The organism is Romboutsia sp. BSD2780061687b_171204_C1 (assembly GCF_015560225.1).
In the GTDB taxonomy this organism is placed as follows: Bacteria; Bacillota; Clostridia; order Peptostreptococcales; family Peptostreptococcaceae; genus Romboutsia_C; species Romboutsia_C hominis.
Genome location: NZ_JADMRK010000007.1, coordinates 28,136 through 84,685 on the forward strand (window position 1 = coordinate 28,136; position 56,550 = coordinate 84,685).

Consider the following 56,550-nt stretch of genomic DNA (forward strand, 5'->3'; position numbering starts at 1 on the left):
ACATCTTTTGTACGTTGATGTATTTGTCTATATCCTTCAAATCCAAGACGTAAGAAGTTATAATATTGTCCTATAACTTGACTTGCTGATCTTGAGAAGTTTATAGCCATAGTTGGCATTGATCCACCTAAGTAACTTACTTCAAATATTAATTCTTTTGGTAAGTATTCTTCATCTTTCCATATTACCCAACCTATACCTGGGTATACTAATCCATATTTATGACCTGATGTACTTATTGAAACTACATTTTTTAATCTAAAGTCCCATTCAAGCTCTGGATCTATAAATGGTACGAACATACCACCTGATGCACCATCTATATGTATAGGTACTGATATCTTAGCTGTTTTATTGTATTCTTCTAATAAAGCATCTAATGCTTTTATATCATCAAATTTACCTGTGTATGTTATACCTAGTAAACCTACTACACCTATTGTATAATCATCTACATAATCTAACACTTTGTCTACATCTAAACTCATGTGTTCTTCATCCATTGGTACTAAACGCATTTCTATATCCCAATATACACAGAATTTTTCCCAACAAACTTGATATCCTGAAGATATTACTAAGTTTGGTTTCTTAGCATTTACATCTATTCCTGCTTCTTTTGCTCTATTTCTCCATCTGAATTTCATAGCCATACCACCTAGCATACATGCTTCAGATGAACCTACTGTAGAAGTACCTATGTATTTCATATCTTCTGGTGCATTCCATAAATCTGCTAACATACTAACACATCTATTTTCCATTTCTGTTGTTTGTGGATATTCAGACTTATCTATAGCATTTTTTTCTAATGTTTCTGCCATAAGTTTAGTTGCTTCTGGTTCCATATAAGTTTGGCAGAATGTACATAAATTAAGTCTTGCATTACCTTCATTCATTAACTCATCTTTAATTAATTGATATGCTACATTTGGAGCAATAGAATCTTTCCCTAAAACATCTTTGGCTACCTCAGAGCCAGATTCTATTGTCCCAAATACTGGTGTATCATATTTATCGCCTAATCTGTCTTTTCTACTAAATAACATTTTTGATTCCTCCTAATAGTGTTTTTATAATTATTAATTTTAATAATTATAAATTTAATTTTTTGTTCAAATTATTGAGCATTTTTCATTTTAGACTTTTTATATATTATTTTGTTTTTTGTTATACTATATATATACCTCTCTTTTTGTGTGTTAAACATATTTTTACAATTTTTTTATATATTTTTTCTTTTTTCTAAATTTTCTTTATAATAGAAAAGAGTATTTTTCAATGCATAAAACAAGTTCTATACATTTCAAAATACTCTTTTTTGCAATTTAATTTTATATTAAAATCAATTTTCTTGTTTAAGTTAATTATTTTGAAGATGAAGTTCCACTTTCTAATATAGATACTATAGAGAATAATGTAAAACAAATTGCTCCAAGTCCAATCATTACACGCGCTGGTATAAAGTATGCTATATTAAATATTTCAGCTTCAAATAAAAATGCTCCCATAAATAAGCATATAAGTGCTGTCACTACTGGTATTAAAGGTACTCTCTTAGCTAATGGATTTGATTTTCTCCACACCATTCCTAATAAAAGTACTTTACTTAATATACTGTAACATACTATCCCTAATCCAATTAGAACAAATCCTGGAGCTATCCAAGCAGGATTTGTAGCTATTGAAAGTACTGCTATCCCCCATATTATATCTATGGTTCCTAATATAACAACTAATATTGACCATTTATAGCGCTCTTTCTCTGTAAACTTATTTTGTATTTGTCTTACAACACTAGCTACTAGTGCTACTAAGCTAGCACAAACTAATGAGATTCCTATTATTACATGCCCTGCTACAAAATTTTCAGTAGCCGAAGATGACATTAATAAATATATACCCCTAATAAAAGCAATTAACGCGCAAACAACAGGTACTGATATTAATATTTTAGCTGTAGGTTCTTTAAAAGAATCTTCAGGTTCATCTCCTTCTTTTAAGTTAGAACTATTTTTAGGTATTAAAAGAAATTTAGTTGATGAAGTTGCAACTGTTGAAACACAACAAGCTATTAATCCTAATCCAAATACTACGTTTCCTGAAACAACATATGCTGAATTTTGACCTGCTGTTTCAAATAACATTATTCCTGATACCATTGTAAATATTGATGCTAAATAACCTATACTTGGTAAAACCCACTTATCAAAATTATTGTACTTATTTATAAGCTGTCTTATTATAGTTGCTGCAGTGGTAAATAGTGCAATACATATAGCTGTTAAATATATCAGAACATGGCCTGCAACTACAAACTCAGATCCTATTAATTGCCCTAAATTTTTCACATAAAACCCATACCCTAGACATACCACTCCCATAAGTAATGGTATCGCCCTAAAAAATATACTAATATAATAATTCATCTTTCTTACCTCCAAAAAAATTTTGAAAGTAGATAAAAATCAAACCAATACCTACATATTAATTATTAGCTTGATTCATAGCTACTTATCTTATTGTAAAAAAGCAACTAGAATTATATTTAATTCCAATTGCTTTTTTATATATATTTTACCAAGTTAGATTAAAGGTTTGATTACTAAAATCTTATTATAATTTAATTTATTTTTAGTGAGTAAATCCATATTTTTTATTTTCTTGTTTTTTTCCATGAACTAATATCTTAGCATTATTTAAATCATTTATAGCCATTTTTAAATCTCTTATGAATAATTCAGCCATATCATAACTTAAGTCTGCTCTACATACTATACGTTGTATTATTGTATCTTGTAGGTTAACTGGTAATGGATATGCTGGTATTTGCCATCCTTTCATAGCTAGTCTATCTGCTAAATCATATAATGTCCATTGTACATCATCTTCATTTTTTAATCTGTAACATACTATTGGTAAATTTTCACCATCATTATAGATTTTAAATAAACCAGTAGCTTCTATTTCTCTACTTAAGTACATAGCTACTTCTTTTGTACGTTGATGTATTTGTCTATATCCTTCAAATCCAAGACGTAAGAAGTTATAATATTGTCCTATAACTTGACTTGCTGATCTTGAGAAGTTTATAGCCATAGTTGGCATTGATCCACCTAAGTAACTTACTTCAAATATTAATTCTTTTGGTAAATATTCTTCATCTTTCCATATTACCCAACCTATACCTGGGTATACTAATCCGTATTTATGTCCTGATGTACTTATTGAAACTACATTTTTTAATCTAAAGTCCCATTCAAGTTCTGGATTTATAAATGGAGTAAACATACCACCTGATGCAGCATCTACGTGTATAGGTAATGATACTTTAGCTGTTTTATTATACTCTTCTACTACTGCGTCTAATGCTTTTATATCATCAAACTTACCTGTATATGTTATCCCTAATAAAGCTGCTATACCTATTGTATAATCATCTACATAATCTAACACCTTATTAATGTCTAAACTCATATGTTCTTCATCCATTGGCACTGTACGCATTTCTATATCCCAATATACACAGAATTTTTCCCAGCAAACTTGATATCCTGAAGATACTACTAAGTTTGGTTTCTTAGCATTTACATCTATTCCTGCTTTTTCTGCTCTATTTCTCCATCTGAATTTCATAGCCATACCACCTAGCATACATGCTTCAGATGATCCTACTGTTGATGTACCTATATAGTTCAACTCTTTTGGAGCATTCCATAGGTTAGCTATCATATCAACACATCTATTTTCCATTTCTGTTGTTTGTGGATATTCAGATTTATCTATAGCATTTTTTTCTAATGTTTCTGCCATAAGTTTTGTTGCTTCTGGCTCCATATAAGTTTGACAGAATGTAGCTAAGTTAAGTCTTGCATTTCCTTCATTCATTAACTCATCTTTAATTAATTGATACGCCACGTTTGGAGCAATAGAATCTTTCCCTATTACGTCTTTTGGAATATTAGAGCCAGACTCTATTGTCCCAAACACTGGTGTGCTGTAAGTATCTTCTTTTTTACTACATAACATTTTAAAAATCCTCCTAGAACTTCATGCTTTGATTTAAATTTTTAATGATTTTTTCTAGTGTCTATTTTGCGACTTTTTTACACTTTCTTTAGAGTTAAGACTGTTTAATTAGCCTTTCTCTTTTTATCAGTTATTGCATAAATTACAAAAGGTATTAGAATAGTTATTACAAAACTAACACTTAATATTGTTAAATATTCTGTAACACTCTTACCACTTAATTGGCTAGGTGGAACAAATGATATTACTAGAGCAAATATAGATGTTATGAATCCACATGCTGCTACTATTAATTTAAATGTTTTTCCTCCTGGAACTTGGTAAGAACGTTTTAAATCTTTATGTTTAAGTACTAAAGTAAAGTATCCTATGAAGAATAGTAAGTATCCTACTAGATATATTACAACTGTTAGTGATATTGCTGTAAGGAAAGATACGTTATTTCCTCCTCCACCAAAAGTAAGAACAGCTGCCCATATTGTAACTACTATTCCTTGAATTAATACTAAACGTACTGGAACATCATGTTCATTTGTTTTTGTTAATGATTTAGGTAAAATTCCTTTTTGTGCTGCTGAATACATTCCTCTTGAAGGACCTACAACCCAAGCACTAACTTCTCCCATTACTCCTAAAGCTAATAATAAAGCTATTAATTTTACAAGCCATGTAGCATTAGCACTAAAATGAAGTATTAGAACTTTAAATGTTTCAACAACACCTGAACTTAAGCTTAATTGAGACTTAGGTATTACAGATGCTACTGTTAAACCACCTATAGTATTTAGTATTATAGCTAGTACTACTAATATTATCATTGCTAATGGGTAATTTTTCTTAGCATTTTCTAATTCATTTACATGAGATGCTGATGCTTCAACCCCCATATAAGCTAATATAAATGAAACGAATACAACTAATGTATTTACTTTTGTAAAATCAGGTACGAAATATTTCATTCCAATTTTTACATCTACTGGGTTACCTTGTACTAAGTATGCTATTGATAAACCAAATAAAATTATAGCGGGTATAACTATACCAAATATAAATCCAGCCTTAGCTATCTTAGCTGTGTTTTTTGTTCCGCCTAACTGAGAAAATGTTAATCCCCAGAATATAACTAAAACTCCTATAAATTTTATAGCTGGAACATTGTTTAACGCATTCCAGTTAAATATGTATGAAACACATCCTAAAATAAAATAAATCATAGTTACAAATCCAACTGTGATTTGGAACCATTGGAAGAATATAGCTGCAAAGCCGTATCTTTCACCTAGAGTATTACCTACCCAAGCGAATATTCCCCCTTCTTGCCATCCTTCTACAGTGGCCATTTCTGCTGCACATAAAGCAACTGGTAAAAACCATAAAATTCCTCCTAATAAAAGGAAAAATACTAGATTAAATCCTGATGTTGCGAATGTTGGATATTCATAAACAGTCATTACCATTGATGCTGTCATTGCAAAGAATGCAAACAATGTAAGTGTTCCCTTTTTGCCTACTTGTGCATCTTTCATTTGAATCATCTCCTAGGTATTAATTTTTTCTAACATATACTAAATTATCTTAGGCCTAAAGTAACTTATTGTCGTTATATGACATAAATACCCACGCTTCAACATCCATAACCATTTGATTTAAAATTTATTTAGTTTTCTTATTTTATAATTTTCTAACTTTTTCCATGTGTTAAAATTAATAAACACCACTTTAGAGATATCTCTAAAGTGGTGTTTATTAATTTTATTATTCAGCTATATTGTATACTTCTAAACCTTCATTCATTATATGCTTCTTTTTCACTTCAACTAAAGCCTTTAATGTATCAAGTGATGTCATTACTTCCGTAGAGAACTCTGTTGCAGTTCTTCTTATTTTAAATCCATCTCTTGTTGAGTCATTCCCTTTAGTAGGGGTATTTATTACTATATCTACTTGCTTGTTTCTTATAACATCAAGTATGTTTGGTCTAGCTTCTTCTACTCTCTTAACTATATCAGCATCTATTCCATTTTCTTGTAATATCTTAGCTGTTCCTTCTGTAGCTACGAAAGTATAGCCTAATTCATTCATATCTTTTGCTATTTCTATAAACTCTTCTTTATCATGATTATTTATAGTTGCAAGTACTACACCTTTTTTGTCAGACATAGTTTTTCCTGCTCCTAAGAACCCTTTATATAAAGCTTCTTCTAAAGTCTCACCTACACCTAGTACTTCTCCTGTAGATTTCATCTCAGGCCCAAGACTTACATCAACACTAGCAAGTTTTGACATTGAGAATACTGGAACCTTTACAGATACTAGATTAGGCTCTTTATATACACCTGTTCCATATCCTAAGTCTACTAACTTCTCTCCCAACATACATCTAGTAGCTAGGTCCACTATAGGTACATTACTTACCTTACTTATATAAGGTACAGTTCTACTTGCTCTTGGATTAACTTCTATTACATATAATTCATTTTTGAATTCTATAAATTGTATATTTACCATTCCAAGTACGTTTAGCTCTAAAGCAATTTTCTTCGTGTAATCTAATATTTTGGCTTTTATTTCATCATTTATATTTTGACTTGGATACATTGTTATACTATCCCCAGAATGAACCCCAGCTCTTTCTAAATGCTCCATTATTCCTGGTATTAGTATATTTTCTCCATCACATATAGCATCTACTTCTATTTCTCTACCTGTTAAGTACTTATCTATAAGTACTGGATTTTTCTTGTCTCTCTTGAAAGCATCTTCCAAGTATCTAGCTAACTTAGTTTCATCATAAGTTATTTCCATACCTTGACCACCAAGTACATAAGATGGTCTAACAAGTACTGGGTATTCTAATCTCTTAGCTTCTTCTATACCTTCTTCCACTGACCATATAGCTTTTCCTTTTGGTCTGTTTATATTTAATTTCTCTAGTAATTCTTCAAACTTTTCTCTGTCTTCTGCTGCATCTATGTCAGTAAAGTCAGTTCCTAATATTTTTATATTCTTTTCATGTAAGAATTTAGCTAATTTTATAGCTGTTTGCCCACCAAATTGAAGTATTACTCCATCTGGATTTTCTTTTTCTATTATATTTAATACTTCTTCTTCTGTTAATGGTTCGAAGTATAGTTTATCTGATGTATCAAAGTCTGTACTTACTGTTTCTGGGTTGTTGTTTACTATTATAGTTTCTATTCCCATTTTTCTTAATGATTTTACACAATGTACTGAGCAATAATCAAATTCTATCCCTTGACCTATTCTTATTGGTCCAGAACCTAATACTACAACTTTTTTCTTATTACTTACCTCTACTTCATCAAATTGCTCATAAGTTGAGTAGTAATATGGAGATAATGCATCAAACTCTCCTCCACAAGTATCAACCATCTTATATGCTGGTTGTATGTTGTATAGCTTTCTTAACTCACATAATATCTCTGGACTTATCTTCATTAAGTCAGCTATACCTTTATCTGAGAATCCTTTTTTCTTTAGTTCTAATAGGTAATCTTTATTTAAGTCTTCTATTTTCATACCTCTTAATTTTTCTTCTTGCTCTACTATCCACTTAAACTTGTGTATAAACCACTTATCTACACCTGTTATTTGCTCTATCATGTCAACTTTATAGCCTCTTCTTATCATTTCAGCTAAGTCGAATAATCTTTCGTCATCTGGTACCACTATACTCTTCTTTAATTCTTCTAAGCTCTTTTCTTCTGAAGGAGCATGAACTAATGAATATTTTCCTATTTCAAGAGATCTTATACCTTTTAACATTGCAGCTTCAAAGTTACTTCCTATACTCATTATTTCTCCAGTTGCCATCATCTTTGTTCCTAACTTCCTATTAGCTTGCTTGAACTTATCAAATGGCCACTTTGGTATCTTAACTACTACATAATCAAGCGTTGGCTCAAAACATGCGTATGTTTTCTTTGTAACTGCATTTTCTATTTCGTCTAGAGTGTATCCTAAAGCTATTTTTGCAGCAACCTTAGCTATTGGGTATCCAGTAGCCTTAGATGCTAATGCCGAAGATCTACTAACTCTTGGGTTTATTTCTATAATTGCATATTCTAAACTGTGTGGGTTAAGTGCTATCTGTACATTACACCCACCTTTAACCTCTATTGCATTTATTATATCTATAGATGCTTTTCTAAGCATTTGGTATTCTCTATCACTTAAAGTTTGACTTGGAGCTACAACTATACTATCCCCTGTATGAACTCCAACAGGGTCTATATTTTCCATATTACATACAGTTATACAATTTCCATTGCCATCTCTTATTACTTCATATTCTATTTCTTTCCAACCCTTTATACTTTTTTCAAGCAATACTTGGTTAACCGGGCTTAATTGTAAACCTTGAGTAAGTATTTCTGTAAGTTCTTCAACATTTTCAGCTATACCTCCTCCAGTTCCACCTAGTGTATATGCAGGTCTAACAACTACTGGATATCCTATTTTTCCTGCAAACTCTAATCCACTTTCTAAGTCAGTTACTATATCACTAACTACAACTGGTTGATTTATTTCTCTCATTACTTCTCTGAAAGTATCTCTGTCTTCACCTTTTTTTATAGATTCAACAGATGTACCTATTATTTCAACATTATACTTTTCAAGTATTCCAGCTTCATGTAATTCAACTGCTAAATTAAGAGCTGTTTGACCACCCATTCCTGCTAATAAGCTATCTGGTCTTTCCTTTTCTATTATTTTTTCTATAAATTCTATTGTTAATGGTTCTATATATATTTTATCCGCTACTTCTTTGTCCGTCATTATAGTAGCTGGGTTACTGTTTATTAATACGACTTCTATTCCTTCTTCTTTTAATGCTTGGCAAGCTTGTGTTCCAGAATAATCAAACTCTGCTGCTTGCCCTATGATTATAGGTCCTGAACCTAATACTAATGTCTTTTTTATTCTATCTATTTTAGGCATAATTTTTTCTCCTTATCTAATTAAATTTAACAATCTATACTAATGCTAAGAATTTATCAAATATATAATCATTGTCTTTTGGCCCTGGGCAAGCCTCTGGATGATACTGGACACTGTATATAGGTAATTTTGTATGTCTCATTCCTTCTACAGTATTGTCGTTTAAGTTTATATGCGTTACTTCCATATCCTGTGGTAATTCACATACGTAATAACCGTGATTTTGAGATGTTATAAATACTTTGTTTTCCTCTAAATCTTTAACTGGATGATTTCCACCTCTGTGTCCAAACTTTAACTTTCCTGTTTTTCCACCTAAAGTTAATGCTAGTAATTGGTGTCCTAAGCATATTCCTGCTATTGGCTTTTTACCAATTAATTCTTTTATATTTTCTATAACATCTTCTAAATCTTCAGGATCTCCAGGTCCATTAGATAAGAATATTAAATCTGGGTTTATTCCTAATACATCTTCTGGCTTTGTTGTTGCAGGAAATACGGTTATATCACATCCACGATTTGCAAATGATCTTAGTATGTTTTCCTTAACTCCAAAGTCCATTACAGCAACTTTTGTTCCTCTTCCAGCTATATGCTCTACTTCTTTCCTAGTTACTGTTTTTACCGCTTGAGTATTTGAGAATGCATCTAATTTAGCTTGAACTTGCTCTAATGATATACCTTCTAAAGTTATTATGCCTTTCATAGTTCCGTTGTTTCTTAATATTTTTGTAAGAGCTCTTGTATCTATTCCTTCAAGCCCTATAACTTTATTTTGCTTTAGGTATGTGTCTAAATCCATTTCACATCTAAAGTTATTTGGCATATCACTTTTTTCTCGTACTATAAATCCCTTTACATGAACTCCCTTAGATTCTACGTCTTCTAAGTTTATACCATAGTTTCCTACAAGAGGATATGTCATCGTTACTATCTGTCCATAGTACGAAGGATCTGTTAACACTTCTCCATATCCTGTCATAGAAGTATTGAATACTACTTCTCCTACACTGTCATTTAAATATCCAAAGGCTTTACCTTCGAATATAGTTCCATCTTGTAATATTAATTTCCCCTTCATATTAACCCTCCTAAGCATTCGCTATTTCATTTACTATATTTTTAGCTGACTGAGCTGGATTTTCAGCTTTAGTTATAGGTCTTCCAACTACTAAATAATGTGCTCCTTTGTTGATTGCATCAGCTGGAGTTACTACTCTCTTTTGATCTCCCTTGTCTGCACCTGCTGGTCTTACACCTGGGCATACTGTTACGAAATCTTTTCCGCAAGCCTCAACTATCTTATCTACTTCTTGTGCTGAACAAACTATTCCATCAATTCCTGCTTCCTTAGCTAGTTTGGCTCTTTTTATAGCTAATTCTTCTGTAGTCATATTGCATCCTATATCTTGTAAATCTTTATTGCTTAGCGATGTTAATACTGTAACACCTACTATTATAGGTTTTTCTATATTCAATTTCTCAGCCTCTTCCTTAGCAGCTAATGCACATTGTCTCATACCTTCTATATCAGAAACATGTATTGTCATTAACCAAACATTATCCCTAACTGCTGCTCTTACTGCACTTTGCATAGTATTTGGTATATCATGGAACTTAAGGTCTAAGAATATTTTTTTACCTTTTTCTTTTAAGTAATCTACTGTTTTACCTCTTGTTGCTACATATTGTTCTAACCCTACTTTAAATATATCCACTTCATTTTCTAGTGTATCTATTAATTCTTTAGCTTTATCAAATTCGTTAGTGTCTATCGCCACTATTAGTTTGTCTTTTCCATTTACCATAATTTTACTCCCCTTTTTAATAAAGCCTTAATAAAAAATCCTCATACCACAGGGTATAAGGATTCTATCTATACATAACATTACATTTATAAGCTATGAGATATCTTTCCCAGCCTCTCTGGACTAGTTTAAAAGACTTTATTATATTTTTATTTTAAAAATTCACTTCGTTCATATCGCCAACGATATGTCTTCGTATTCACTCAGTCACATCCGTTGCTAAAAAAACCTCTAGCCAATCCAGCTAGAGGTTATATATACAAAATTAATTATTATAGTTAACCTTTTTAGCCTCTCTGGACTAGTTTCAAGGAATTTCTATTTTATTTTAATTACATACTACACTTCATATCCTCTCGGGATATTTTAAAGCTTTATCTTGTATACAATTATTACATCTTTTCCTTTTAATGTCAACTCTTCTTTTGTTCTTCTCTCTTTATAAATCGATATAATATATAATATTTTCTATTCTTCTATTATAGCACTTATATAATACTCTTTCCCTAATCTTTTTTTAGCCTTTGTTTTTTCATATTTTACTTTCATATCATATTTTTTACAAGCTATATCAAAATTTCTAAGACAAATTCCCATACTTATTTTACTCATTTTCTCTATAGACTTTTTTTGTTTTTCTTCATATATATCAATAGATGTTTTCGTATTGTAAAATCTCCAAGGTTGTACATTCTTTACAGATGATGACATTCTTACAGCACTTAATATTTTAGTCCACTTTCTATCCATTTTCTTTGATATTTCTTTTATTCTTTTTCTTCTTGGCTCTGCATTTACATTTCTAAAAATATGCTCTCCTTCTTTTGGGTATCCAAAAGCTATTACAATATATGGTTGCTCTTCACTTTCCTCTATACTTTCTTCTAGTTCTATATCTTCTTCCTTAACTTGTTCTTTTGAATATATTTCTATACTCTCTGTATCAATGTCTATAATCTCCTTTACATCTTCTTGAGATAAGTTACACTCTATCCAACAAGTACCTAAACCTAAAGTTGTTAATTGTAACACTACATTTTCTATTGCAAAACCAATATTTTGTAAATAGTCTTCCCCTTTATTCGATGTTACTAATATATAGTGAGGTGCCTTTATATTACAGTCCTTTTTCATTAAAAACTGTATCAAGTGACCTCTATCTATTAAATGTGCTTTTATATCCAATTCTTCATTTAAATAATCAATACTCTTACATATTTCTTTAATTTCTTTCATTAATTCTGGTTTTACAGCTCTATTTGAATATTCTTTTATCGTTCTTCTATAAAATATAGCATCATATAAGTCCATTTATTTCCTCCTAAAATATTTCCAATATCTATATAAATCAAATTGATATATTATATATCTTTTATTAATAGTTATATTTTTCTAGTCATTTCTACAAATTCATATATTATATTATAAATTTTTTTATTCTTTTTGTACATTTAAATACATATTATTTATAATTTATAGTTAAATATTTTTTATATATTTACTTATATTTTTTGGGGTATAAAATATAGTATTATAGTTTATCTAGTGCTTATTTTTGCCGATAATTTATTTTATAAGAAAACTGTTTCCAATTTTCTGTTTTTGTAAATATATTATAAATATTTTTTTATAGTAAAATTATGTAATTCCCTTATTTTTTTAGTATTATTAAGTTAGCAGTGAATAAACTATAATTATCTTAATAAGATAATTTTATTAAAATTTTAGGAGGTTCAAATTATGGAATTTGAAAGAAATTTAGATAAGTATGCTGAGTTAGCTGTTAAAGTTGGAGTTAATATACAAGCTGACCAAACTTTACTTGTTAGATCGCCTATCGAATGTGCTCCTTTTGTTAGAAAAGTTGTTGAGCATGCTTATAAGGCTGGAGCTAAAAATGTACATATAGAATGGTCTGATGAAGAATGTACTTTAATAAAATACTTAAATGCACCTGAAGAAGCATTTAACGAATTCCCTAAGTGGACTTCAGAACAATATGTTGATATAGCAAAAGAAGGGGGAGCTTTCTTAACTATATATGCTCAAAACCCTGATTTATTAAAAAATGTAGATCCTCAAAGAGTCGCTAACTTCCAAAAAGCATCTGCACAAGCTTTAAAGGAATGGAGATCTTACACTCTATCTGACAAATGTAAATGGAGTATAGTATCTGTACCAACTGAATCTTGGGCAGCTAAGATATTCCCTGATGTTTCTAAAGAAGAAGCTGTTGAAAAATTATGGGAAGCAATATTTAAGTGTTCAAGAGTTTCTGGTCAAGACCCAATAGAAGCTTGGAATAATCACAACAATGACTTAAAAACAAGAATGAATTTCTTAAATGATAAAAACTTCAAAACATTAAAATTTAAATCAGCAAAAACTGATTTAACTATGGAATTACCTGAGGGGCATATTTGGTTAAGCGGTGCATCTCAAGACCCTAATGGTGTTAACTTCAACCCAAATATACCAACAGAAGAGGTTTTCTCTATGCCTCACAAATTTAAAGTTAATGGTGTAGTTCATAGCACGAAACCACTTGTTTATGGTGGAAATGTTATAGATAACTTCTCTTTAACATTTAAGGATGGAAAAATAATAGATTTCACAGCTGAAAAAGGTGCTGAGACACTAGGTAAATTAATAGACACTGATGAAGGTTCTCATTACTTAGGAGAAGTTGCATTAGTTCCTTTTAAATCTCCTATATCAGACACTAATATAGTATTCTTCAACACTTTATACGATGAAAATGCATCTTGTCACTTTGCATTAGGATCTGCATACAAGACTTGTATAAAAGATGGAGATTCTATAAAAGAAGAGGAAATGGATAAATATGGTGTTAACACAAGTTTAACTCATGTTGACTTCATGATAGGTTCAGCTGATATGGATATCGTTGGTATAACTAACGATGGTGAAGAAATTCAAGTATTCAAAGATGGAAACTGGGCTTTCTAATTTAATACCTATTAAATAAAAGAGATGCTAGTTAGGCTTAGCATCTCTTTTTAAGGTTATATAAAAATAATAGTAAATATTATAATAAGTTTACTGTCTTATCTATTTATTATCTATAGATAATAAAAAACATCTAGGATTACAAAATATAACCCTAGATGTTTTTTGGTTGTCGACGATAAATATTTTATATCAATTAATCTTACATTTTGCAGATTAACTTATAACTTAATTATACATAATTTTTTTAATATAGTAAATTTCTATTTACTATATTTTACTTCTGTCCACTCTATATTGTTAATATATTTTTCAACTAACTCGTGGCTCATATCTGGATGAATAGTTTCTTCTGTTGCTATAGTTATAGATGACATAGCTATTGCATATTTTACAGTATCAACTATATTAATATTATTCATATAACCATTAGCTATACCTGCTACAAAAGAATCTCCTGCACCAGTAACGTTGATTACTTTTACATCATTAGCCTTAATTTTACCTTCTTCTTGCCCATTGTTGTAGTATATACCATCTTCATCTAATGTTATAAATACGTTTTGGATACCTAAGTCTGTAAAATATTTACCAGCTTTTCTTAAATCTTCATCATTGTGTATTTTAAATCCACACATTATTTCAGCCTCATATCTATTTGGCTTTATAGTATGGAACCCTTTTATTAAGTGTTTAACTGTTTTAGCCTTTGCTGCTGAAACTGGATCTAATATAAGTTTAGTATCTTTACTAAAGTTTTGTATTATATATTCTACTATATCAGGTCTATCTGAGTCTAGTATCATATACTCGGCATTTCTTATTATTTCCGCTTTTGAGTCTATAAATTCTGTAGTAAACATGTCTATTATGTTCATATCAACTACAGCAGAAACCATCTCACCTTGTTCATCTAAGATAGCCATATATGTAGGAGTGTGCCCTCCTTTTATTATTAGAGACTCGCTCATATCATAGTTCATCTTTTTAGAATGATCTAACATTCTTTTTCCTGTCTCATCATCTCCTAATATAGAGATAAATCTTGTATTTACACCTACTCTAGCCATACATTCAGCTATATTTCTACAAACTCCTCCGAAAGAAGTCTTAACTTTACCTGGATTAGAATCATTACATCTATAATTATTGTTTGTAAACCCGCAGATATCAAAAACTGATACTCCGAAAACTAACGCATAAGGTTGCCTATTGTCTATCATTTTTGTTTAAACCTCCCTAAGAATCACCTTCCTATTTTATCACATTCTTATGAGTTTTTTCTATAGATTTTACGTTTTAATGTCAATTATGCAAATTTTTACACTTTTTTTGTCATATTTTAATAAAATAGGAGGTTAAAATACCCCCTATATTTTATCTTAAATTTGTCTTTGCTATTTCTATAGATGATTTCGCATCTTTAGAATAATAGTCTGCCCCAATCTCTTTTGCATACTCACTAGTAAGTACTGCACCACCAACAAATACTTTCGCATCTAGTCCTTCTTTTCTTATTGCTTCTATTGTTTCTTTCATGCTTTTAACTGTAGTTGTCATTAAAGCACTTAATCCTATAAGTTTTATATTTCTATTTTTAGCCTCTTCAACAATTACATCAATATCAACATCTTTCCCTAAATCTAGGACATCATACCCATAATTTTCAAGCATTATCTTTACAATATTTTTACCTATATCGTGTATATCTCCTTTTACAGTTGCTACTATAATTTTTCCTTTTTGCTCTATACTTTCACTTTTACTTTGTAAACTTACTTTTAGAATATCCAGTGCTACTTTCACAGTCTCTGCCGATTGTATTAATTGCGGTAAGAATATTTCACCATTTTCATATTTTTTACCTATTTTATCTAGTGTAGGTATAAGTATTTCTTCTATTACTTCATTTTCTGATTGACTTTTTAAAATATTTGGTATTACTTCTTTTATTTCTTCTTTAAGTCCTCTTTCTATTATTTGTTCTACTGATAATTTTTCTTTATTATTTTGTCTTGTATTGATATCTTTATTATTTACAACATTTGCATATTTACTTATGTAATTTATACAATTTTTATCTATATTTTTTATTACTTTAAAAGAGTTTATAACCTCCATCATGCTATCTTCATTTGGATTTATAATTGGTAAGTCTAGTCCATTTGCTAATGCCATAGTTAAGTAAGTACTATTTAAAGCTTTTCTATTTGGTACACCAAAAGATACATTTGATACACCTAATATAGTTTTAACTCCCAATTCCTCTTTTATCATTTTTATACATTCTATAGTCGCCATGGCCTCTGATTGCTGCGCTGAAACTGTAAGTGATAAGCAATCTATAAATATATCTTCTTTATTTATTCCATAAGATATTGCTTTATCTACTATTTTTTTAGCAATATTAAATCTTCCTTTTGCCGTTTTTGGTATTCCATTTTCGTCTAAAGTAAGTCCAACCACACATGATCCGTATTTTTTTACTATCGGAAGTATTTTACTTAAGGATTCTTCTTTTCCATTCACAGAATTTACTATAGTTTTACCGTTATAATATCTAAGACCTTGTTCTAAGACATCTATATTTGATGAATCCACTTGAAGAGGAGTATCTATAACAGATTGAATTTCTTTTATAACCATAGGCATAAACTTTTCTTCTTCTATATTAGGTATTCCTACGTTTACATTTAATATTTCAGCTCCACCATTTATTTGTTCTAAACCTAAGTTTATAATGTAATCAAAGTTTCTATTTTTTATTGCATCTTGAAGACTTTTTCTCCCTGTTGGATTTAATCTTTCTCCCATAACAGTCGGAGCTTTTATTTCTACAACCTTTGATGGTGAGCATACAAAACATTTATTTACTTTCTCTACATTTACCTTTTTTAATTCATCTAGATTATTAGATATTTTATTTATAAAAGATGGATCTGTTCCACAACATCCTCCTATTATTGATGCACCTACTTTTACAAAATTTTTAACACCTTTATAAAATTCCTCTGCATCTACATCATATGTAGCTTGTCCATCCACTATATTTGGTAGTCCTGCATTAGCTTGAACCACTACCGGCACCTTTGTCATCTTAGCTATTCTCTCTACTATTGGTAAAAGCTGCTTTGGCCCTAAAGAGCAATTTACACCTACAGCATCTACTCCTAATCCTTCTATAGTTAAAACCATACTTTCTGGAAGGCACCCAGTAAAACTTCTCCCATTTTCATCAAAGGTCATAGTACAAAATACAGGTAAGTTAGTATTTTCCTTAGCTGCTAATACTGCTGCCTTAGCCTCATATAAATCCATCATAGTTTCTATTATTATTAAATCTGCACCAGACTTTTCACCTTGTATTGCTTGTCTTTTAAATATTTCATATGCCCTATCAAAACTTAGTGTTCCCATAGGTTCTAACATTTCTCCTATCGGTCCCATATCTAGTGCTACAAATTTATTATTAATATTTTGTGATTCATTAATAGCTTTTTTAGCAACTTTTACTGCATTATCTACTATTTTTTCTACAGTATACCCTAGTTTTTCTAATTTTAGCTCGTTAGCACCAAAAGTATTTGTAGTTATTACATTTGACCCTGCATCTAGGTATGATTTATGTATTTCTAAAAGTTTATCTGGATTTTCAAATCCAAATATTTCTGGATTTTCCCCTATTTTTAAACCTTTTTGTTGAAGCATTGTTCCCATAGCTCCATCAAATATTAATATATTATCTTTTATAAAATCTCTTACATTCATCTCTGTCATCCCCTTTTTTATATTTACAATTTTTGTTATTTTGGCATTTTGAACATGATTTAAAGCTTTGAATTGTTTTATCTTCTGATATTCCTATTATCGCTATAACAGACTTCCTTGGAATCATTATTCCACTTTCAGTTATAGTCAAACCGATTTCTTTTTGACAATTTAATAGATTTATTATTTCTCTATTTTTTTCTATTGGTAAGTCCCCATATCCTGGGCTATATCTTGATGTTATGAATTTATTAGTATTAATTAATTTTTCTTGTATTTCCAATTGTAGTCTATCACACAACTCTTCTACAGCTGTGGTAGCACAAGCATCTAATATTATGCTTTTGTTTAATTCATTATAAGAACGCTTTTTTATTTCTTTTTCTATTTCTATTCCTAGTGTTGTAGCCATTATTATACACTCACTGCAACTATCTAACAAATTATATAAATCTCTACTTTTTAATGTTAAATTACTTCCTTTTATATATACATTATCTCCATATGGTTTGTTATCTTCTCTTAATATAGGATAAACCCTCAAAATATATCGAGGGTTTATTGTTGATTTAGTTATTTTTATGCATTCATCAATTATATTATGAAGATTTTCATTTATTTCTTGACCTTTGTACTCTAGATATCTTAATACTTCATTTTTATCTATATCTATGGATTGCGAAAAGTCAATTCTCATTTATTATTCTCCATATATATTTAGTGAGAATCCTTTTTCTAAAGCTTCTCTAGCATATTCTTGTGCTCCAAATAGAGATAAATCTTTGTAGTTCCCACACTCTACAGCAGTAGCTGCTGGTATCTCTTTAGCATCTAAAACCATCTTTAATGCTTTTTCTAATCCTTCTTTTATAACTGCTGGTTCTACATCTCCCCATACTATTAAGTAGAATCCTGTTCTACATCCCATTGGAGATAAGTCTATTATGTTATCTATTGTTTCTCTTAAATAAGTAGCTAATAAATGCTCTAAACCATGCATAGCAGCTGTTCCAAATGTTTCTGCATTTGGTTGTAAGAATCTTATATCAAACTTACTTACCATATCTCCTTTTTCTCCATTTAATAAACAACACTTTCTAACATAAGGTGCTTTTACTTTTGTATGATCTAGTTTAAAACTTTCTACTTTTTGCATTTTAATTCCCTCCGATACTTAAATTTTTTATATGATAATATTATACTTCATAATAAGGATATATTATCAAGTTTTACATGATATTTTTATTTATTAAATTAATTTTTTATTAAATTTCTAAATATTTTATATTAATTTAAGCTTTACTTCAAAAATAGTTCTGCTACTATTACTTTCAACTTTGATGTTTCCCCCATGTAACTCTACTATATTTTTAGCTATAGCTAGTCCTAGTCCTGATCCACCATCATTTCTATTTCTAGATTTTTCTACTCTATAAAATCGTTCGAATATATGAGGTAAGTCTGAAGAAGGTATTTGTTCTCCATAATTTATAATTTGGGCTATAGCCATATTGTCTTGTTTTCTTGTTACTATATCTATATATCCCCCATCCTTACCGTATTTTATCCCATTGCTTATTAAATTTTCAAATACCCTTACTAACTTATTAGCATCTGCATTTATTATTAATTTATCTTCAGAAAAATCTGTTCTTCCTTTTATATCATTTTGCTTAAATTCATATTTAAACTGTTCCGTTATTTGTCCTAATAATTCTACTAAATTTATATCAATCTTATCTAAGCTTATAGTATTATTTTGCATCTTTGTAAGTTCAAACAAATCATTTATAAGAATGCTCAAGCTTTTAGATTTTTCATATGCAATCGTCGTATAGTATCTAAGTTCAACTTCATCTTTATATCTATCATCTTCTATTAGACCTAAGTATCCTATTATAGATGTCAAAGGTGTCCTTAAGTCATGTGAGACATTTGTTATTAAATCTGTCTTAGTTTGTTGTGCTCTTCTCTCTTCTATTGTTATATTTCTCAACTGTGAAACTATACTATTAATATTGTTTCCTAATTGTCCAACTTCATCTTTTGATACAACTTGTATAGTTTGATTTAAATCACCATTAGCCATAATATTAGTTGTATTTATAATTTCACTTATACTCTCAATCTTTTTCTTCATAAATATAATATATATAGGTATTGTTATTAGTAGAATTAGTATTATATAAATTAAATCTCCTATATAATTATTTTTTGCATATAAAAATTCGTTTACTACATTTATAATTACTTGGGGAATTTTCGCATAACTATTCATATACATATCTATTAATTTAAAATAAATAATACCTATTATGCTACCGCCTATAACTAAGCTAATTATAAAATATATTATGGGCTTAAAAGCATATTCAAACAAAATTTTTTTATTTTTCAACTTTATATCCTACCCCCCACACAGTGTGTATTATTTTATCATCTATATGATTTTCTATTTTTTCCCTTATCCTACTTATATGAACCATCACAGTGTTATTAGATTGGTAGTATTGTTCTTTCCATACCTTTTCAAAAATTTCTTCTGTACTAAATACACGCCCTTTATTACTAGCTAATAGATATAAAATATCAAATTCCCTAGATGTTAAAGGTATTTCAATTTCTCCAACAGTAACCTTATGTTTACTTTTATCTATATTTAAATTTTCTATTGTTATTATATCCCGACTATATTTTGATTTATTATTAAAATAATACGCTCTTCTAAGTAATGATTTCACTCTAACTGTAAGTTCTAATGGATTAAAAGGCTTTGTCATATAATCATCTGCCCCTGTCATTATACCTTGAATTTTATCCATATCTTCAGATTTAGCACTTAGTATTAATATAGGAATATCTAATTTTTCTCTTATCCTTCTACAAACTTCTATTCCATCTATACCAGGCATCATTATATCTAGTATCATCAATTGTATATCTTCTCTGTCTAATATATTTAAGGCTTCTATTCCATCTTCAGCTTTTATTACATCATATCCTTCATTTAATAAATATATTTCAAGAAGATTTCTAATTTCCTTTTCATCATCTACTACAAGTACTTTATTTTTCAAATTCCATCATTCCTATCTATATAATTCGTTTTTATATAATACTTCTACATTATTCGTTAATGTTTCACATAAAACAATTATAATATACTTTTATTGATTTAATTTAATTAATTTTTACTAGCTGTATACTCTTCTAATGTAGAATTATTTTCATATATTTCTTTAGCTACATCTTTCCCTACATATCTTATATGCCACGGTTCATATGACTTACCTGTTATATCTTCTTTTCCTAATGGGTATCTTAATATAAACCCGAATTTATGAGCATTCTCTGCTAACCATATAGCTTCTTTCGTACTACCTACAAACCATCTATCTTCATTAGTCACGTCTATACATAATCCAGTTTGATGTTCACTACTACCTGGCTTAGCCACATATTCATTAGCCTTTGTTAGTCCATCCGAAATAACCTTTTTAGTATATATATCTTTTTGAGTTGCATAAGATCTATACGCTGATGTACCTAAAAAATTAATTCCTTCTTCTTTTGCTTGCTTAAATAACTCCTCTACTGCTTTTGACGCAACCTCTTCCATTTGTTTTTCTTCATTAGTTGCATTATCGATAAAAGGAATGTTTGGCACATCACTTTTATATGGTTTATAGTTTTCATCTAACTTATTATCATTGTTTACTAATAGCGTGTTTGTTATAATATTTGAGTTACTTTTATTTAATATTTTTTCTTGTGTTGATGTTTTTCCTGGCATTAATATTTTTACTAAAATAATTGTAACTGCTACTATTATTATAATGGGTACTATAACCCTAAATTGTTTCATAATCTATCTTCTCCTTTTAACCTTAACTACTACATTTTCAATGAAATTGTAGTGAATTTTCATAGGTTTATTTTAAAAGATAGATTTTAAATAACTTATAAGTAATTCTTAAGAAATCTTAAGTTTATTAAATTTTGATGGAGGACACAAATATGACTATGCAAAAACTTCTTAGTAAAGCTCGTCAGGCTATACAAGATTTTGATATGATACAAGATAACGATAAAATAGCAGTAGGACTTTCTGGAGGAAAAGATAGTTTAACATTACTTCACATACTGAAAAACTATCAAAGATTCTCACCTCAAAAGTTTGAATTGATTGCAATAACGCTAAACCCTGGTGGTGTAGACAATTCACCATTATACAAACTTTGTGAAGATTTAGATGTAGAATTTCATGAAGTTCAAACTAATATAAAAGAAATTGTATTTGATATAAGAAAAGAGAAAAATCCATGTTCATTATGTGCCAACTTAAGACGTGGTGCGCTAAATGGTACTGCTAAAGAACTAGGATGTACTAAGGTTGCGCTTGGGCACCATAAAGATGATGCAATAGAGACATTTTTAATGTCTATGCTATATGAAGGAAGAGTTAACTGTTTTTCTCCAAAGACGGTTATGGATAAACAAGATTTAACAATAATAAGACCTATGATTTATATAGAAGAATATATGACAAAAAAGGCCACAAGAAAATATAACTATCCAGTTATAGAGAATCCTTGCCCTGCCGATGGTCATACTAATAGACAAAATATAAAAGAACTTGTCCAAAGATTAAATAAAGAAATGCCAGGTTCAAAAAAGAACATATTTGGAGCTTTAAATAATCCTGATAAATTATTTATATGGGATAAAGAAAAAATAAAATAAATATAAAATCTTAAAAATATTATATATCTTAGGTATCAATCTATGAATTAATATTATATTATTCAATTCATAGATAATACGTCAAAATGACTTAAATTTTATTTTGGCGTATTTTTTTATCTATAATAATTGTAATATTATCTCATTGAAGTTTTTTATAGTACCTGAATCGTATAATTAAATCAGATAAATATATAAATAAAAAAGACACTTATGATGCACTTAGGTAACCGACTAAGATCAACAAAGGATGGTCAAAAATGTATTTTAATTAAATTAACATAAATTAGCTATAGTAACTCTAGTAGAAAAACATCAAATGAAGTTATGAAAAAATGAACTGTTTTGAAAATAATTAACTCATCATCCAAAACAATTCATTTAAATTTTATAAATTTTTATTAGTTTTAAGCCACACTAAACTTCCATAAATCCTTAGTTTCCTTCATGAAAATATCTATATCCCAAGTTTTATTGCTTTTTTCTTTACTATCAGGGTCATTCACTATTATATTTCCATCTTTATCTACGCCAGTTAAGACTATATAATGTCCTTGAGTTGTAAATGTTCCTGGACCCATAGTTGCTATTATTGGCTCTCCTTTTTTAAGAGTAGATATAATTACTTCTTTACTTAAAGGTATTTCTTTGCCCTTTAGCCCAAAGTTGCTTGCTCCATCAGTCATTAAACTCCACTTAGAGCCTATGCCCTCTACATAGTACCCGCTATTATAAGCAAAATCTGAAACTGCCTTTGGATTTATGTTTGTATTTCCTGTAAGACCTACCGCAACCATTGCTAAAGAAGTTGGTCCACATCCATCAATTGCAATAAAGTTTGAACCATATTTATCGTATCCCCATCTTTCGTCCCATTGAAGGAAAAGTGGTATTTCACCTTTTTTGTAATCATCTTTTACAGATATTTTTTTACTTGTTTTTGAATCATTATAGATATAATCTGAAACAAAATCTATAGTTTCAGGCTTTTTAGCTGCTAAATCTAATAAATCCTTAGGATATAAATCTATATTATTTAATATCTTTTTTACTTTTGGATATTCATTTGATTCTTCGACTAAACTAATTATAGTTGGATCATTTGAGTTTAAATTTTCTTTAGATATTAATTCATCCCCTTTATTTCCAGACATTGTATGCTTCCCCAATATGGCTACTAAACCTATACCTAATATAGCCGCTACGCCTATAATAGAATATTTAACATTCTTCTTCATCACTCTTTTTTTCTTCTTTTTATAGACCATTATGTCATTCTCCTTTTGATGCATATAAAAAACATCTAAAAGCTACCCTATATAGGTTTATTCTATACTTCATAGTTTCCAGGTGTTTTATTTTTACTATAATCTTAAGTCATTCAGCTATTTTCTAGTTGTATCAAACAACTTTGAGCATAATCACCTTCTAACATATTAACTAACTTGTCCATGTTCTTTAATTGAGCTTTATCAATTAATTCTGTAGTAATTTTAGATATTAAGTTTACAGTAGATTATATAAACTAATATCCTTTAGCTTAAGGTTCATCTCTTATTCTATATAACTAAATTACAATATATATTATAATCTATATTTTATAAAAATTTTATTAAGTAATTATCTGCATTATCATATTCCACAATGCTTATAAAGTAGTTTATTATTCAAAGTTACAACACCATCATTTTTGATATATCCATTAACGAAATTATATGTTAATATAATACCTTAATACAATTCTATAACATATTAATAATCAAAAAAGACGCTTATGATAAGCTTAGTTAATCAATTAAAATCAACAAAAGGAATATCAAAAATGCATTTTAACCATACTAACATAAACTAGCTAGCAAATCTAGAGGCAAGTTATTACTTAGGTGCAAAAGAGAGAGGCTTACTTCCAGTTACTTAGTGAACCATAGGTAATTTTCCTTATGTAAATTAACAATTTAGGATATAAAAATCTCTTTATCAATTAAACTTATATCTTAAGAAAATATAATTTTTATAACAAAAAAAGACTGTTTCCGTTACAGTCTTTTTAAAGGGCTATTAAAATTTTTATCAAATACTATTTAAGGGGGGTTAGTATTTTTATAGTTATAATTCTATATTTAGAAGGAGCATTAAGTATAGCTCCTCCTTTTATGTCAAATTCTTAAATGTCAATTTTTTATGTCCGTTCCTAATGCATATATCATCTTATGTCATTTCTTGTTGCCTATGTATACAATGTACTATATTTTTGTATAGCTGTCCATAATACAAAATATTTTTTATAAAAAATTTACCTTTTATAACAAATTTAGTTTTTCTATAAATATTTTATAAATTTATATTTTAAAAATCCTTATAATGAATAAGTTCATAGAAATGCATTTAATATAACCGCTATGAACTTTGCTCCTGAAGAAGTCGGATCTGAAATTCAGAAACATATACCAGAATTTGAGCTTAGCTATAATGTAGACCCTATACGTCAATCTATTGCAGAATCTTGGCCTAATTCTATAGATTCATCTTGTGCAGTAGCAGAATGGGGATTTAAGTTCGAACATAATTTAAGTAAGATGACATCAGATATGCTTAGTAAATTATCATCAAAATAATATATAATACGTTTATATAAAATATATGTAATTATTTACATTCCATAGATTCTATCAATAGGAATTTAAGGTGTTTAAAGATTATTCCTATTGATAAAATCTATTTTTTTACTTTTTTAAAAAAAACAATTCTATATACATTATTATGGTTTTATTGTTTATTTAGATATACCTTCCGTTCTATATCCAATTTCTTTATTTGCTAGCCTATATGCTTCATTTATCATGTCCTCTTTAGACATGCTATTACCAATTAAACTATCTATGGTTATTTGATTTCTTTCACTAAAATATTTATCTAAAAGTTGATTTTCTATATCCTCTTGTTCGGCCACATCTCCTTCGTGTAGTATATACTTCACATTTATTCCATTTTCATTTAATCTTCTTCCAACTAATATACTCCTATGACATCTGATTGGATCTTGCATTGCCCCTAAAAGAGCAATTTTATATCCTTTTTTACACCCATCTTTTATTCTCTCTATCCCCTTTTTAAATATATCTTCTTTGCTTACTTTCTCAAAATCAGCAAATCCTTCTCTATTATAAGATTCTTTTGATCCTCTCCTAGCTCCAAATTCTTTTCCCATGTATATATATATAAATCCTTCTTTTCTTAAAGTTTTACAAAAATCTTCTCTATTGTATTGAATATTATACCTAGAATATGGAGTTTCTCTAATATCTACAACACAATTTATATTGTATTGATTTAACATATCTATAAGCTTTTCAATTGGATAATTAGAGTGACCTATCGCAAATACTTGCATAACTTCACCACCTTTTTTAATGCACTTTTACTTATATTTATATCCAAAATGAATTTATATAAATTCTATTATTTTAAATTAACTATTTAAATAATTAGTGTTTTTTATTATTATATCTCATAAACAAAAAATGATAGTCTATTGATGATTGATTTAATCTCATAGACTATCATTTTATTATTATATTTACTTTATATATTTATAAGTTTAATCTACCTTCTCTATAGGTTTCGAAACTAACAAAATAACTTGAATCATTGTAGTTATTAATGATGTTTTTCTTTTATAAGCCATATATCTTCCATCCCAAGAATCACAGTATTTTTCTTTGAACTTCTTTAGACCTTGGAATGAATAGAATTTATGTCCATGTGAATATACCTTGGCAGCTATCTTCTCACCTAGAAATGCATACTTTGATATACCTACATTTGATAATGGAGCCATACCCATATTAAATCTTGAGTATCCATTTTCTTTTCCCCACTCAAATAGATTAACGAACATGAAGTCCATTATTCCATTACAAGTTTCATGTGAAAAACGCATTAAGTCTATCGATAAAGTTTTATGACCATCATACATCGGCATAAAGTTAGCAAATCCCTTTATTTCACCATCTTTATTTTTAACTATAGATATTGGATTTCTACTTAAATACTCTACATCGAAAAATCCTATTGAGAATCCTTTTTCTTGTCTTCCACATAGCCATTCATCAGATACAGCTTTTATACTATCCATAAATTCATCACTGAAAGGAGGCTTTACAACTTCAAATGTATATTCTTCTTTGCTAACTCTTGATATAGCATTTCTTACACTCTTCATTTTTCTTCCTTCTAATGTAAATTTATTTAAATCTACAGCTGCCTCTTCTCCTAATTTAAAGAACTCATATCCTGTTTCATGAAGGTATGGAATTAATTTATCATCTATAGCACAGAATGTTGGTATATATCCATATTTATCAGCTAACTCATAGAATTCCTGAATAGTATTAAATATATTTTCATCATTCCCTACTGGATTTCCTAATATAAATATCTTATTAGCATAAGTTTGATATTGTATTAAAACATCCTTATCTTTATTTATATAAACATACTTATCATTTAAATATATAAAGTGTATTATAGATGTCCCGCCAAATTTATTTAGTATATTTTCTACATCATCTTTACATTCTTCTAATTTCATCTTAGGGAATTCATTTTTACCATTCTTATAATATATAATACATAAGAATAATATGGCTATTATAAATCCAGCTATACTTAAAAACATTACATTTGATGATGCATTTGAAAATTGTATTTGATATTGAGTAAAAGGTATCTTTCCTACTTTTCCATGAACGCTTGCGTAGAAAGTATATAGATATAGTATTAAGAAAGATAGCAATATTATTACATCTTGTATAAATATTCCCCAACGCATTACAAAACTTTCTCTATAAAATTGTTTTTTACCAAGCCAAATTATAAGACCTACTATTACTAAATACAATGCTCTACCATAGTCCGTTCCTTGTGCGAAAGTCACCCCAATACATAAGGCAACTATTATTAAAGTTAATTTATAAATATTTTTTGATTTATAAATTAATAATCTAGACATAGCTATAAGTAAAAATCCTAATACTATGGCAAATTTATCTGGTATATATATTATTGATAGATGTGAGACTCTACTTATTATATTTATTTTATTTATAACTTCAGGAATAGCTTCTGATATTAACAGAATACTTCCTGTTAATAGTACAATAAGTACTATACCTATATGAGCCATTTTTGATAGTATAGTCATTACTATATCTCTTATATCATCATCTACAGTCTTCCACATTACATTTCCATATAAAATTAATCCTATAATTAATGGAACTATATAATAAGAAATTCTATATAGGAATATAGCTAATAAAACTTTCTCTGATGGAACATTTAAAGCTTGTAATCCTAGTATCATTGTCAAATCAAAAGAACCAAGTCCTCCTGGTGATAAACTTACAATAGCCACTATAATTGCTAGTACAAATACCGGGAATAATTTCATAAATGATATATTTGCATCTAGTACTAACATGATAGAGTATATTAAAACTATAGTTGTTAACCATTCTAATGCTGATATTCCCATTATAGTTACCGCATCTTTAATATCTTTTCTATCTTCATCATTTCCCTTAATAAACTTATATATGAAGTATATTGATATTGCCGGGAAATATATACTTATTATTAAAGTTAATATGCTTGTCCAATCATTTAACTTTAATGACTCAAAATTAGTGATGGCATATATGAAACTTACCATCGAAAAACCAGTTAAATTTAAAGCTACTATTTTTGATATCTCTTTTACAAGTAACTTTTTGTCCTTCACATAATTACCATAAAAATTACTCTTTAATGCTATGGCTGTACTTCCTCCAAATCCAGCTATACTAGCAATTGAACTAGCTATCCATGAGAATTTATATAACTCCCTGTTATCTAAGTTGATATTCACTCTTCTTTTTAGTACAAAATCGTAAAGACTTAAAGGAAGATATGAAATAATTCCTAAAAGTATTATTGTTATTGAGTTTATAAGCGTTAACTTATCTGCATATAGTTTAAATGTATTCATATTAAATGAAGAAACTACACTGATAAACTCTTTCATAACTATAACAAATATTACTAATGCTATTAAATACTTTAATGTATTTTTTAATTTTACTTTATTTATAATTATAATCTCCTCCTTTTATATTTCTGATAATAAGGCTATTTTACCATACTTTGACACAATATATCCTTACATTCTTCTTTATCTTATATAACAGATTTGTAAGAATTTAAATTTATTGTAAAAGTTTTGCCTGACAATATATATTATTCTACAAAAAAAAATAGATATTTAAAATCTATCCCTTTTTATTTTTAATAAACTTCTTAATACTATTGCTTTATATTACTAATAATATTAAATATTCATACTATTTGTTAATAATATAAATTTTAAAGATAACGGATTTATAGTTAACAATCTTTATAATAATTCCTTACATAATTCTTGTAAATACTTTTCAAATCTTATATTATCTTCTTTCTTCCTTTTTGATGGACCCTTTACTCGAGCACCTGAGCTTCTTAGTTTTTTTGATATATGTCTTGTAAATAGTAATTGGTCTATATTTTCATTTGTATATACTCTTCCATTTTGATTTATTGGGTATCCTCCCTTTGAAAGTGCCATTGCAGCTAAACCGTAATCTTGAGTTACTATTATATCACCCTTATTTACTTTATTAACCAAAGAAAAATCTACGGAATCTCTTCCTTTTGATAAGACTATAGTTTCTACATTATACTTATCAAAGTTATGTGATGTATCACACATTATTAATACTTCTATATTAAATTTTTTAGCTACTTTTATTGTTATATCTACAACTGGGCATCCATCACCATCTATTAATATTTTCATAATTTCCCTCTTCTCTTTTATATGTAATACTACTCTATAGTATTTTACTTTATAATGTTTATTAATTACAAAAAAAGATGAACTAATTTTTAAATTAGTTCATCTTTAAATTAAATTATTTTTATATACCTCGTAAATACTAAAAAATTATTAATTATATTAAATTTATTATCTGTTTTTTATCTTCTATCTGATTTGAGTTAAATGTTGCTTTTATAATTAATGGATCCCCTCCTAGTATATATATTTTCCCCGTAAAATATAAGGCTTCATCTATATCATGTGTTACAAATAAAACTGTTCTAGTTTCTTCTCTCAAAACATTTTTGAAAGCCTTCATAATGTCATTTTTATTTTTTATATCTATCGATTTAAAAGGTTCATCCATTATTATAAGTTTTGATGGTTTAGCAAATGCTCTAGCGATATTTACCCTTTGTCTGATTCCACCGCTTAAACTTTGAGGATAATAGTTTTCAAAATCCTGTACTCCCACCAAGTTTAAGTATTTTTTGCAAATTTTGTCTAACTCACCTTTTTTATAGTCATTTTTTAATATTAACTTCAGATTTTCCTTTACTGTTAACCATTCTACAAGCCTATCCTCTTGAAATATGTAACTTATACTATTTGTATTTATACCTTCTATTTTTCCGCTATCTTTTTCTACTATATTGCTAATTATTTTTAGTAATGTAGTTTTTCCGCATCCTGATTTCCCTAATATAGTATTTACTCTATTTTCCTTAAATATAATATTAAAGTCTTTAAATATAACCTTATCATCATATTTCTTATATAAATTTTTTATCTTTATATCCATACTACACTCTCCATTTAAAGGACTTTTTAGTTATAAACTTATTAAGTATATCTAAAGCAAATGAAATCATTGCTATGATTATTATCCATGCAAATATAGCTTCTGTATTAAAATTCATTTTTTCATATTGAATTACTGTTCCTATTCCATACTTTGGTTGCCCGTGAACCTCTCCTGCTATAACCACTTTAAAAGCCAATGAAAATGTAGACACTAATAAATTAGTAACTTGAAACTTTATTAATGGAAAGTAGATATATTTAAGTTTGTCTATTTTTTTTACCTTATAGATGTTTGTCATCTCTATTATGTTTTTATCAACTCCTAAAATAGAACTTAATACACCTTCATATAATATGGGGAAAACTATAAATATCCCAACTATAAAAGGTGCGTTGTCCTTATCAAACCATATAAGAGCCAATACTACTAAAACCATAGTTGGGATAGATGTTGATAAAGCATTTACGGGTTTTAGTATGTTTCTAAATAAACTACTTCCTGAAGAAACTATACCTAAAAATATTGAACTTATTAAAGCTAATAAAAAACTTACTATTGTCCTGTAAGCAGAGCTAAGCACATTTATAAAAAAATCTTCACTTTTAAATATAATTAGAATATTAGCTAGAACCACTTCTACTGTAGGTAAATATATCGGATTATCTATAAGTGTCGCTAATATTTCCCAAATTATAATTAATAATATACAAGATGCAAGTATCTGTAATCTATCTTTCCATAAAAATTCCTTCATCTGGTATATTTCCTCCTAGTGACTTTGGATTTGAGTCGAATAGCTTTTTATAATAGTTTTTGTATATATCCTTGCTATCTTCTATAGGTACGAATTTAAGATTTGCTCTTTCAATAGATTTTACAATTATAGGTTTCTCTGTTGAAACTTCTATTTCTCCACAGTATGTAGCAAGTTCTGATGGGTTATCATTTGCCCATTCTATCCCTTCTTTAACATTATCTAAAAATTTATTAGTAAAATCTTTATTTTCTTCTAAAAAACTATTCTTAACTATAATAGTTGCTTGAGGATATCCATATTCTGAATCTGCTATTTCTTTATATTCATCATTTAAGCCTTTAAATATTTTCACATTTTCTTTTTTAGTCATGAGGGCACTAAGAGCTGGTTCTGGTACTATTGCTGTATTTTCTTTACCAGACACTATCATTGGTACTAATTCACTTGGTGAATTTACATAGCTAAAATTAACATCACTTTCAGTATTTAATCCCTTTTCAGATATTATATATTGTGCTGTTATGTCTGGTGTTAAACCCTTACCTATGTTCATAATATTTTTTCCTTTTAAGTCTTCATAATTATTTATATCTTCTGTTGAAACTATGTAAGATGAACCAAACCCTGTTGTTCCTGCTATTTGGTAATTCTTTGTTTTGTTATAAACTATAGATGCCATATTAGATGGTACTATAGCTATATCTGGTTCTTCTTTCATAACTGTTGTTGAAAGGGTTTCTGATGTCTTTTCTATCGTATATTCAATTTCATAATTTGACTTTATTTCTGGTTTCTCTTTTATTAATTTAGCTATTGCTATTGTTGGTAATCCATCTGGAGATACCACTTTTACAACCTTCTTAAATGTTTCGTCTTTAATACTTTCTGATTTTTCTTTATCAATAGATGCACAACCTGACAATATCCCCATTGCTATTATTCCTGTTGATAAAATACTTATAAACTTCCTCATCTCTAATCCCCCTTTTTTATAAATTCCCTATAACACTTATTTGTTCAAATAAATTCTGTAAACTTTATTAAAAGATTTAATTTTTCTATCCTTTATATTTTCTATATTTATAATTAATTTACCTTTTATCATGTTCTTTAGTTTATTAATTATTTACTAAATAATTTAAAAATTATTAATTATAATTTCTATTATTCTCAAAATTACGAAAATATAAGATTTCTAATTATTTTGTTTAGATTAAATTTAAAGTGGTATTTATATTAGAGTAGTTAATATTTAATATATACTTAGGGAGATGAATTAAAGATGAAATCTTTAAAAGGAACTAAAACAGCACAAAATTTAATGAACGCATTCGCAGGAGAGTCAATGGCTAAGAACAAATATCAATTCTATGCTAAAATAGCTAGAAAAGAAGGATTTGCTCAAATAGGTGATATATTTGATGAAACTGCTCAAAACGAAGAAATGCATGGAAAAATATTCTTTAGATACTTATTAAATGATTTCACTGGAGAAGATGTTCAAGTGACAGGTTCTTACGGAATGGGTATGTCTAGTACTTTAGAAAATTTAAAAACAGCAGCAGCAGGAGAAAATGAAGAAGATACTCTTTACTTAAAATTCGCTGCAGATGCTAGAGAAGAAGGATTTGAAGAAATAGCTGCTTCTTTTACTCATATTCATGGAATAGAAGCTCATCATAGAGATAGATTCTTAAGATTAGCTAAGAATATAGAAGAAAATAAAGTATTCGAGAAACCAGAAGTTAAAGAATGGGTATGTACAGTATGTGGATATGTTCATTCAGGAACAGAAGCTCCACAAGTTTGTCCAGCTTGCAAACATCCACAAGGATATTATGAAATAAAAGCTGAAAACTTCTAAGGCTAAGTATATAAAAAAGGTTAAACACATATCATTTATCAATAATGTGTATTTAACCTTTTTTATATTTCATAAATTTTTACTTTCTATACTACTTTATATCGTTTATTCTAACACAAAAAAGCCAGGTATTTTACCTAGCTTTTTTGTGTTTAAAATCTATATACTATGCTTTTTTTACAACGCTAGACTTTAATTTCATAGCTCCAAAACCGTCTATTTTACACTCTATATCGTGTCCATCAGCTGCGTCTGGAACTAAACGTATACTCTTTACTTTTGTTCCTATTTTTATAGAAGATGAACTTCCCTTAACTTTAAGGTCTTTAACTACTGTTACAGCGTCTCCATCCTTTAATACATTTCCATTTACGTCTTTTATTACAACTTCTTCTTCAACTGACTCTGCTGGATTCCATTCGTATGCACACTCTGGGCAAACTAAAAGACTTCCATCTTCATATACATATTCTGAATTACATTTTGGGCAATTTGGTAAAGTTTCCATAATATTATTTCCTCCGTTCAATATAATTAATATTTTTGCTCATAGGCTATATAATATCATAGTCTTCTCATATTGACAAATCTTCATACCGACTAGGTTCAAAGTTAGTATTTATCCTTACTAATATAATTATTTATTGAACACTTAATACTGTTTATTTTAATATTTCTTGATAAATATCAAATGATTAATACTTTAAATCTCAAACTAATATAATTAAACATAGAATTACTTAACTAATAGAAATAATTTTACTACTACAACTTAGCTTCACTAAGTATTCTATTATAATTTCTATTTATTAGAATTGTAATTTTCACCTTAAAATAACAATATGATTTTTAAATAATTTGGAGGATAACAATATGAAAAATATGATTTTTAATGTTTTATATAATACAATATTTCATAATCATAATAAAGACAATCTAAAAATAAAGTCAATAACATCAAGACAAATTTCTTATGAAATTGAAGTTATCGCTGAAAATTTATATGTACCTTGGGCTATAGATATAAGCGACGAAGGTAAAATATATTTTACAGAAAGATCTGGTACTGTTAGAATTATTGAAAATGGGAAACTTAATCCACAGCCACTTATCACATTTAGTTCTCCTTTTGTAAGTCAGGGAGAAGGAGGATTAATGGGTATTGCCCTAGATCCAAACTTTTCAAATAACCATTATATTTATGTTATGCATTCATACCTAGAATCTAATCAAATCTATAATCGTATCGTTAGATTAGTTGAGAACAATAATATAGCATCCATTGACCAGATTATACTAGATAAAATCCCTGGAGGAAGTATTCATAATGGAGGGAGAATAAAGATAGGTCCAGACCAAAAATTATATATAACAACAGGAGATGCCGGAAATCCTGCATTAGCACAAGATCCTACAAGCACTGCTGGAAAGATACTTCGAATAGAATTAGACGGAAGTATTCCTAAAGATAATCCAATTATTAACTCTCCTATTTATAGCTTAGGTCATAGAAACCCTCAAGGCTTAGCATGGAATTCAAAAAATGTATTGTATGCATCAGAGCATGGGCAATCAGCGCACGACGAAATAAACATAATACAACCAGGAGCCAATTATGGGTGGCCTATCGTTCAAGGAGATGAAGAATCTACAGAAGTTATAACACAAAAACCTTTGATACATAGCGGTGAAGTTATATGGGCTCCATCTGGTATGACCTTCGTAAATCAAGGACCATGGGAAGGAGAATTACTCGTTGCTACTTTACGTGGACAACAGTTGCTTGGTATTTCGCTAAATGGAAAGGGAACAGTAGTTAAGAATGTAGAATCATGGCTAAAAAATGAATATGGACGTTTGCGTGAAGTTGTCCAAGGAAAAGATGGTTCAATTTACCTTGCAACAAGTAATAAAGACGGTAGAGGGAATCCTGATATAAATGATGATAGAATTTTCCGCCTCACTCCAAAATAAAAACACAGTTTCTAAATATACTTTCTTATGGCATAATCAAATTATTTTCTAAATAATTAAAGTAATTAAAATATAGGAGCTTACCTTTGATTTATGAAAAATATAGAATATATGTAAAGAGGTCTATAAAATATATTTTATAGACCCTATTAAACTTAATTCTCTTTTTTATGCAATTATATTTTTAATCACAGTAAATTTTTATCTATTTTTATAGAATTTATACTAAAGGTGCTTGAATTTGGGTAGTGAAAAGGAACATATGAAAATGGCCATCAACAACAGTAGTTTGTCCAGATACTAAATGAACATGTTTATTAGTTCCTGGTATTGGAATTGCTGGACCAGTTGTAACGCGTATTTGATGGAAATGATCTAAAAAGTCTGTATTGTCATTTCTGATTCTATGAACATGGTTTGTCCCACCATTTATTGGAATAGCTTCTCCTGTAACACCAGCAACTCTATGATTATGTCTGTCATCGCCTTCTTCAGCTAATTTAACACTTTCTGAGTATTCATGAACATGCGTCTGCATTTCGTCTTCTTCATGACAATTACAGCAATTACATTTATGCCAATTCATATGTTTACATTCATCTTCATTATGACATTTACAGCAATTATCTCTATGACAATTCATATGTCTACATTCATCTTCATTATGATATCTCATACATTTAAAGCTGTTACCTCTATTATCATTATCTCTTCTGCATCTATTATTTTGAAAACTCATTCTTTCTCTCTCCTATTATATTATATTAAAAGACTCTTATAAGAAATCTCTTGATATAATATATATGAGCATTTGTCAATTTCGTTCCTATTTCTCGTTAATTTTACATAATTCCCTCCTTTACACACCACTATAATTTTTCGTTTTTTAGTAAACAATTTTCCCTTCACTCTTGATACTTCTTACTTTTTTAGATTCCATTAATATGTATTAATAGTTAGATTATTATTAATCATAATACTCAAGTTAAAATAAAAGATTCTATTCAAAAAATATTATCCTCTTATATATTGAAACACCATCATTCCACTTTATTTCGTCAGAAAGGTGCTTTGGAATTAGTCTATATATTCTAATTTTTTATAAGTTATTGGTTAAAATAACATAAGTATTAAATATTTTAGGCAAAGGAGATATTTTATATGAACTTTTTAAATGGTCAAGAAACACTTAGCACCATTGACTGGATACTTCGTGCTATTATTGCTTTTTTCTTTTTGCTAGCAATTGCAAAGTTATTAGGGCATCGTTCCATTTCTCAATTAAGACTAATTGATTTTGCTATTACTTTAGTAATCGGTAATATTATTGCTCATCCATTGTCTGATGAAAAGCTTGGACTAGAAGGCTCCATCATTACAACACTTGTATTAGTTGTTCTATATATTTTGGGAGTATTCATAGTTCTTAAATTTCCGTACCTTGGAAAAATTATTAATAATCCACCAATCACGCTTATTCAAAATGGTGAAATCCTTTATAACGGGCTAAAAAAAGCACGAATATCAATCGATATATTATTAGAAGAATTACGTGAAAAAAAGGTAGAAGATCTGAAGAAAGTAGCATTAGCAACATTAGAGCCTAATGGTAAAATTTCTATTTTTTTACATCCAGAATATGAGCCCATTACACCTTCACATTTGTCTATTAAAGTGGAACCTTTTGGTTTTCCAAGAACAATTATTAAAGATGGTAAAATTAACTTTGAACAGCTAAAAATGCTTAATAAAGATGAGAACTGGGTTGTTTCCAAATTAGAAAGTTTATATCAAGTCGATGTAAAAAATGTTTTACTTGCCACACTTGATAATAAAGATAACTTGAATGTTTTTTTATATAAATAATCAATTGAGACATAAACATATCCATATACACAGATTAGTTTAAGCCTCTTTTATTCTAAGAATATCATTTATCTATAATGCTGTTATCAGAAACTTACTCTACGGATCTTATTTTTATTTAGTTTGTTATTTATCTCACTTACATACCTTTTTAAACCAATGAAAAATATCACCTTCTATATTTACATTTATCTGTCTCTTAGCAACATAACTACGTATTAAATGCCTTATCTAACTACTTCAAAATATCTATAATTGCTCTTTCATCCAATTGAACTAAATTCAAAATTAATATATTAATTTTGAATTTTATCCTTAAAAATCTAATAGAATTTTTTTATTTACTAAGTTGACAAAATCCTATATTTTTTAATATTTATTATATATAAAAAACCGTATCACTTCGTTGTGATACGGGTTTTTGTAATAACCTTAAATAAAACTATTGGTTAAATTACTACTTTAGTATAATTTTTTAAATGTATTTTAAATTACATAGCTCTAGCAGGGAATATTGCATCTAAAACTCCAATAACTATAGCTGCAAGTATTGCGCCTATAATAGTTACACCCATATCAGGTACTAAAAATTGTGCTAAATATATTATTATAGCTGCAATTATAAACCCTTTTATTCCTTTTCCAAAAGGAGATGCGTCAACTCCCATAAGTAATTCTGCTAAATAATCTAATCCAGATATAACAACTGCAGCTATTAAAAATGACCATATTCCATTGATTGAAAATCCTGGAGTTACAAATGATGTTATCATTAGAATAACTGCGACTAATATAAATCTTCCTATCCATCTTAATAAACTATTATTATTTCCTTTTTTTTCATTATTATCATGTGCCATATAAGCCACTCCTTTAATAAAATTTTATAATTACTTTTTGTTATTAAATCTCTACAAATAAATCTTCAGTATTTATTAAATAGTTCATTTTTAATAATAAATATTTATTATTTTTACATTATAGTTATATATTTACCATTGTGTTAAATATTATTCCTTATAATATTGAAAAACCTTACAATTATAATTTTATTATTATCTAAAATCCTAATAATCCCTATTTTTAATTTTTGTAAGCTAGGTTCGAGTTTAATAGTTAAAGGAGTATATAACAATGAAAAAATTTAAAAAAATTCATTTTTATCATTCTTTGTATTAATGCTTATTTTAATTAATTTGATTATCATAAAAACTTTTTATTAATACTCTAATATCTAATAAAATATTACAATACTAAAAAGCCTTCTACTATCAACTATTTTGCTATATAATAGAAGTATAACTTACCATATATAAATAACACTACCCTATGAATTAATAATATAATTATTATTATACTAAATTCCACTATATCTTACTTCTAATGCACTTCTCTGTACTTTACTCTACGAAACAAATTTTTCTTTATTTTCTCATTTATATTGTCACCTTTAAATTCATTAACTTCAATACAACTAAATGAAAATACAACTTTCTTGTGGGATAAGCACCTTCTCTAAACATATATCATAAAATATTATAAAGTCTATGAAAGGAATGAGAAATATGTTTAATGTTTGTGAACCATATACCTATTCTTACTGGATTAATACACCAATGTATAATATTTATAGAGGATATACATACCCTTACTGGGTTAATGCTCCAATGTATCCATACCCCTTCTGGACTAACACACCAATATATAACTCATACTTTAAGAGACAAACTACTAAATTGAAGGATTATGGAGCAGAGCCATTTACAGTTAATATTGATGAAGCTACTAAGCAAAACAATACTTTTCGTACCGCTTTATGGACAGGAAACAATCTGCAAGTTACCTTAATGAGCATCGATGTTGGGGATGACATAGGTTTGGAAGTCCACCCAACAGGTGACCAATTCATACGTATTGAAGAAGGTCAAGGTCTTGTTAAAATGGGTGAGAATAAAGATAAATTGGACTTTGAAAGAGAAGTTCATGATGATTATGCCATCATGATACCTGCTGGTAAATGGCACAATGTAATCAATACGGGTGATAAACCACTTAAATTGTATGCTATCTATGCCCCACCTGAGCATCCACATGGTACTGTTCATAAAACTAAAGCAGATGCAGAAGCTGCTGAGCATAACTCCGAGCATTAATCAAAAGATACTGTAAAAATGGCTTTCTATGTTAAGATTAAATTCTCGTAGGAAGCTGTATTTTACAGCAAAACAAATTCTTCTATTTATGCAATATAAGTATAAACTTTAATATAATTGTTTATAAAATCTAAATTCTATATTTCATTCAGAATATAAAGCATAACTATTCACTATAATTTATATACTTTTATTTAAGTAATCTAATGACTTTCCGTTTTTCATTAATAAATACCAAAAGACCGTATCAATTATTTGATACGATCTTTTTTATCTATCTTATAAAGTTTGTAAATATCTTATCTTCTTTTTCATTTTCTTTAACTTGAGATTTTCCAGCTTCAAGTACTTTCATCATCCAAGCCATATTTTTCCCAAGTACTCTCATTATTTGCATACCTTCTTCATCTTGAGTCACTTCTCCAGGAGTAGTTCCATAAGCTACATTCCAATAATTAGATGTAGGCATTATCATTTCTGAATAATTAATATAGTTATTTAATTGGTCAAATACAGGTATTCCTCCTGATCTTCTTACTGCTACTACACTTGCTCCTATTTTATGTCTAAACATTCCTCCATTTGAAGAAGCTACATAAAAAGCACGATCTAAGAATGATTTCATAGTTCCTGCTATTGCTGAATAATGAACTGGAGATCCTAAAATTATTCCATCAGCTTCTTTCATTTTTTGAACCCATTCATTTACTCCATCAGTTTCTATGACACATCTTTCATTCTGATTTCTTGAACATCCCCCACAAGCTAGACATCCACGTACTAATTTATTTCCTACATGAACAATTTCTACTTCTATTCCTTCTTTTTCTAATTCCGCTGCTACAGTTTTTATAGCATTATAAGTATTTCCGTTCTTATTAGGACTTCCATTGAAAGCAACTACTTTCATAACTTTACCTCCAAACATTGATTTTGCCTATGTGATTATTATATTTGTCATCTAGAAGCCTTACAAGTACGCACTTCTTAGTAAGATTACTTACCTATAGGTAAGATTTTTGAAATAAATATATTTTGAAATAAATAAATTTTTATAAAACTAAAAATAATATATAATATATTCATAAGTAATTTATTATAGTATTACTTTATTAAGAATAATTAGCAGGTAGGTAAAATTAATGGTTTATTATAATGGCAAAGAATTTGTATGTTTATTAGACTTAGCAATGGAATTTATTAAAGGTAAATGGAAATCTATTTTATTATGTAATTTATATAGAGGACCTAAAAGATTTTTAGAACTTCAAAAATCCATTGGAAGTTTAAGTCAAAAAGTTTTAAACGAAAAACTTAAAGAGCTTGAGAATGATGGTTTAATAGAAAAAATAGTATATGCTGAAGTGCCACCTAAGGTAGAATATTTCTTAACTGATAAAGGAAAAGAGCTTTATGAAATTATATCCCCTCTTGAAAATTGGTCTAATAAATACTACCCTAACTTAGATAAGATTCATAAATAAATATTATATAAAAGCAACTATATATTACTTTTATATAATATTTATTTTTTGTTTTATAAGATACAATATCTAATATATATCTAGAAAATAATATACAAATAAAAACCGTATCACTTACTTGGGATACGGTTCTCCGTTAAACTTCTAAAAGAGATAATTTTTAGGTTAAATATTTTCAAATCAAGTATTTTCTACAATTATCTTCTCTACTAATTTTACCTCTGATCTAAAACCCAACTTCTTAAGATGTATTACTAGTTCATTCCCATCTATTACCCTATAATGAGACTTTCTAGTAACTTCTACATTGCCAATTATTTTTGCAATTTGTAACGTCTTATATTTATTTTACATAATATTTTCACCTCAATCCAACTATATCTTAACCTATATAATAAGTATGGTGTTGTAATGGATAGTTAGACTTAACATCACTTATGATACTGTTATTTTTACATTATAGTTATATATTTATTAATATATTAAGTATTATATTTTATTCTTAGTATATCTCAAGCAAAATACAATATTTCAGTATCAACCTAAAGAATATTTTGCCTTAATATAGCTAAAACTACATTATACGTAAATTTTGCTATATCAAGGAGGGCATATTATTGAAAGCTATTGTATATGAAGGAATTAAAAATGTAAATGTACGTGATGTAGCCGATCCCAAACTAGAAAAAAGTGATGATATTATTATTAAAGTTACATCTACTGCTATATGCGGTTCAGATCTTCATTTAATTCATGGAATGATTCCAAATCTTAAAAAAAATTCAATCTTAGGTCACGAAACAATGGGAATAGTTGAAGAAGTAGGTAAAGATGTTACTAAATTAAAAAAAGGTGATAGAGTTGTTGTTCCTTTTCCTATATCTTGTGGACATTGTTTCTATTGTGAACATGAGTTATATAGTCAATGTGATAACTCTAATGAATATGGCTCATGTGGTGGTATATTTGGTTATAGTGATACTTTTGGTGGATATGATGGAGGGCAAGCAGAATATTTAAGGGTTCCATATGCTAATGTAGGTCCTATAAAAATTCCTGAAGAATTATCAGATGATCAGGTACTTTTCCTTACGGATGTTTTGCCAACTTCTTACTGGGGTGTTGATAATGCAGGTGTTAAAAAAGGTGATACAGTTGTTGTACTTGGTTGTGGACCTATAGGTCTTTCTGTTATCAAATGGCTTATATTAAAAAATGTAGGAAGAATTATTGCAGTGGATAGAGTTTCATACAGACTTAAGCATGCCGCCTCCTACAAAGGTATTGAGACAGTTAACTTTGAAGATCATGATGATACAGGTGAGTACATAAAAGAAATTACTCATGGTGGTGCGGATGTTATTATAGACTGTGTAGGAATGGATGGTGTAATGTCAAACTTTGAAAAAATTGAAACTCTCCTAAAACTTCAAGGAGGTTCAAAGTCAGCAATTGAAGTTTCATCTAGAGCTGTTAGAAAAGGGGGAACTGTTATGATGGTTGGTGTTTATGGTGCAAGATATAATCTGTTCCCATTAGGTGATTTCTTTTCTAGAAATATAACATTAAAGATGGGTCAATGCCCTGCTCAAGCTTATATGCCTAAAATTTTAGATATAATCAAAAAAGGTGAATATAATCCTACTGATATTATTACTCATAAGTTGTCATTATCTGAAGGTAAACATGCCTATGATATATTTGATAGTAAATTAGATAACTGTATAAAGGTAGTCTTAAAACCATAATTATAAAAACCGTATCACTTACTTGTGATACGGTTCTCTGTACCTTACTCTACAGATCATATCTTTAAGGTCACAATAGTGCCTCTGTTTTTAAATTCTTTATTTTATAATACCAACCAGAAGTTAATGATGCTATTTATATCTACAATAACTTTGATTTACTCCCCTTTTCTAGTGTCATCTTTACTAATGTGTTGTACCCCCATAAATATAAGATTCATTAGTTCTGTTAGGTTTTTCCATTGTGATTCCTTTGAATCGAGGTAATAAAAGTTTTTTATTCCTTCTCGACGTACATTCACAATCTCTGCTTCTTTGAGTATTTTAAGATGATGAGATACAGCAGGACGTGAGAGATGAGTTTTTTCTGTAATTTCTCCCACTCGAATTCCATTAAAATCACTCTCTAATAGAGTAAGTAAGATCAATTGACTTGTTTCGTCACCGATAGCAGAAATTGCCTTACGACATATTTTAAATTTTGATGTTATTTCTTTTAATCTTTCTTCACATTCTTTTTCCATAAACTTCTCCTCACACTTATAAGTATCTTACATTAGCTGTTTCTTTTTGTGCAGTACGTCTGTATTTCACATCTGGATATCCAAGAACTAGCGTTGTAACCACATAATCATTGCGTTTTAGATTTAAATGTCTTCGTAATTTTGGTGAATGGTTTACTACACTTGTAAAAAATCCACTATATAGTACACCCAATCCACAAGACTCTGCCATTAGTGCCATATTTGATGCTGCAAGCGATCCACTAACCTTATCTTTAGTTACTACCATTATTGCAATAGGTGCCTGTTTAAAAAAGAAGTTATCATCAATCGTAACTTCTTTTGCACTTTTCATAAAAAGGCTTACAATTGATTTTATTCTTCTAAAAAATTTCACTGCTATTTTCTCATACTTACTTTTGTCCTCACCCAAAACAATGTATGATACATTTTGTGCATTTTTAGCACTAGGTGTAAATCTACCTGCCTCAATAATTTTTTGTATAATTTCTGAAGGTAATTTTTTATTTTTAAACTTACGGATAGTTCTTCTTGATTTAATTGCCATTAATAATTCATCTGAATCTAAAACAGGTTGTTTTGAAAGTTCTATTGGTGGTTCATCAAATCCTGTCAGTGTAATAGCTTCTTTTGGACATATTGCTGCACAGTGACCGCACTTTATACAATCTTGATTTTTTATTACTGATTTTTTATCTTTAATAATTATATTATTTACCGGACAATCATTTTTACAAAGGCCACACCCAATGCAAAGATCTTTGTTAACTTCAATTATGTGTTGCTCTTTCATAATATATTCATCTGCCTTTCGTTTATTTGTTTAAACCATTATAACATTTAAATATTTTAAAATTTCATTGGTAAAGAATTTGATTACCATTAAATTTTATTAATAACACTACTTTTAGTTATTATTGTTAGTTTAACTAGCAAGAGTAATATATTTTTAATTACGTACAAATTGAAATTAAAGTAATCGAACTTGATATAGAAATTAATTGCAAAGAAAAAAGCACTCCATCTCGCAAGATTAGTGCTAATTTTTATTAACTTATTCTTATATTAGATTTCAGTTAAGCTATTATCCCTTACTTATGGTGCGGTGCTCCGTTACAGCTTTAAATGAGCACGATTTTATTTCCCTTTTATATCCTATATTCCTCTTATATTTACATCCCTTATTTATTCTTATTTTAAGTATTAACTATTTAAACCGCCAAATTTATTAAACTTAATATGGTGCTTATTTTCTATACATCTCCAACATAGCTACGTGTTAAATTCGGCATTATAAGTTGTCCGTTATTGCTATATTTTTTATAAATTTTTTTTAATTCATTAACGTAGTTATTATACTGTGAATCATTACTTTTTAGGGCATATGAGGATGATAGATTTCGTCCAATAAATTCATCCATATCAAAAATTAAATTGTTAGGAAAAACTTTTGTTTCATATTTACCGTTAAAAAAATCTGAAAAATCGTCCTTATTAGTTTTACCATACATTCCATCAGAAAAACCTTTGAAATTTGGGCAATATTTGCGATTAACTTCATAGTTTTCTATAACTAATTCATTGTTATTATCTCTAATATTCCAAACCAAAATCACTTTTTCTTCAGGTTTCAAAATACGCTGGCACTCTTTTTTAAATCTTTCCCTATCAAACCAATGGAAAGCCTGTGCAACAGTGATATAATCAACGCTATTGTCGTCAATAGTAGTATTCTCAGCATTTCCATTAACAGATGTAAATCCAAGAAAATTATTTAAATTAGTTTCAGCAATATCACGCATATCAGCATTAGGTTCAATACCATATACCTTACTACCTTTTTCAAGTAGTTGCCGAGTTAAAATACCAGTACCAGAGCCTATATCAGCAATAATACTCCTTTGAGATATTCCTACATCTGTAAAAAGATAATCAATAAAGTCGAAAGGATATGATAGACGATATTTAGAATATATTTTTCCCATACCATTAAATTTATTTTCATTCATATCTCTAACCTCCTAAGCTAATACAAATAATATTGCATATAATTTATGATTTATTCACATTCAGTATATAAGACCATAAAATTCTATCTATATAGAAATATTTTTTATAGATAGATTTCTATAGCTAAGTCTTGTATTCTTCTTTACTAATTATTTCAAAACTATGATTTTTTCCTTTTCATATTGTTTGATAGGATATTTGATAAACTATTTTGCCTACATTCTATAATTCATGACATACAAAGATCTATTTTTATTGTCTAGATTTTTACAAGTCATATACTTCCTTATCTTGAACTGTTTTAGAATAATGCATTCCAAGACAATAAATACATTAGAATTATTATCCCATTAATAAGTAAATCTGAAAATATCTATAATTTACCTTATAATAAAAGACTCACAAATACTTGTAAACCAAGTAATTGCAAGCCTTTTATTAATGTACCTAATGAATCTGAACTAACAATCTATGTTTTATTAACCCCTATTTCATATACTTAAATTTTATCTAACTATTAAAAAATGTACTTATTTATGATATGATTCACCGTATCAGCAATAAGTGAAGTATATATACTAATATTTAAAAGCTAAAAGCTTATTTTTTAATTGATTTTCAATATTTCTTAATTCAACTTCGGCTTCCCTACGTTTTTGACGTCCTTCTGTTTGTATATTAAGTATTTCATCAAGAGTTGAAATTAATGACTCATTTGTAGCTCTAAGTGTTTCAATATCAACAATTCCTCTTTCAGACTCTTTTGCAGTTTCTATAGTTGAAGTTTTTAATATTTCTGCATTTTTACGTAAAAGTTCATTTGTCATATCTGTTACTTCTCTTTGAACTCTTGCAGCATTAGCAGCGTGAGCAACTCCAAGTGCTAAAACCATTTGATTTTTCCAAAGTGGAATAGTATTTATAATTGTAGATTGTATTTTTTCAGACATTAATGCATCATTATTTTGAATTAAACGAATTTGTGGAGCCATTTGTAAAGAAATCATTTTAGTTAATTCTAAATCGTGAATTTTCTTTTCAAAACGATTGCAAAGAGCCACAAAATCATTCAACTCTTGAGCATCCTGAGGGTTCCCACTATTTCTTGCTTTTTCTTGCAATTTAGGAAGTTCTTCCTTTTCTAGTTTTTGAAGTTTCTTTTTACCAGCTAAGATATACATAGAAAGCTCTTTAAAGTATACTTTATTTATTTCATACATCTTATCTAGCATAGCAATATCTTTTAAAAGCTGTATTTGATGCGATTCAAGAACATTACACATTTTACTAATATTCTTATCTACATTTTCATATTTTATTTTCATTTGGGAAATCTTATCCTTACCTTTTTTAAAGAAACCTAAAATTCCTTTTTTCTCTTCGGATTCTTCAAAATTCTTTAATTCATGAACTACACTAGATAATATTTCCCCAATTTCACCTAAATCTTTAGTTTTTACATTATTCAGCGCTGACTGTGAAAAATCAGAAATTTTCTTTTGAGCACCTACCCCATATTGTAAAATAGAATTTGAATCATTTATCTCTATTTTATCTACAAATTGATCAACCATCTTTTTTTCTTCTTCTGTAAGTTGTATTTCATCAATTATTTTTTCTTCTACTTTTTCCTCTTTTACTTTTACATTAAGCACCTCATCTTGGAATGGTTGAAAAGTTAATTCTGGTTTTATATCAATAGACCCTTCTTTGAATTCATCACTCATTTTTAATGCCTCCCTTTTATTTAAAACTTACTTTTTAAAATCGTCTTCTGCTAATCCCTCTTGTTTAAATAATGTTTTAAGAACAGAAATATCTGTAGAAATATCTAAAACAACATCTTCAAATAAATCATCTAATAAATTTTCAAAAGCGCTATTAATAAGATCAATACTCTTTTCAATTTCACTTTTAGCACTTTCTATATTCTCACCTTGAACTAATTGATTGTTTATATCTTTGTACGAACTAATTAATTTTATAGTAATAGGAAGATAATGATTTATAAATTTATTAACTTCTTGTATCTTTTTAGGATTTTTTTCAACTTGAATAAGGATTTGGTTTGAAATGTTTCCTAATTTATCTAACTTTATAGCTATTTCTTCTTTATAAAGATCATTTCTTATACTTTTTATTTGTTCAATATAATTTCTTCCTATTTTAATTGTAGATTCTATTTCTTCTTTTTCTAAATTTTCTATTTCTTCATTTAATTTTTCATTATTGCTCTCTTTAACCATTTGTTGCTTTTTTAAATTTAAATAGTCACCATAAACTTCATCACTTAACATAAGGTAAGTTTTTTCTTCATCTATATGTCCTTCTAAAAACATACCTAAGTCAATCATTTTACTTAGATCTTTAACAACAAAACTCTCTTTTTCTTTGGCAAATTTAGCTAAGTCCTTAATTAAGAAATAACTATTGTCATCAATAAACCTTACATACTTCTTAAAACGTTTTACTCTTTTTCTTAAATTTATTCCTCTTAATAATAAACCTACACTTACTGCAAGGAATAAAAATAGAACTCCAAAAATAATGTTGCTACCTAAAATAATTCCACTGAAGAATGTATTAACTATTAGAAATATCAACACTGAAGAGCCAAAAACTAAACTTCCACTCGCTCCGAATAATATATAAAGTATTCCCGATATACTTCCAGCTGGTCTTTTACTAATATATGTTGATATATTATTTTTAGATTTTTTATTTAAGCCCATATATTTTTCACTATATTCATTAAGCTTTGATTTAAATTGATTTAAGGTATCCTCAGTTTTATCGTTAACATCCTTTTTAAAATTAGCTAAATCTATTGCTTTAAGTGCATTGCTAACTGTAGACATAATTTGGTCTTCTAAATTAGAAAAATCCTTTTTATCCATTATCTTGCCTCCAGATTATTTTTCTTATAATTAACATAAGTCTAGATATATACTATACCGTTATGTTAATATTTTAAGTTTATTATATCTTATAATTTAGCTAATTGTAACTGCTAACTTAAAAGGAATATAATAAATATATTTTATAAATACATTATTACTTATGATACAATACCTTTGCTAATAAATATAGCCTTAAGTAAGTCATATCAACACCTGAGGCTATGTATCTTGCTTATTTATGATACGGTTCTCCGTTACACCCCCAAAGGATGTCGCTTTTTATTCTATTATATTAGTATATTTTTTAATTTCTCTATATCTGTATATGGAAAGAAACTCAAGAATAGATGAAATCACAAATATAATATTTTTTATCATAAGTTGTCTAGTAAGAGCAACTTCCCCTGTTTTTAATTTAATCATTTTGGGTATCATAAGATAAGTTACTTTAAAATTTTAAATTGAAAGAGGACATTTTAATATGATAAGCATAATCGGATTAATTTTATCATTATCTTTGATAATATTTTTAGCCTACAAAGGGTATTCAACTATTATTACAGCTCCCTTAGTTGCCTTACTTACAGTATTTTTAATAGGTGGAGATACTAATACACAGTTAATGGTTCATTATACTGAAGTATATATGGGTGGGTTTGCAAATTTCGTAAAGAACTACTTCCCTATTTTCTTAACAGGTGCAATCTTTGCTAAATTAATGGAAGAAGCTCTTTATGCTAAATCCATAGCAAATTTCATTACTAAAAATTTAGGTAAAAATAAAACTATATTAGCAGTAGTACTTGCTGGTGCACTTCTTACATATGGAGGGGTTTCTTTATTTACAGTTGCCTTCGTATTATATCCTATTGCCAATGTTTTATTTAAGGAATCTGATATTCCAAAGAGATTAATTCCAGGAACTATTGCTCTAGGGTCATTTACCTTTACAATGACAGCTCTTCCAGGTACTCCTGAAATACAAAATGTTATTCCTATGAGGTACTTTGGTACAGATACTTTTGCTGCACCCCTTATAGGAATTATAGCTAGTGTATTAATGCTATTACTTGGTATGGCTTGGCTTACATATCGCGTTAGAAAAGCACATGAGAATCTAGAAGGATATGGAAATCATTATATTGAGGATAGCTCTAATGAAGATAAGAATATTCCAAGTATATTTTTAGCAGTAACACCTATATTAATTATATTTTTAAGTAATTTATTCTTTTCAAAAATATTTTACCAATTAATCGATGGCTCTTATTTGAGTAAATATAACTTATCACTAGATAATGTGTCTGGCACATGGAGTGTAATTATCTCTATAGTTATATCCACATTATTTATAATAATAACTAACTTTAGGAAAATTTCTAACTTAAATAAAGTTCTTAATGAAGGTATATCAAATTCCTTTTTACCACTGCTTAGTTCTAGTGCTATTGTTGGGTATGGAAGTGTTATAAAATCATTGCCTGTATTTATTGCTTTGCAATCAATGATATTAAATGTATCCTCTAATCCAATAATTTCAGAAGCTTTATCAGTGAACATAATTTGTGGTATTACAGCATCTGCCTCTGGAGGACTTACTATAACACTAGATGCTCTATCATCTACCTTTATAGCAATGAGTCAATCCCTTAATATTTCTCCTGAAATAATGCATAGAATAGCTGCTTTAGCTTCTGGTGGACTTGATACCTTACCTCATAATGGAGCAGTAATAACAACACTTGCTATTTGTAGCCTTACTCATAAGGATTCCTATAAAGATATTTTTATTACCTCTGTTGTTATACCTATATTAGTAACCGCATTGGTCGTTATTACTACATCTATATTATATACTTAATAGTAATGGTATAAAAATAACCACACTTTAGAATTTTCAATATATTAAATCCTTAGGTGTGGTTATATATTTAGCATGATCTATGGAAAAATTATCCATTGTGTAAATTCACGCATTCCTTCACGTCTTTTTTCTTATGGATACTAATATTATCACTAGAATCTTTTCAGTATATCACAAGAGAGTTATACTTTACTTGTGATACGGTTCATTATTATTTATTCTAAACGCTCTATAAACTTGCTCTAAAAGTATAAGTTTCATTAACTGATGAGGGAAAGTCATCTTAGAAAAAGATAATTTATAATCAGCTCTCTTCAATACTTCTTCACAAAGCCCTAAAGAACCTCCTATAACAAAAGTTATATGACTATTACCTCTAACAGCTAACTTGCTCATAGTATCTGCTAATTCTTCAGAAGATAAATTCTTTCCATCAATAGCAAGTGCTATAACATAACTATTACTCTTTATTTTTCCTAGAATTTTTTTACCTTCCTTTTCTTTAACTATTAACATGTCCTTTGGGCTTAAGTTTTCTGGACATTTTTCATCATCTAATTCTATTAAATCTAGTTTACAATACTTAGATAATCTTTTTGAAAATTCTTCTATTCCTAATTTTAAATACTTTTCTTTTAATTTACCTACGCTAATAACCGTTATATTCATAAGAATTCTCCTTTATTCTCTTTATTTATGTCTTTGTAAGTAATATTTATTTAACTTTGTATATATCTGAAACTTCTTCTCTTAATAAAACATCTAACTTAACATCTTGTCCAACTATTATATCATTTTGAGTAAGTATACTCTTAGATGTCTCATATGCTAGTTCTGGGAAGTTATTTTCTTTACTTAAATGAGCTAATAATATTCTTTCCGTTCCGTTATTTATAAGCTCAACACAGAATTTAGCTGCATCTTCATTTGATAAATGCCCTTCCTCTGACATCACCCTCTTTTTTAATGAGTATGGGTAAGACCCCATCATAAGCATATTAGGGTCATAATTTGATTCTAATATTACTAATTTTGATTTATATAAATGTCTTCTTATATTGTCATCTATATATCCTATATCTGTAGCTATAGACATCTTATCATTCCCTGTGTAGAAGTTGTATCCTACTGCGTCCGATGCATCGTGTGGTATTGAAAATGGTCTTATTACCACATCTCCTAAAGAGTAAGTTTTATCATTTTCAAATACCTTCATATTATTGCTTTCTATATTTCCTAATTTATCTTTCATAGCACACCATGTTTTTACATTTGCAAATATAGGTATATTATATTTTCTAGACATTATCCCTGCACCTTTTATATGGTCTGAATGTTCATGAGTTATGAATATTCCTTTTATTTTTTCCATGTTTATTCCTATATCATCAAGTCCTGTTGTTATTCTCTTTCCACTAAGACCTGCATCTACTAATATTCCTGTATCTTTATACTCTATATAATGGCAATTTCCGCTACTTCCACTTCCTATTGAACAGTATTTTAGCATTTATTCACCTCGTCTTCTCATTGTCATAGATTATATTATACCAAAAAACTCAAGCATTAAATAATTATTTAATGCTTGAGTTAAAATTTACTTGTATTCTTTTATAATTTTATCTATATCTACACCTTTATCATTCCATAACTTTACAAACTCTGCACTACTTACATTTTTGTGCATATATGTAGAGTAATATTCCTTTAAAGTATCAAAAAATACCTTATCTCCCACTTCTTTTCTTACTTCATGGAAAGCTAAAGCCCCTTTAGTATACACATTTAAACTATATTCAATTGAGTTTGAATACCCTGTTACTGGTTTAAATATATCTTCACTACGATAGCTTTTGGCCTGTAACTCCATATTATCTATTAATTTTTTAGCTAGTTTATCTCCATATTTTTTTTCAAAGTATAATATTGTGGAATACTCTGTTAGTGCTTCATCTAGCCAAGGTTCACTTATTTCATTATTTCCAACCACTGAATACCACCATTGGTGCGCTGTCTCGTGTGCAATTACATATTCTAATAAAAACTTATCTCTCTTATTGTACAAGCTTTGATCTATCATTATTAAAGTTGGGTATTCCATCCCTCCTATAAAAAAGTCGCTTGCTATTACAGAGTATGTATCATATGGATATTTCCCAAATAATTCACTAAATATCTCCATAGAGCTCTTTGCGATATATGTAGCATCCTTAGATAATTCTTCATTTAAATTATATGTATTAATATTCACTTCATTATATTTATCACTATCAACGTGAAACTTATCACTTAAAATAAAAGCGAAATCTCTAACTTGTCTTGCTTCTACTTCATAAAGAGTCTTATCACTATCAGATGTCTCCTTTACTACCTTCCCTGTGCATCCCATTTTATACTTTTTAGGCAAAAGTATCTTTAAATAGAAGTCGCTTGTATCACTATAAAATGGATCACCTACTGTTTCATAACTATTTAAATTCCATCCGTTGGCATCATTGACACTAGCTATTGGAAACCAATTGGCTACATTTACTGTGTTTTCTCCATACCCAAATCTACCTTGTGAATTAGGTATTTTAACATTGTATTTCATATCTATAGATACTTTATTTCCTGGCTTAATTGGATTTTTTAATTCAACCTCTAGTATATCATTCTTATCACCACTTACCTTATAGGCCAATTTTTTACCATTATTTAGTATGTTTTTTAAATCTATATATCCTTCATTAAATCCATTTGGATATGCTTGTTTCATTTCAGATTTTTCAAAAGGTGCAAATTCACTCTTTGAAAAGGCATTTGGATATATATGAAAATATAATTTGTCTAAAGTGCTTTTTGTATTATTTACATACTCTATATTTTGGTTACACATTAAACGTTTACTTTCATCATCGAAGACTACATCTATTGTATATCTATTAATCTCTTTTTCATTTGCTAGGTTAGCTGAAGGTATTCCTTTTTTATCATTGTAAAAATATACTCCTCCACTGGCTACTAAAACTAATGCTATTATTCCTACTGATAATAGCTTTCTTACTCTTTTAGTAAAGTTTATTATCAAATCTTCTCCCCCCTGTTTTACATGAATAATTTAAAAGTTTTTTTGCAAGATAAATTTATATAGCTTTTTATGATATAATTCTTCTTGATAATTATGTAGGCTACATTTAATATCACATTTTTATGATATAATTTAAAGCGAGGTGATAAAATGTTTTTTAAAGAACCTAATGAGGTTGACTTAGGTGATACATCCATTCCAAATATCTTTATAGATATATTTATGCCTATGGCGGACGGGTTATACGTTAAAGTTTATCTCCTTGGATATAAAAATGCTTGTGACCCAAGTTCTAATCCTAAGTTTAACAATAATTCTATTGCAAAAGACTTAAATATCCCTCTTTCAGATGTGTTATCAGCATGGAAGTTTTGGGAAAGCAAAAATATAATTAAAATGCACAAAAACGAAGGCCTTGATGAATTTGATTATTCTGTTGAGTTTTTAGATTTAAAGAAACAGTATATAGAAAATACCACTGTTAATACTAAATCTATTAAATCAAATACAGACTCTATCGTTTCTGTTGCTGAAAACCCAAGCATTAGAAAGATGTTTAACTCTATAAATCAAATTGTAGGCAGACATCTTGACCCAGGTGAAAAAATTAGTATTTTAGATATAATAAATAAATACAATATGAATCCAGATATGATTGTTTATGCTTATGAGAATGTAAAAGAAAGAACTGGTTCTTCCAAGCCTGTTAAATATATTGAGAGTATAATTAGAAACTGGTATGATAGCAACTTATATACTCCTGATGATGTTAAGGTTAGTTTTAATGCTAGAAGTGAAAGATATACGATATACAAAACTATATTTAATGAATTAGGATTCTTTAGACAGCCTTCTAGGTCTGAAAAAGAAACTATGGATATATGGTTAGATCAATTTAATATGGATATTGAATTAATTCTTGAAGCTTGTTCTAAGTCCAAAAATATTTCTAATCCTTCTATAACATACATTGATGGTGTTATTAAAAGTTGGAATAATAAAAGCATAAAAAATCTTCAAGATTTAAAGATACAAGAAGAATCAAGAAAATTAAAAGAAAATGTTGGTAAATTTTCCTCTAATAAGACTTCCGAAAATTATAAAAAGACTAAGTTCCATAACTTTAATGAGACATTCACTCAGTATAGTCCAGAGGAATTAGATAGAATTATCGAAAAAAGTCAGAAGGAAAAATTTAGGTAGGTGATTAGATGAACGAAAGTAAAATAAGAGAGATCCTGCTAAAGTACGAGCAAAAAAGAGATGCAGATGAACTTGACTTAGAAAAGAGAAAAAAAGAACTTTATACTCGAATACCAGAAATTCAGCATATAGAAGATGAGATTAGTAAAATTGGTCTTAAACTAGCTAAAGCTGTTTTACTTGACCCTAATTCAAGAGAAAAAATAGTAAAGGAATCTAAAGAACAAATGGATACTCTAAAAGCTAGAAAATCTCTTCTTCTAAAAACTCATGGTATACCTGAAAATTATTTAGAGATGAAGTATGATTGTAATTACTGTAAAGATACTGGTTTTACACCAAATGGTGAAAAATGTAGTTGTTTTAAGCAGGAAATAATCAATGAAGCTTACAAAATGTCTAATTTAGATAGAGTTTTAAGTAAAGAGAATTTTGCCAATTTCAATTTTGATATATTTTCACCTGTAAGACCTGAAGGTGCTGGTATATCACCTAGAGAAAACATGCTTGATATATTCTCTATTTGTGAAAAATTCGTATTAGATTTCGATAAAGATAATGGTGAAAATTTACTTTTCTATGGTTCTACTGGATTGGGAAAAACTTATATGTCTAACTGTATTGCCAAAGATTTATTAGATAGAGGATATGTAGTTATATATCAAACATCTTTTAAAATCCTAGAAATTATTGAAGACTATAAGTTTAGAAGAGATCCTAATAATAAAATGGCTAATGAAAATTATAAAAATCTATTCGATTGTGATTTATTGATAATAGATGATCTTGGAACTGAACTAAATAATTCATTTACAAGTGGTGAAATTTTTAATATAGTTAATACTCGATTGGTATCTGGTAAAAAGATAATAATCTCTACAAACTTATCACCTAATCAAATAGGAAAAACTTATACTCAAAGAACTTTATCTAGAATATTAGATAAGTTTAGGCTTATAAAGTTTGTTGGTAATGATTTAAGATGGGAAAGATATAAATAGGAGAAAAATATTATAATATTTTTCTCCTATTTTAGTATTATTTATAGTTAATTCTGATCATTTTATTATAGAATTTTTTATAATTACTATTTAGATTTCTTTTTGCTTTTTATAAATAAAGATGCAATTAAACCAAGTAATGATATAACAGCTACACCTATAAATAAGTGAGCATAACCTTGATTCATAGTGTATTGATACGCATTTTCTATGGCTGGTTTAGCTTTATCTAAACTTGTTAAGTAATTACTTTTTAATGCTGCAAAATCCATATTAGGATTTACTGACATAGCATGTTGTATACCATTGAGCATAGACATCATAAAAGATTTAACTGTTTCAAATATATTAGTAACATCTGCATTTTGTAATTTATTCATCATATCTGCTGATGCTGTACTACTTCCTAATGCACCTCCTGTTATCCCTTGTATATGTGGCATTACTTTTTCTATTGCACCTGGTACATTTCTGCCTGCATCTGATACGAAGTTTATCAGTAAGTTAGGTGATATAGCTACACCTATAGAGCGAAGTAATGAAACTGTTGATTGCCCCATTGATATTTCTTCTGGTTTAACTAAACTCATCATTAAATAATTTACAGGTGTTCCCATGGTAAATCCCATACCTATGCCCATAAATACTAATCCTATAGTTAAGTTTGTGAAATTGGGATGATTTGCAGTTATAACTGCCTGATATAATACACCGAATATATTAGCTAAAAATCCTAGTAATAATAATCTCTTAACACCAAATTTATCTATAAACTTACCACCAAGTGGAGCTGATATACCAGTAAATACAGCAAATAAAGTTACTATATAACCACCACTACCTCTTTTTAATTTTAATACATTTTCAGCAAATTGTGGTAAAAATACAGTACTCATAAGTCCACATCCCACTATAAGACTTATAAATAAAGTTAATGCTATTTGATTATTAGTAAAGAAACTTAAGTTTAAGACAGGGTCTTCTGCTCTTTTTTCTATATATATAAATATTGGAACCATTATTATAGATATTAATAAATATGGCCAAACATCTAATGTCTTAATTGAATTTCCAAAATCATAGAATTTAAGATTTGTTAAAGCATACATTAATGATGCAATTAAAATACTTAATATTAAAGACCCCCAAATGTCCATTTTTTTAATATCTGAGTCTTTTTTATTTTCTTCTAGTTTTAACGCTGCTCCTATTATAATAATGCTTATAGGTACATTTATTAAAAATAAATATCCCCATTTACCATCTCCAGCCACAGAAAGTATAAAACTTCCTAGCGTTGGTCCAAGAACAGTTGCTATTCCATATATTCCTCCAACTAATCCAAGTGCTGACCCTCTTTTTTCTTCAGGGAAAGATGAGCCTATATATGCTGTGGCTATTGGCATTATACCTCCGCCACCTATTGCTTCGATAACTCTTGAAGTTAGTAAAAATCCATAGCTCCCTACTATATCTGATATTCCACAAAGTAAAGAACCTGTGGCAAATAATGTAACACAAATCATATATACCTTTTTTCTACCATATGTATCTGCTAACTTACCTGTTATTGGCATAGATACAGCATATGCTAAAGTATATATGGTTATCATCCACACGCTAGCTGATTCTGATATTCCAAGTCCACTAGCTATTACATTTCTTGCTGGTGATACTATTCCAGAGTCCATAGCCCCCATAAAAATTCCAAGTAAAAATACTAACATAGCGATGCTTGTACTCTTCTTTTTTAATGCTTCACTCATGAAAAACTCACTCCTATTCATAATTATAAATGCTTATAATGTAAGAGTTATTGCTTCATATTCTATTTAAAAATTTTAATTATAACTATTTTAAAGTTTAATATTCTATATATAAATATTCCATATTAAAATAACTACAATTTTATGATATAAGAAATTTTATATTTCCCCTTACATTACCTACTAATATTGGAAAAATTTAATTTTAGCCAATACTATCCTATATACCCTTATAGAGGATATTTATTCATATATTAATTAAAATTATATTTACACAATAAAAAACTCTTAGATAAAATCTAAGAGTTTGATTGGAGCTGGTGATAGGAATCGAACCTACAACCTGCTGATTACAAGTCAGCTGCTCTACCGTTGAGCCACACCAGCAT

47 protein-coding genes and 1 tRNA gene are annotated in these 56,550 nt (G+C 28.4%); 12 read left to right on the forward strand and 36 right to left on the reverse strand.

Annotated elements, in window-relative coordinates:
- The 8 genes from I2H23_RS11870 to I2H23_RS11905 all read right to left on the reverse strand — a co-directional run.
- Nucleotides 1-1,049: glutamate decarboxylase (locus tag I2H23_RS11870; RefSeq protein ID WP_195581698.1), on the reverse strand; the 1,049-nt coding region annotated here is incomplete at its 3' end.
- A 318-nt stretch (nt 1,050-1,367) separates the two neighbouring features.
- On the reverse strand, nt 1,368-2,429 hold the full coding sequence (locus I2H23_RS11875) for a DUF2776 family protein (RefSeq protein WP_195238367.1): 1,062 nt from the start codon (nt 2,427-2,429) through the stop codon (nt 1,368-1,370).
- A 205-nt stretch (nt 2,430-2,634) separates the two neighbouring features.
- Complete coding sequence (locus I2H23_RS11880) at nt 2,635-4,029, reverse strand: glutamate decarboxylase (protein WP_166506129.1); 1,395 nt, start codon at nt 4,027-4,029, stop codon at nt 2,635-2,637.
- Between the two features lie 104 nt (nt 4,030-4,133).
- Nucleotides 4,134-5,555: a glutamate:gamma-aminobutyrate antiporter gene (gene gadC / locus I2H23_RS11885; RefSeq protein ID WP_092921567.1), complete on the reverse strand. Its 1,422-nt coding sequence runs from the start codon at nt 5,553-5,555 to the stop codon at nt 4,134-4,136.
- A 229-nt stretch (nt 5,556-5,784) separates the two neighbouring features.
- Complete coding sequence (carB, locus tag I2H23_RS11890) at nt 5,785-8,991, reverse strand: carbamoyl-phosphate synthase large subunit (RefSeq protein WP_166506130.1); 3,207 nt, start codon at nt 8,989-8,991, stop codon at nt 5,785-5,787.
- Between the two features lie 34 nt (nt 8,992-9,025).
- Nucleotides 9,026-10,072 carry a glutamine-hydrolyzing carbamoyl-phosphate synthase small subunit gene (gene carA / locus I2H23_RS11895; RefSeq protein ID WP_195581680.1) on the reverse strand — a complete coding sequence of 349 codons (1,047 nt, stop codon included), beginning with the start codon at nt 10,070-10,072 and terminating at the stop codon, nt 9,026-9,028.
- A gap of 10 nt (nt 10,073-10,082) precedes the next feature.
- Nucleotides 10,083-10,799, reverse strand: a complete 717-nt coding sequence (pyrF, locus tag I2H23_RS11900; protein WP_195581681.1) for an orotidine-5'-phosphate decarboxylase — start codon at nt 10,797-10,799, stop codon at nt 10,083-10,085.
- 468 nt (nt 10,800-11,267) lie between these two features.
- Complete coding sequence (locus I2H23_RS11905) at nt 11,268-12,110, reverse strand: nitroreductase family protein (protein ID WP_166506133.1); 843 nt, start codon at nt 12,108-12,110, stop codon at nt 11,268-11,270.
- A gap of 429 nt (nt 12,111-12,539) precedes the next feature.
- On the opposite strand from I2H23_RS11905, the gene I2H23_RS11910 reads away from it, so the two are divergent.
- Complete coding sequence (locus tag I2H23_RS11910; protein ID WP_092921577.1) at nt 12,540-13,769, forward strand: aminopeptidase; 1,230 nt, start codon at nt 12,540-12,542, stop codon at nt 13,767-13,769.
- Between the two features lie 263 nt (nt 13,770-14,032).
- Here I2H23_RS11910 and I2H23_RS11915 read toward each other — a convergent pair whose 3' ends face one another.
- From I2H23_RS11915 to I2H23_RS11945, 7 genes are all read right to left on the reverse strand, one after another.
- A complete protein-coding gene (locus I2H23_RS11915) occupies nt 14,033-14,992 on the reverse strand; it encodes a carbohydrate kinase family protein (protein ID WP_092921581.1) in 960 nt (319 codons plus the stop codon).
- A 154-nt stretch (nt 14,993-15,146) separates the two neighbouring features.
- Nucleotides 15,147-17,537: a homocysteine S-methyltransferase family protein gene (locus I2H23_RS11920; protein ID WP_195581682.1), complete on the reverse strand. Its 2,391-nt coding sequence runs from the start codon at nt 17,535-17,537 to the stop codon at nt 15,147-15,149.
- A complete protein-coding gene (locus I2H23_RS11925; RefSeq protein ID WP_195581683.1) occupies nt 17,509-18,234 on the reverse strand; it encodes a vitamin B12 dependent-methionine synthase activation domain-containing protein in 726 nt (241 codons plus the stop codon). The genes I2H23_RS11920 and I2H23_RS11925 overlap by 29 nt, the downstream gene beginning before the upstream one ends.
- A gap of 3 nt (nt 18,235-18,237) precedes the next feature.
- Nucleotides 18,238-18,693 carry an S-ribosylhomocysteine lyase gene (locus tag I2H23_RS11930; RefSeq protein ID WP_092921587.1) on the reverse strand — a complete coding sequence of 152 codons (456 nt, stop codon included), beginning with the start codon at nt 18,691-18,693 and terminating at the stop codon, nt 18,238-18,240.
- Nucleotides 18,694-18,819: 126 nt separating this feature from the next.
- Nucleotides 18,820-19,677 carry a HAMP domain-containing sensor histidine kinase gene (locus I2H23_RS11935; protein ID WP_330615412.1) on the reverse strand — a complete coding sequence of 286 codons (858 nt, stop codon included), beginning with the start codon at nt 19,675-19,677 and terminating at the stop codon, nt 18,820-18,822.
- Between the two features lie 247 nt (nt 19,678-19,924).
- Nucleotides 19,925-20,614, reverse strand: a complete 690-nt coding sequence (locus tag I2H23_RS11940) for a response regulator transcription factor (RefSeq protein ID WP_195581685.1) — start codon at nt 20,612-20,614, stop codon at nt 19,925-19,927.
- Nucleotides 20,615-20,721: 107 nt separating this feature from the next.
- Entirely contained in the window at nt 20,722-21,402 is a 681-nt protein-coding gene (locus I2H23_RS11945) for a M15 family metallopeptidase (RefSeq protein ID WP_195581686.1), read from the reverse strand.
- Nucleotides 21,403-21,554: 152 nt separating this feature from the next.
- Here I2H23_RS11945 and I2H23_RS11950 point away from each other — a divergent pair, with 152 nt between their 5' ends.
- A complete protein-coding gene (locus I2H23_RS11950; protein ID WP_330615413.1) occupies nt 21,555-22,280 on the forward strand; it encodes a tRNA 2-thiocytidine biosynthesis TtcA family protein in 726 nt (241 codons plus the stop codon).
- A 407-nt stretch (nt 22,281-22,687) separates the two neighbouring features.
- Here I2H23_RS11950 and I2H23_RS11955 read toward each other — a convergent pair whose 3' ends face one another.
- On the reverse strand, nt 22,688-23,548 hold the full coding sequence (locus I2H23_RS11955) for a C39 family peptidase (protein WP_195581687.1): 861 nt from the start codon (nt 23,546-23,548) through the stop codon (nt 22,688-22,690).
- A 1,131-nt stretch (nt 23,549-24,679) separates the two neighbouring features.
- On the opposite strand from I2H23_RS11955, the gene I2H23_RS11960 reads away from it, so the two are divergent.
- Nucleotides 24,680-24,895 carry a hypothetical protein gene (locus I2H23_RS11960; RefSeq protein ID WP_195581688.1) on the forward strand — a complete coding sequence of 72 codons (216 nt, stop codon included), beginning with the start codon at nt 24,680-24,682 and terminating at the stop codon, nt 24,893-24,895.
- Nucleotides 24,896-25,053: 158 nt separating this feature from the next.
- Here I2H23_RS11960 and I2H23_RS11965 read toward each other — a convergent pair whose 3' ends face one another.
- The 6 genes from I2H23_RS11965 to I2H23_RS11990 form a co-directional block, all read right to left on the reverse strand.
- Complete coding sequence (locus I2H23_RS11965) at nt 25,054-25,671, reverse strand: DUF488 domain-containing protein (RefSeq protein ID WP_195238378.1); 618 nt, start codon at nt 25,669-25,671, stop codon at nt 25,054-25,056.
- Between the two features lie 207 nt (nt 25,672-25,878).
- Entirely contained in the window at nt 25,879-28,419 is a 2,541-nt protein-coding gene (mprF, locus tag I2H23_RS11970) for a bifunctional lysylphosphatidylglycerol flippase/synthetase MprF (protein ID WP_330383664.1), read from the reverse strand.
- A 294-nt stretch (nt 28,420-28,713) separates the two neighbouring features.
- Nucleotides 28,714-29,151, reverse strand: coding sequence for a YaiI/YqxD family protein (locus tag I2H23_RS11975; RefSeq protein ID WP_195238379.1), 438 nt, complete (start codon nt 29,149-29,151; stop codon nt 28,714-28,716).
- Between the two features lie 154 nt (nt 29,152-29,305).
- On the reverse strand, nt 29,306-29,974 hold the full coding sequence (locus tag I2H23_RS11980) for an ATP-binding cassette domain-containing protein (RefSeq protein WP_166506144.1): 669 nt from the start codon (nt 29,972-29,974) through the stop codon (nt 29,306-29,308).
- Nucleotide 29,975: 1 nt separating this feature from the next.
- A complete protein-coding gene (locus I2H23_RS11985; RefSeq protein WP_195238380.1) occupies nt 29,976-30,731 on the reverse strand; it encodes an ABC transporter permease in 756 nt (251 codons plus the stop codon).
- Nucleotides 30,706-31,707 carry an ABC transporter substrate-binding protein gene (locus tag I2H23_RS11990; RefSeq protein WP_166506146.1) on the reverse strand — a complete coding sequence of 334 codons (1,002 nt, stop codon included), beginning with the start codon at nt 31,705-31,707 and terminating at the stop codon, nt 30,706-30,708. Before I2H23_RS11990 ends, I2H23_RS11985 begins: the two co-directional genes overlap by 26 nt.
- A gap of 309 nt (nt 31,708-32,016) precedes the next feature.
- On the opposite strand from I2H23_RS11990, the gene rbr reads away from it, so the two are divergent.
- Nucleotides 32,017-32,598, forward strand: a complete 582-nt coding sequence (rbr, locus tag I2H23_RS11995; protein ID WP_166506147.1) for a rubrerythrin — start codon at nt 32,017-32,019, stop codon at nt 32,596-32,598.
- A gap of 166 nt (nt 32,599-32,764) precedes the next feature.
- On the opposite strand, the gene I2H23_RS12000 is transcribed toward rbr, so the two are convergent.
- Nucleotides 32,765-33,106, reverse strand: a complete 342-nt coding sequence (locus tag I2H23_RS12000; protein WP_195581689.1) for a zinc ribbon domain-containing protein YjdM — start codon at nt 33,104-33,106, stop codon at nt 32,765-32,767.
- 365 nt (nt 33,107-33,471) lie between these two features.
- Here I2H23_RS12000 and I2H23_RS12005 point away from each other — a divergent pair, with 365 nt between their 5' ends.
- On the forward strand, nt 33,472-34,572 hold the full coding sequence (locus tag I2H23_RS12005; protein WP_195581690.1) for a PQQ-dependent sugar dehydrogenase: 1,101 nt from the start codon (nt 33,472-33,474) through the stop codon (nt 34,570-34,572).
- 220 nt (nt 34,573-34,792) lie between these two features.
- Here I2H23_RS12005 and I2H23_RS12010 read toward each other — a convergent pair whose 3' ends face one another.
- Nucleotides 34,793-35,311: a YmaF family protein gene (locus I2H23_RS12010; RefSeq protein ID WP_195581691.1), complete on the reverse strand. Its 519-nt coding sequence runs from the start codon at nt 35,309-35,311 to the stop codon at nt 34,793-34,795.
- A gap of 422 nt (nt 35,312-35,733) precedes the next feature.
- On the opposite strand from I2H23_RS12010, the gene I2H23_RS12015 reads away from it, so the two are divergent.
- The gene (locus I2H23_RS12015) at nt 35,734-36,438 is read left to right on the forward strand and encodes a DUF421 domain-containing protein (RefSeq protein WP_166506151.1); all 705 of its coding nucleotides are present in this window, start codon (nt 35,734-35,736) and stop codon (nt 36,436-36,438) included.
- 491 nt (nt 36,439-36,929) lie between these two features.
- Here I2H23_RS12015 and I2H23_RS12020 read toward each other — a convergent pair whose 3' ends face one another.
- Nucleotides 36,930-37,298 (reverse strand): phage holin family protein, encoded by a 369-nt coding sequence (locus I2H23_RS12020; protein ID WP_166506152.1) that lies wholly within the window; start codon nt 37,296-37,298, stop codon nt 36,930-36,932.
- A 687-nt stretch (nt 37,299-37,985) separates the two neighbouring features.
- Here I2H23_RS12020 and I2H23_RS12025 point away from each other — a divergent pair.
- Nucleotides 37,986-38,591 (forward strand): cupin domain-containing protein, encoded by a 606-nt coding sequence (locus tag I2H23_RS12025; RefSeq protein ID WP_166506153.1) that lies wholly within the window; start codon nt 37,986-37,988, stop codon nt 38,589-38,591.
- Between the two features lie 274 nt (nt 38,592-38,865).
- Here the strand turns inward: I2H23_RS12025 and I2H23_RS12030 are convergent, their stop codons facing one another.
- Nucleotides 38,866-39,501 (reverse strand): flavodoxin family protein, encoded by a 636-nt coding sequence (locus tag I2H23_RS12030; RefSeq protein ID WP_092921625.1) that lies wholly within the window; start codon nt 39,499-39,501, stop codon nt 38,866-38,868.
- A 232-nt stretch (nt 39,502-39,733) separates the two neighbouring features.
- On the opposite strand from I2H23_RS12030, the gene I2H23_RS12035 reads away from it, so the two are divergent.
- Both I2H23_RS12035 and I2H23_RS12040 read left to right on the forward strand, forming a co-directional pair.
- Nucleotides 39,734-40,075, forward strand: coding sequence for a winged helix-turn-helix transcriptional regulator (locus I2H23_RS12035; protein WP_166506154.1), 342 nt, complete (start codon nt 39,734-39,736; stop codon nt 40,073-40,075).
- Nucleotides 40,076-40,692: 617 nt separating this feature from the next.
- Nucleotides 40,693-41,823 (forward strand): zinc-dependent alcohol dehydrogenase, encoded by a 1,131-nt coding sequence (locus tag I2H23_RS12040; RefSeq protein WP_166506155.1) that lies wholly within the window; start codon nt 40,693-40,695, stop codon nt 41,821-41,823.
- Between the two features lie 158 nt (nt 41,824-41,981).
- On the opposite strand, the gene I2H23_RS12045 is transcribed toward I2H23_RS12040, so the two are convergent.
- The 5 genes from I2H23_RS12045 to I2H23_RS12065 form a co-directional block, all read right to left on the reverse strand.
- On the reverse strand, nt 41,982-42,347 hold the full coding sequence (locus tag I2H23_RS12045) for an ArsR/SmtB family transcription factor (protein WP_195581692.1): 366 nt from the start codon (nt 42,345-42,347) through the stop codon (nt 41,982-41,984).
- A gap of 16 nt (nt 42,348-42,363) precedes the next feature.
- On the reverse strand, nt 42,364-43,140 hold the full coding sequence (locus tag I2H23_RS12050) for a nitroreductase family protein (protein ID WP_166506157.1): 777 nt from the start codon (nt 43,138-43,140) through the stop codon (nt 42,364-42,366).
- Nucleotides 43,141-43,600: 460 nt separating this feature from the next.
- Nucleotides 43,601-44,356, reverse strand: coding sequence for a class I SAM-dependent methyltransferase (locus I2H23_RS12055; RefSeq protein WP_166506158.1), 756 nt, complete (start codon nt 44,354-44,356; stop codon nt 43,601-43,603).
- A 579-nt stretch (nt 44,357-44,935) separates the two neighbouring features.
- Entirely contained in the window at nt 44,936-46,084 is a 1,149-nt protein-coding gene (locus I2H23_RS12060) for a toxic anion resistance protein (RefSeq protein ID WP_092921635.1), read from the reverse strand.
- A 27-nt stretch (nt 46,085-46,111) separates the two neighbouring features.
- Nucleotides 46,112-47,254 carry a 5-bromo-4-chloroindolyl phosphate hydrolysis family protein gene (locus tag I2H23_RS12065; RefSeq protein ID WP_195581693.1) on the reverse strand — a complete coding sequence of 381 codons (1,143 nt, stop codon included), beginning with the start codon at nt 47,252-47,254 and terminating at the stop codon, nt 46,112-46,114.
- Between the two features lie 484 nt (nt 47,255-47,738).
- On the opposite strand from I2H23_RS12065, the gene I2H23_RS12070 reads away from it, so the two are divergent.
- The gene (locus I2H23_RS12070; RefSeq protein ID WP_166506160.1) at nt 47,739-49,118 is read left to right on the forward strand and encodes a GntP family permease; all 1,380 of its coding nucleotides are present in this window, start codon (nt 47,739-47,741) and stop codon (nt 49,116-49,118) included.
- A gap of 192 nt (nt 49,119-49,310) precedes the next feature.
- Here I2H23_RS12070 and rlmH read toward each other — a convergent pair whose 3' ends face one another.
- The 3 genes from rlmH to I2H23_RS12085 form a co-directional block, all read right to left on the reverse strand.
- Nucleotides 49,311-49,790 (reverse strand): 23S rRNA (pseudouridine(1915)-N(3))-methyltransferase RlmH, encoded by a 480-nt coding sequence (gene rlmH / locus I2H23_RS12075; RefSeq protein WP_092921641.1) that lies wholly within the window; start codon nt 49,788-49,790, stop codon nt 49,311-49,313.
- A gap of 46 nt (nt 49,791-49,836) precedes the next feature.
- Nucleotides 49,837-50,631 carry an MBL fold metallo-hydrolase gene (locus I2H23_RS12080; RefSeq protein WP_092921643.1) on the reverse strand — a complete coding sequence of 265 codons (795 nt, stop codon included), beginning with the start codon at nt 50,629-50,631 and terminating at the stop codon, nt 49,837-49,839.
- An 87-nt stretch (nt 50,632-50,718) separates the two neighbouring features.
- A complete protein-coding gene (locus I2H23_RS12085) occupies nt 50,719-52,191 on the reverse strand; it encodes a M1 family metallopeptidase (protein ID WP_176698620.1) in 1,473 nt (490 codons plus the stop codon).
- Between the two features lie 150 nt (nt 52,192-52,341).
- On the opposite strand from I2H23_RS12085, the gene I2H23_RS12090 reads away from it, so the two are divergent.
- Together I2H23_RS12090 and I2H23_RS12095 are read left to right on the forward strand one after the other, a co-directional pair.
- A complete protein-coding gene (locus I2H23_RS12090; protein WP_195581694.1) occupies nt 52,342-53,394 on the forward strand; it encodes a DnaD domain protein in 1,053 nt (350 codons plus the stop codon).
- Between the two features lie 8 nt (nt 53,395-53,402).
- Nucleotides 53,403-54,395, forward strand: coding sequence for an ATP-binding protein (locus tag I2H23_RS12095; RefSeq protein ID WP_092921647.1), 993 nt, complete (start codon nt 53,403-53,405; stop codon nt 54,393-54,395).
- 86 nt (nt 54,396-54,481) lie between these two features.
- Here I2H23_RS12095 and I2H23_RS12100 read toward each other — a convergent pair whose 3' ends face one another.
- Together I2H23_RS12100 and I2H23_RS12105 are read right to left on the reverse strand one after the other, a co-directional pair.
- A complete protein-coding gene (locus I2H23_RS12100; protein WP_195581695.1) occupies nt 54,482-56,161 on the reverse strand; it encodes an MFS transporter in 1,680 nt (559 codons plus the stop codon).
- Between the two features lie 312 nt (nt 56,162-56,473).
- Nucleotides 56,474-56,548, reverse strand: a tRNA-Thr gene (locus I2H23_RS12105).
- Nucleotides 56,549-56,550 lie beyond the last annotated feature (2 nt).

What these genes read in the sequence shown, in the direction of transcription:
- I2H23_RS11965 (WP_195238378.1), bottom strand. Translation starts at nt 25,671, where the DNA reads ATGCAAGTATTTGCGATAGGTCACTCTAATTATCCAATTGAAAAGCTT.
- I2H23_RS11945 (WP_195581686.1), bottom strand. Translation starts at nt 21,402, where the DNA reads ATGAAACAATTTAGGGTTATAGTACCCATTATAATAATAGTAGCAGTT.
- I2H23_RS11880 (WP_166506129.1), bottom strand. Translation starts at nt 4,029, where the DNA reads ATGTTATGTAGTAAAAAAGAAGATACTTACAGCACACCAGTGTTTGGG.
- carB (WP_166506130.1), bottom strand. Translation starts at nt 8,991, where the DNA reads ATGCCTAAAATAGATAGAATAAAAAAGACATTAGTATTAGGTTCAGGA.
- I2H23_RS11935 (WP_330615412.1), bottom strand. Translation starts at nt 19,677, where the DNA reads ATGAAGAAAAAGATTGAGAGTATAAGTGAAATTATAAATACAACTAAT.
- I2H23_RS11980 (WP_166506144.1), bottom strand. Translation starts at nt 29,974, where the DNA reads ATGGATATAAAGATAAAAAATTTATATAAGAAATATGATGATAAGGTT.
- I2H23_RS11955 (WP_195581687.1), bottom strand. Translation starts at nt 23,548, where the DNA reads ATGGTCTATAAAAAGAAGAAAAAAAGAGTGATGAAGAAGAATGTTAAA.
- I2H23_RS11875 (WP_195238367.1), bottom strand. Translation starts at nt 2,429, where the DNA reads ATGAATTATTATATTAGTATATTTTTTAGGGCGATACCATTACTTATG.
- I2H23_RS12025 (WP_166506153.1), top strand. Translation starts at nt 37,986, where the DNA reads ATGAAAGGAATGAGAAATATGTTTAATGTTTGTGAACCATATACCTAT.
- I2H23_RS12095 (WP_092921647.1), top strand. Translation starts at nt 53,403, where the DNA reads ATGAACGAAAGTAAAATAAGAGAGATCCTGCTAAAGTACGAGCAAAAA.
- I2H23_RS11905 (WP_166506133.1), bottom strand. Translation starts at nt 12,110, where the DNA reads ATGGACTTATATGATGCTATATTTTATAGAAGAACGATAAAAGAATAT.
- I2H23_RS12045 (WP_195581692.1), bottom strand. Translation starts at nt 42,347, where the DNA reads ATGGAAAAAGAATGTGAAGAAAGATTAAAAGAAATAACATCAAAATTT.
- I2H23_RS11975 (WP_195238379.1), bottom strand. Translation starts at nt 29,151, where the DNA reads ATGAAAATATTAATAGATGGTGATGGATGCCCAGTTGTAGATATAACA.
- carA (WP_195581680.1), bottom strand. Translation starts at nt 10,072, where the DNA reads ATGAAGGGGAAATTAATATTACAAGATGGAACTATATTCGAAGGTAAA.
- I2H23_RS11985 (WP_195238380.1), bottom strand. Translation starts at nt 30,731, where the DNA reads ATGAAGGAATTTTTATGGAAAGATAGATTACAGATACTTGCATCTTGT.
- I2H23_RS12100 (WP_195581695.1), bottom strand. Translation starts at nt 56,161, where the DNA reads ATGAGTGAAGCATTAAAAAAGAAGAGTACAAGCATCGCTATGTTAGTA.
- I2H23_RS12015 (WP_166506151.1), top strand. Translation starts at nt 35,734, where the DNA reads ATGAACTTTTTAAATGGTCAAGAAACACTTAGCACCATTGACTGGATA.
- rlmH (WP_092921641.1), bottom strand. Translation starts at nt 49,790, where the DNA reads ATGAATATAACGGTTATTAGCGTAGGTAAATTAAAAGAAAAGTATTTA.
- I2H23_RS11930 (WP_092921587.1), bottom strand. Translation starts at nt 18,693, where the DNA reads ATGCAAAAAGTAGAAAGTTTTAAACTAGATCATACAAAAGTAAAAGCA.
- I2H23_RS11925 (WP_195581683.1), bottom strand. Translation starts at nt 18,234, where the DNA reads ATGAGAATTGACTTTTCGCAATCCATAGATATAGATAAAAATGAAGTA.
- I2H23_RS12065 (WP_195581693.1), bottom strand. Translation starts at nt 47,254, where the DNA reads ATGGATAAAAAGGATTTTTCTAATTTAGAAGACCAAATTATGTCTACA.
- pyrF (WP_195581681.1), bottom strand. Translation starts at nt 10,799, where the DNA reads ATGGTAAATGGAAAAGACAAACTAATAGTGGCGATAGACACTAACGAA.
- I2H23_RS12005 (WP_195581690.1), top strand. Translation starts at nt 33,472, where the DNA reads ATGAAAAATATGATTTTTAATGTTTTATATAATACAATATTTCATAAT.
- I2H23_RS12055 (WP_166506158.1), bottom strand. Translation starts at nt 44,356, where the DNA reads ATGAATGAAAATAAATTTAATGGTATGGGAAAAATATATTCTAAATAT.
- I2H23_RS12020 (WP_166506152.1), bottom strand. Translation starts at nt 37,298, where the DNA reads ATGGCACATGATAATAATGAAAAAAAAGGAAATAATAATAGTTTATTA.
- I2H23_RS12070 (WP_166506160.1), top strand. Translation starts at nt 47,739, where the DNA reads ATGATAAGCATAATCGGATTAATTTTATCATTATCTTTGATAATATTT.
- I2H23_RS12060 (WP_092921635.1), bottom strand. Translation starts at nt 46,084, where the DNA reads ATGAGTGATGAATTCAAAGAAGGGTCTATTGATATAAAACCAGAATTA.
- I2H23_RS12010 (WP_195581691.1), bottom strand. Translation starts at nt 35,311, where the DNA reads ATGAGTTTTCAAAATAATAGATGCAGAAGAGATAATGATAATAGAGGT.
- I2H23_RS11990 (WP_166506146.1), bottom strand. Translation starts at nt 31,707, where the DNA reads ATGAGGAAGTTTATAAGTATTTTATCAACAGGAATAATAGCAATGGGG.
- I2H23_RS12000 (WP_195581689.1), bottom strand. Translation starts at nt 33,106, where the DNA reads ATGGAAACTTTACCAAATTGCCCAAAATGTAATTCAGAATATGTATAT.
- I2H23_RS12030 (WP_092921625.1), bottom strand. Translation starts at nt 39,501, where the DNA reads ATGAAAGTAGTTGCTTTCAATGGAAGTCCTAATAAGAACGGAAATACT.
- I2H23_RS11950 (WP_330615413.1), top strand. Translation starts at nt 21,555, where the DNA reads ATGACTATGCAAAAACTTCTTAGTAAAGCTCGTCAGGCTATACAAGAT.
- I2H23_RS11910 (WP_092921577.1), top strand. Translation starts at nt 12,540, where the DNA reads ATGGAATTTGAAAGAAATTTAGATAAGTATGCTGAGTTAGCTGTTAAA.
- I2H23_RS12090 (WP_195581694.1), top strand. Translation starts at nt 52,342, where the DNA reads ATGTTTTTTAAAGAACCTAATGAGGTTGACTTAGGTGATACATCCATT.
- gadC (WP_092921567.1), bottom strand. Translation starts at nt 5,555, where the DNA reads ATGAAAGATGCACAAGTAGGCAAAAAGGGAACACTTACATTGTTTGCA.
- I2H23_RS12050 (WP_166506157.1), bottom strand. Translation starts at nt 43,140, where the DNA reads ATGAAAGAGCAACACATAATTGAAGTTAACAAAGATCTTTGCATTGGG.
- I2H23_RS12080 (WP_092921643.1), bottom strand. Translation starts at nt 50,631, where the DNA reads ATGCTAAAATACTGTTCAATAGGAAGTGGAAGTAGCGGAAATTGCCAT.
- I2H23_RS11920 (WP_195581682.1), bottom strand. Translation starts at nt 17,537, where the DNA reads ATGAATGTAAGAGATTTTATAAAAGATAATATATTAATATTTGATGGA.
- rbr (WP_166506147.1), top strand. Translation starts at nt 32,017, where the DNA reads ATGAAATCTTTAAAAGGAACTAAAACAGCACAAAATTTAATGAACGCA.
- I2H23_RS12035 (WP_166506154.1), top strand. Translation starts at nt 39,734, where the DNA reads ATGGTTTATTATAATGGCAAAGAATTTGTATGTTTATTAGACTTAGCA.
- I2H23_RS11915 (WP_092921581.1), bottom strand. Translation starts at nt 14,992, where the DNA reads ATGATAGACAATAGGCAACCTTATGCGTTAGTTTTCGGAGTATCAGTT.
- I2H23_RS11960 (WP_195581688.1), top strand. Translation starts at nt 24,680, where the DNA reads ATGAACTTTGCTCCTGAAGAAGTCGGATCTGAAATTCAGAAACATATA.